At 66.1% G+C, this 41,429-nt stretch carries 38 protein-coding genes (1 of these 38 only partly in view); 22 read left to right on the forward strand and 16 right to left on the reverse strand.

Annotated features, from left to right (window positions below; translation table 11 throughout):
* Positions 1-472 carry the beginning of an Lnb N-terminal periplasmic domain-containing protein gene (locus tag FG99_RS28985; protein ID WP_043273628.1) on the reverse strand. The gene continues 1,394 nt to the left of window position 1, outside the view, so the window shows 472 of its 1,866 coding nt (coding positions 1-472); it begins with the start codon at positions 470-472; its stop codon lies off the left edge, out of view.
* 57 nt (positions 473-529) lie between these two features.
* A complete protein-coding gene (locus tag FG99_RS28990; protein WP_009617533.1) occupies positions 530-1,018 on the reverse strand; it encodes a DUF3015 domain-containing protein in 489 nt (162 codons plus the stop codon).
* A gap of 231 nt (positions 1,019-1,249) precedes the next feature.
* On the opposite strand from FG99_RS28990, the gene FG99_RS28995 reads away from it, so the two are divergent.
* The 7 genes from FG99_RS28995 to FG99_RS29025 all read left to right on the forward strand — a co-directional run bounded on the left by FG99_RS28995 (position 1,250) and on the right by FG99_RS29025 (position 7,979).
* A complete protein-coding gene (locus FG99_RS28995; RefSeq protein WP_043273629.1) occupies positions 1,250-1,579 on the forward strand; it encodes a TraR/DksA family transcriptional regulator in 330 nt (109 codons plus the stop codon).
* 99 nt (positions 1,580-1,678) lie between these two features.
* Positions 1,679-4,162, forward strand: a complete 2,484-nt coding sequence (locus FG99_RS29000) for a Lon protease family protein (protein ID WP_009617537.1) — start codon at positions 1,679-1,681, stop codon at positions 4,160-4,162.
* A gap of 179 nt (positions 4,163-4,341) precedes the next feature.
* Positions 4,342-4,683 carry a PA4575 family protein gene (locus FG99_RS29005; RefSeq protein WP_009617539.1) on the forward strand — a complete coding sequence of 114 codons (342 nt, stop codon included), beginning with the start codon at positions 4,342-4,344 and terminating at the stop codon, positions 4,681-4,683.
* A gap of 168 nt (positions 4,684-4,851) precedes the next feature.
* The gene (locus FG99_RS29010; RefSeq protein ID WP_043273630.1) at positions 4,852-5,346 is read left to right on the forward strand and encodes a TIGR00645 family protein; all 495 of its coding nucleotides are present in this window, start codon (positions 4,852-4,854) and stop codon (positions 5,344-5,346) included.
* A 124-nt stretch (positions 5,347-5,470) separates the two neighbouring features.
* A complete protein-coding gene (locus FG99_RS29015) occupies positions 5,471-5,770 on the forward strand; it encodes a DUF6482 family protein (protein ID WP_009617543.1) in 300 nt (99 codons plus the stop codon).
* 70 nt (positions 5,771-5,840) lie between these two features.
* Positions 5,841-6,458, forward strand: a complete 618-nt coding sequence (locus tag FG99_RS29020; RefSeq protein WP_043273631.1) for a BamJ family beta-barrel-assembly machinery protein — start codon at positions 5,841-5,843, stop codon at positions 6,456-6,458.
* 435 nt (positions 6,459-6,893) lie between these two features.
* Positions 6,894-7,979, forward strand: a complete 1,086-nt coding sequence (locus tag FG99_RS29025) for an IS110 family RNA-guided transposase (RefSeq protein WP_081884575.1) — start codon at positions 6,894-6,896, stop codon at positions 7,977-7,979.
* A 474-nt stretch (positions 7,980-8,453) separates the two neighbouring features.
* Here FG99_RS29025 and FG99_RS29030 read toward each other — a convergent pair whose 3' ends face one another.
* Both FG99_RS29030 and FG99_RS29035 read right to left on the reverse strand, forming a co-directional pair.
* A complete protein-coding gene (locus tag FG99_RS29030; protein ID WP_009617547.1) occupies positions 8,454-8,678 on the reverse strand; it encodes a PA4570 family protein in 225 nt (74 codons plus the stop codon).
* 176 nt (positions 8,679-8,854) lie between these two features.
* Entirely contained in the window at positions 8,855-9,823 is a 969-nt protein-coding gene (locus tag FG99_RS29035) for a polyprenyl synthetase family protein (RefSeq protein ID WP_043273632.1), read from the reverse strand.
* 240 nt (positions 9,824-10,063) lie between these two features.
* Here FG99_RS29035 and rplU point away from each other — a divergent pair, with 240 nt between their 5' ends.
* From rplU to FG99_RS29060, 5 genes are all read left to right on the forward strand, one after another.
* The gene (gene rplU, locus FG99_RS29040; protein ID WP_009617549.1) at positions 10,064-10,375 is read left to right on the forward strand and encodes a 50S ribosomal protein L21; all 312 of its coding nucleotides are present in this window, start codon (positions 10,064-10,066) and stop codon (positions 10,373-10,375) included.
* Positions 10,376-10,399: 24 nt separating this feature from the next.
* Positions 10,400-10,657 carry a 50S ribosomal protein L27 gene (rpmA, locus tag FG99_RS29045; protein ID WP_009617551.1) on the forward strand — a complete coding sequence of 86 codons (258 nt, stop codon included), beginning with the start codon at positions 10,400-10,402 and terminating at the stop codon, positions 10,655-10,657.
* Positions 10,658-10,813: 156 nt separating this feature from the next.
* On the forward strand, positions 10,814-12,034 hold the full coding sequence (gene cgtA, locus FG99_RS29050) for an Obg family GTPase CgtA (protein WP_009617552.1): 1,221 nt from the start codon (positions 10,814-10,816) through the stop codon (positions 12,032-12,034).
* A 62-nt stretch (positions 12,035-12,096) separates the two neighbouring features.
* Positions 12,097-13,215, forward strand: coding sequence for a glutamate 5-kinase (gene proB / locus FG99_RS29055; protein ID WP_009617553.1), 1,119 nt, complete (start codon positions 12,097-12,099; stop codon positions 13,213-13,215).
* Between the two features lie 26 nt (positions 13,216-13,241).
* A complete protein-coding gene (locus FG99_RS29060) occupies positions 13,242-13,718 on the forward strand; it encodes a CreA family protein (RefSeq protein WP_051879370.1) in 477 nt (158 codons plus the stop codon).
* A 358-nt stretch (positions 13,719-14,076) separates the two neighbouring features.
* Here the strand turns inward: FG99_RS29060 and rpsT are convergent, their stop codons facing one another.
* Positions 14,077-14,346: a 30S ribosomal protein S20 gene (gene rpsT, locus FG99_RS29065; protein ID WP_009617555.1), complete on the reverse strand. Its 270-nt coding sequence runs from the start codon at positions 14,344-14,346 to the stop codon at positions 14,077-14,079.
* A 243-nt stretch (positions 14,347-14,589) separates the two neighbouring features.
* On the opposite strand from rpsT, the gene murJ reads away from it, so the two are divergent.
* The 6 genes from murJ to ispH all read left to right on the forward strand — a co-directional run bounded on the left by murJ (position 14,590) and on the right by ispH (position 22,007).
* Positions 14,590-16,128 (forward strand): murein biosynthesis integral membrane protein MurJ, encoded by a 1,539-nt coding sequence (gene murJ / locus FG99_RS29070; protein WP_043273634.1) that lies wholly within the window; start codon positions 14,590-14,592, stop codon positions 16,126-16,128.
* Between the two features lie 106 nt (positions 16,129-16,234).
* Positions 16,235-17,173, forward strand: coding sequence for a bifunctional riboflavin kinase/FAD synthetase (gene ribF, locus FG99_RS29075; RefSeq protein WP_009617557.1), 939 nt, complete (start codon positions 16,235-16,237; stop codon positions 17,171-17,173).
* A gap of 23 nt (positions 17,174-17,196) precedes the next feature.
* A complete protein-coding gene (ileS, locus tag FG99_RS29080) occupies positions 17,197-20,031 on the forward strand; it encodes an isoleucine--tRNA ligase (protein ID WP_043273635.1) in 2,835 nt (944 codons plus the stop codon).
* Positions 20,024-20,536, forward strand: coding sequence for a signal peptidase II (gene lspA, locus FG99_RS29085; RefSeq protein WP_043273638.1), 513 nt, complete (start codon positions 20,024-20,026; stop codon positions 20,534-20,536). Before ileS ends, lspA begins: the two co-directional genes overlap by 8 nt.
* Positions 20,529-20,981, forward strand: coding sequence for an FKBP-type peptidyl-prolyl cis-trans isomerase (gene fkpB / locus FG99_RS29090; RefSeq protein ID WP_043273639.1), 453 nt, complete (start codon positions 20,529-20,531; stop codon positions 20,979-20,981). The genes lspA and fkpB overlap by 8 nt, the downstream gene beginning before the upstream one ends.
* A gap of 81 nt (positions 20,982-21,062) precedes the next feature.
* Positions 21,063-22,007 (forward strand): 4-hydroxy-3-methylbut-2-enyl diphosphate reductase, encoded by a 945-nt coding sequence (gene ispH / locus FG99_RS29095; protein WP_043273640.1) that lies wholly within the window; start codon positions 21,063-21,065, stop codon positions 22,005-22,007.
* Between the two features lie 280 nt (positions 22,008-22,287).
* On the opposite strand, the gene FG99_RS29100 is transcribed toward ispH, so the two are convergent.
* From FG99_RS29100 to FG99_RS29130, 7 genes are all read right to left on the reverse strand, one after another.
* Positions 22,288-22,719, reverse strand: a complete 432-nt coding sequence (locus FG99_RS29100) for a type IV pilin protein (RefSeq protein WP_043273641.1) — start codon at positions 22,717-22,719, stop codon at positions 22,288-22,290.
* Positions 22,720-22,730: 11 nt separating this feature from the next.
* A complete protein-coding gene (locus FG99_RS29105) occupies positions 22,731-27,698 on the reverse strand; it encodes a PilC/PilY family type IV pilus protein (protein ID WP_043273642.1) in 4,968 nt (1,655 codons plus the stop codon).
* Positions 27,699-27,713: 15 nt separating this feature from the next.
* A complete protein-coding gene (locus FG99_RS29110) occupies positions 27,714-28,247 on the reverse strand; it encodes a pilus assembly PilX family protein (protein ID WP_043273643.1) in 534 nt (177 codons plus the stop codon).
* On the reverse strand, positions 28,244-29,023 hold the full coding sequence (locus FG99_RS29115) for a PilW family protein (protein WP_043273644.1): 780 nt from the start codon (positions 29,021-29,023) through the stop codon (positions 28,244-28,246). The genes FG99_RS29110 and FG99_RS29115 overlap by 4 nt, the downstream gene beginning before the upstream one ends.
* A gap of 11 nt (positions 29,024-29,034) precedes the next feature.
* Positions 29,035-29,589 carry a type IV pilus modification protein PilV gene (gene pilV, locus FG99_RS29120; protein ID WP_043273646.1) on the reverse strand — a complete coding sequence of 185 codons (555 nt, stop codon included), beginning with the start codon at positions 29,587-29,589 and terminating at the stop codon, positions 29,035-29,037.
* Complete coding sequence (locus FG99_RS29125) at positions 29,586-30,065, reverse strand: GspH/FimT family pseudopilin (RefSeq protein ID WP_043273648.1); 480 nt, start codon at positions 30,063-30,065, stop codon at positions 29,586-29,588. The genes pilV and FG99_RS29125 overlap by 4 nt, the downstream gene beginning before the upstream one ends.
* A gap of 149 nt (positions 30,066-30,214) precedes the next feature.
* Complete coding sequence (locus tag FG99_RS29130) at positions 30,215-30,727, reverse strand: GspH/FimT family protein (protein ID WP_043273650.1); 513 nt, start codon at positions 30,725-30,727, stop codon at positions 30,215-30,217.
* A gap of 178 nt (positions 30,728-30,905) precedes the next feature.
* Here FG99_RS29130 and thiO point away from each other — a divergent pair, with 178 nt between their 5' ends.
* Entirely contained in the window at positions 30,906-32,015 is a 1,110-nt protein-coding gene (gene thiO, locus FG99_RS29135; protein WP_043273652.1) for a glycine oxidase ThiO, read from the forward strand.
* A gap of 243 nt (positions 32,016-32,258) precedes the next feature.
* Here the strand turns inward: thiO and FG99_RS29140 are convergent, their stop codons facing one another.
* The 4 genes from FG99_RS29140 to FG99_RS29155 all read right to left on the reverse strand — a co-directional run bounded on the left by FG99_RS29140 (position 32,259) and on the right by FG99_RS29155 (position 36,572).
* Entirely contained in the window at positions 32,259-33,596 is a 1,338-nt protein-coding gene (locus FG99_RS29140; protein ID WP_043273653.1) for a sigma-54-dependent transcriptional regulator, read from the reverse strand.
* An 11-nt stretch (positions 33,597-33,607) separates the two neighbouring features.
* Entirely contained in the window at positions 33,608-35,197 is a 1,590-nt protein-coding gene (locus FG99_RS29145; RefSeq protein ID WP_043273654.1) for a sensor histidine kinase, read from the reverse strand.
* Positions 35,190-35,420 carry a PP0621 family protein gene (locus FG99_RS29150; protein ID WP_009617584.1) on the reverse strand — a complete coding sequence of 77 codons (231 nt, stop codon included), beginning with the start codon at positions 35,418-35,420 and terminating at the stop codon, positions 35,190-35,192. The genes FG99_RS29145 and FG99_RS29150 overlap by 8 nt, the downstream gene beginning before the upstream one ends.
* 138 nt (positions 35,421-35,558) lie before the next feature.
* The gene (locus tag FG99_RS29155; RefSeq protein WP_009617585.1) at positions 35,559-36,572 is read right to left on the reverse strand and encodes an outer membrane protein assembly factor BamD; all 1,014 of its coding nucleotides are present in this window, start codon (positions 36,570-36,572) and stop codon (positions 35,559-35,561) included.
* Positions 36,573-36,718: 146 nt separating this feature from the next.
* On the opposite strand from FG99_RS29155, the gene rluD reads away from it, so the two are divergent.
* From rluD to clpB, 3 genes are all read left to right on the forward strand, one after another.
* Positions 36,719-37,678 (forward strand): 23S rRNA pseudouridine(1911/1915/1917) synthase RluD, encoded by a 960-nt coding sequence (rluD, locus tag FG99_RS29160; RefSeq protein ID WP_043273657.1) that lies wholly within the window; start codon positions 36,719-36,721, stop codon positions 37,676-37,678.
* Positions 37,675-38,403: a peptidoglycan editing factor PgeF gene (pgeF, locus tag FG99_RS29165; RefSeq protein WP_043273659.1), complete on the forward strand. Its 729-nt coding sequence runs from the start codon at positions 37,675-37,677 to the stop codon at positions 38,401-38,403. Before rluD ends, pgeF begins: the two co-directional genes overlap by 4 nt.
* A gap of 278 nt (positions 38,404-38,681) precedes the next feature.
* Positions 38,682-41,246, forward strand: a complete 2,565-nt coding sequence (clpB, locus tag FG99_RS29170) for an ATP-dependent chaperone ClpB (protein WP_043273660.1) — start codon at positions 38,682-38,684, stop codon at positions 41,244-41,246.
* Positions 41,247-41,429: the final 183 nt, after the last annotated feature.

Consider the following 41,429-nt stretch of genomic DNA (forward strand, 5'->3'; position numbering starts at 1 on the left):
CCTGGTCGATGCGCAGCAGGGTGTGGCCGAACATCGACGAGGGGCTGTTCAGGTAGGCGGCGGGGAACACCAGCACGGCGCTGTGCGGGTTGATGTCGCCGTACCAGGTGTCGTACTCCTTGCACGCCGGCCGCGGCAGGCCGGTCAGCTGCAATTGCTGCTTCAGCCAGCGGGTGCGCGCCGGGTAGACGCACTGGGCATGCTTGTCGCCGAGGCCGGGGGCGGCGTAGAGGGCGTCGACGGTGGCCTTGAGCTCATGCTCCGGCGAGCGGTCGCCGTCCTCGGCGAGGAAGAACCTGTCGTCGTCGACGAAGCTGCGCCAGCCGCCCAGCTTGCTCGGCGTGTAGTGCCCCAGGGCCAGCCAGTAGGGCTGCGCGGCCAGGGCCTGGAGGCGGGATTCGGGAAACTGGGGGCTCGCGTGCAGGGATGCGCAGGCGCACAGCGCCAGCCATGGCAACAGGCGTTTGGGCATGGGGACCTTAGCGGGTCGAGGTAGGGGAGCCCGCCCCGGTGGGGCGGGCCATCAGGCTCAGGCCTGTTCGGCGTACTTGGCCAGGCGGGTGTCCTGTTTCAGCACGGCCTGGGTGTTGGCGTAGACGTCCTCGGCGGTGACGTCGGACTTGTTGAAGATCTGTGCGAAGTGCTCGTGGGTCACTTCGGCGAAGTGCGCGCGGTCTTCGGGCTTCACGCCCAGGACCACGGCGTAGGTGGTCAGCGCTTCGCCGTCACCCTTGGCCATGTCTTCGGACAGCTCGTCCATCATGCTGCTGAGCACGATCATCGGCTTGCCGCCGTAGGTCAGCGCGCCATTGGTGTGGCAACCGTTGGTGCCGGTGGTCATGCCGAAGGTGTTGTTGCCCGAGGAGCCGTTGGTGGTAGCCGCCAGCACGTGGGTGGCGGTGCCGCGCTGGCCCTTGAAGAGCATCTGGCCCCAGCCGCAGCCGTCGCTGCCGGGGGCGTCGGCGAAGGCGCCGATGGAAACGGTGGCGAGGAGGGTACCGAGTAGAATCCTTTTCATCTGCGTATCTCTCTTTGTTCGAATGCATGGCTGTACGTAGCCGCTGACAGCAAACAGCGCCTGCCAGAGCTTTGTAGGAATATCCTGAGGGTGTCAAGGCGCGATGTCCCTGAATCCTCGGCGGGGAGAACCGCGTCATGCTCCCTGCAACAGGCTATTGATCGGTATCAGCGGCGATTCCCTTGGAACCGGCCACACTTGAAACAGTTCCTTGTCCGTCGGAGAGGCGTCATGGCCGTAGATGATTTCGACCCCCGTTCTGCCCTGGATACGCTGGCCAGCGAATATTCCCAGCGTGCCGCCGCGATCCGCAGCGACCTGGCGCGGACCCACTCGCCGGACTTCGCCGAACAGGCCCAGCAGCGGGAGAACGACGATGTGCTGCGGGCCCTGCTGGCCGAAGCCGAGGCGGGCATGCGCCTGGTGGGCCTGGCGCGCCTGCGTCTGGCGGACGGAACCTACGGACAGTGCGTACGCTGCGGCGAAGCCATCGAGCCCCGCCGCCTGCGCGCCCTGCCGGCCACGGAATACTGCCTGCGCTGCGCCGATCTGCAGCACTGATCGGCCAGGGCTTGCGCGCGCCTTGCCAGTGGCGCGCGGGCAGCGCGAGAATGCGGGCAACTCTCCGCGGCTCCGTGCCGCCCGATGCAAGGATTTCCGATGCCCCAATCCGTTGCCGCCGGCCTGCGCCTGGCGCCCGATGAACTGACCCGTCCCTTCTCGCCCGAGCAGTTTGCCTTCGCCACCACCGACGATCTGGAGCCCTTCCTCGGCGTCCTAGGACAGGAGCGTGCGGTGGAGGCCCTGCAGTTCGGTGTGGCGATGCCGCGGCCGGGCTACAACGTGTTCGTCATGGGCGAGCCGGGGACCGGGCGCTTCTCCTTCGTGCAGCGCTATCTGAAGGCCGAGGCCAAGCGCCTGCCGACGCCGGCCGACTGGGTCTACGTCAACCACTTCGAGGAGGGCCGCGAGCCGCGCGCCATCGAACTGCCGCCGGGCAGCGCCGCCGACTTCGGCGCGGACATCGACCAACTGATCGACAACCTGCTGTCGACCTTCCCCTCGGTGTTCGAGAACCCGGCCTACCAGCAGAAGAAAAGCGCCATCGACCGCGCCTTCAACCAGCGCTACGACAAGGCCCTGGACACCGTCGAGCGCCTGGCCCTGGAGAAGGACGTGGCGCTGTACCGCGACAGCGCGAACATCGCCTTCACCCCGATGAAGGACGGCAAGGCCCTCGACGAGGCCGAGTTCGCCCAACTGCCGGAGGCCGAGCGCGAGCGTTTCCACGCCGATATCGCCGACCTCGAGGAACAGCTCAACGAGGAACTGGCCAGCCTGCCGCAGTGGAAGCGCGAGTCCAGCAACCAGTTGCGCCAGCTCAACGAGGAGACCATCACCCTCGCGCTGCAGCCGCTGCTGGCGCCGCTGGTGGAGAAGTACAACAACAACACCGGCGTCTGCACCTACCTGCAGGCCATGCAGCTGAACCTGCTGAAGACCGTGGTCGACCAACTGGTGGACACCGAGCGCAGCGATGCCCAGCGCAAGCTGATGCTGCAGGAGCTGTACGCGCCCAACCAGGTGATCGGCCACCACACCACCAGCGGCGCGCCGGTGGTGTTCGAGTCGCACCCGACCTACGACAACCTGTTCGGCCGCATCGAGTACGCCTCCGACCAGGGCGCCCTCTACACCAGCTACCGGCAACTGCGCCCGGGCGCGCTGCACCGCGCCAACGGCGGCTTCCTGGTGCTGGAGGCGGAGAAACTGCTGGGCGAGCCCTTCGTCTGGGACGCGCTCAAGCGCGCCCTGCAGTCGCGCCAGCTGAAGATGGAATCGCCGCTGGCCGAACTCGGCCGCCTGGCCGCCATGAGCCTGACGCCGCAGGTGATCCCGCTGCACCTGAAGGTCATCATCATCGGCTCGCGGCAGATCTACTACACCCTGCAGGACCTGGACCCGGACTTCCAGGAGATGTTCCGCGTGCTGGTCGACTTCGACGAGGACATCCCGCTGGCCGAGGACAGCCTCGAACAGTTCGCCCAACTGCTCAAGACGCGCACCTCGGAAGAGGGCATGGCGCCGCTGAGCGCCACCGCGGTGGCGCGCCTGGCCACCTACAGCGCGCGCCTGGCCGAGCACCAGGGGCGGCTGTCGGCGCGCATCGGCGACCTGTTCCAGCTGGTCAGCGAGGCGGACTTCATCCGCCAACTGGCCAACGAACCGGTCACCGACCTGGGCCACATCGAACGCGCCCTCAAGGCCAAGGAAACCCGCACCGGCCGCGTCTCGGCGCGGATCCTCGACGACATGCTGGCCGGCATCGTGCTGATCGACACCGAAGGCGCCGCCGTGGGCAAGTGCAACGGTCTCACCGTGCTGGAGGTGGGCGACTCGGTGTTCGGCGTGCCGGCGCGCATCTCCGCCACCGTCTACCCCGGTGGCAGCGGCATCGTCGACATCGAGCGCGAGGTCAGCCTGGGCCAGCCGATCCACTCCAAGGGCGTGATGATCCTCACCGGCTACCTGGGCAGCCGCTACGCCCAGGAGTTCCCGCTGGAAATCTCCGCGAGCATCGCCCTGGAGCAGTCCTACGGCTACGTCGACGGCGACAGCGCCTCGCTCGGCGAGGTCTGCACGCTGATCTCGGCGCTGTCGCGCACGCCGCTGCGGCAGTGCTTCGCCATCACCGGCTCGATCAACCAGTTCGGCGAAGTGCAGGCGGTCGGCGGCGTCAACGAGAAGATCGAAGGCTTCTTCCGCCTCTGCGAGGCCCGCGGCCTGACCGGCGAGCAGGGGGTGATCATCCCGCGTTCCAACGTCACCACCCTGATGCTCGACGAGCGCGTGCTGCAGGCGGTGCGCAACGGCCTGTTCAACGTCTACGCGGTGCGCCACGTCGACGAGGCGCTGGGCCTGCTGGTCGGCGAGCCGGCCGGCGCGCCGGACGCCAAGGGCCAGTTCCCGGCCGGCAGCGTCAACGCGCGGGTGGTCGAGCGCCTCAAGGAGATCGACGCCATGGGCATGGACGAGGAGGACAAGGAAAAGCTCGCCAAGGAGGCCGCGCCGGCCGCCGCCAAGGCCGCCAAGGCGCCCCAGGTGGAGAAGGAGCGGGCGCGCAAGAAGAAGGACAGCGACTGAGCCCGCTGCCGCTGGCCAGTCCTTGACCAGCGGCGGGGTCCCCAGCAATGGCGCTCGTCGGGCGCCGTTGCCCCCGTGGTGTCCACAACGATATCCACAGCTATGGTGGATAAAACGGGCTTTCCCGAGGTCAACCCCGGGTGTAGGCTCGAAAACAGGACAACCGCGAGGGTGCCGCCATGCCGCGTAACCTCTGCCTTATCCGCCCCTGTCTGGGGCTGACCACGCGCATCGAGTGCGTGATCAGGCCGCTGGCCGGAGAGAATGGACTCTGGACACTGCTCTGCGCCGCGGGCATGGCGGGGGCCCAGCCCACCGCCATCAAGGCCCAGGGCCCGTTCTACGGGCCTTTCGTGGCCGAGGGCGTGCTCGACGCCATCGCCGACTGCCTGGCCCAGCAGGGCTACGTGCCCGCCGACGACCTGCCCATCTGGCAACTGCACCTGCAGGCCGAGCTGCGCCGCATCAATGGCGAGCGCGTGCGAAATTTCGGGGACTACCAGTCTCACCCCGAGTCCTGAAGGCGCATTGCGCAGTCTCTGAGCGACCGCCGGCAACCCCCTGCGGGCGGGGGCTGGCGCGTTTCTTTCGGCGCTCCTGCACATATTTATCCACAGAATAACTGGATAACTCGCCGCGGGCCTTCAGCTATAATCCTGCGCCATTTCCGAACTCCTTTTGCGAAGGCCATGGAACGTTTCATCGAAAACAGCATGTACGCCGCCCGCTGGCTGCTGGCGCCGGTCTATATCGGCCTGTCGCTGGCATTGCTGGCGCTGACCATCAAGTTCTTCCAGGAAATCTTCCACATCCTGCCGGACATCTTCTCCATCGCCGAGGCCGACCTGATCCTGGTGCTGCTGTCGCTGATCGACATGGCCCTGGTCGGCGGGCTGCTGGTGATGGTGATGTTCTCCGGCTACGAGAACTTCGTCTCGCAGCTGGACATTTCCGAAGGCAAGGAAAAGCTCAGCTGGCTCGGCAAGATGGACGCCAGTTCGCTGAAGAACAAGGTGGCTGCTTCCATCGTGGCGATCTCCTCGATCCACCTGCTGCGCATCTTCATGGACGCCAAGAACGTCCCGGACAACAAGCTGATGTGGTACGTGATCATCCACCTCACCTTCGTTCTCTCCGCGTTCGCCATGGGCTACCTGGACAAGGCCACGCGCCACGACCACTGATCGCTTTTCCCGCCTCCAGCACACCGCCCGTCAGCCACAACTGACGGGCGGTGTCGTTTGCGCTGGGCGCGGCCGGCGCGCTGTACCAGACTGGCTGCGTTGGAGCCTACCCTGGAGGTGCGCGATGAACCTGCAAGAGCTGACCAACCGTTCCCTCGCCGGGGATATCGACGAACTCAACCTGGTATCCCTGGAGGGCGGCATCTACGTGCTGGAGGCGCGCGTGGGCCAGCGTTTCTTCCCGATCCAGGATGCCAAGGGGCACGTGCTCGGGGTGCGTTCGCTGGAGCACGCCCGCCAATTGCTGACGGCGTTGCCACCGATCCCTTTCCAACTGGTACATGCCGCGGTGCAGGACGAGATGTGCGGCTCGCAGAGCGGCAGCGCGCAGAACGACGAGGGCGTGCCCATGCCGCTGCATTGAGGTCGCGGTGGGGCGGGGCGGCCGACTGTGCTAGGCTGGCCGCCCTTTTTTACCCAGCGGAGCCCCCGCCATGAGCGAACTCAACCTTTCCACCGACGAAGCCCGCGTCAGCTACGGCGTCGGCCGCCAGCTGGGCGACCAGCTGCGTGCCAACCCGGTCCCGGGCATGAGCCTGGACGCGGTGCTGGCCGGCCTCTCCGACGCCTTCGCCGGTGCCGATAGCCGGGTGCCCGCCGAGCAGCTGTCCGCCAGCTTCCAGGTGATCCGCCAGCGCATGCAGGCCGAAGCCCAGGCCAAGGCCGAGGCGGCCGCCGCCGAAGGCGAGGCCTACCTGGTGGAGAACGCCAAGCGCGAAGGCGTCACCGTGCTGCCGTCCGGCCTGCAATACGAAGTGCTGGTCGCCGGCGAAGGCGCCAAGCCGTCCCGCGACGACACCGTGCGCACCCACTACCACGGCACCCTGATCGACGGCAGCGTGTTCGACAGCTCCTACCAGCGCGGCCAGCCGGCCGAGTTCCCGGTGGGCGGCGTGATCGCCGGCTGGGTCGAGGCCCTGCAACTGATGAACACCGGCAGCAAGTGGCGCCTGCATGTGCCGGCCGAGCTGGCCTACGGCGGCCAGGCGGTGGGCAGCATCCCGCCGCACAGCACCCTGGTGTTCGACGTCGAGCTGCTCGACATCCTCTGATGGATGCAGCCCGCGGCGGCCGTCCCTGGCCGCCGCGGCGTGCAGGGGGCTCCACGTTGCCCCCGCTGTGCAGCCGCCTCCCGGGCGGCGACCGCACGGATGGCGCGTCCTGCGCCATCGCAAAAAACCTGTACATCCCGCTCCCGCCTCGGCTCATGCTCTTCGTAGGAGCGAGCTTGCTCGCGAACGGCCCGCATCCGACCCATCCTAGGGGTCGTTATGTTTGCCAGATGAGATGCAGGAGTGGATTTATCCGCGATTCTGCCGGCAGTGCCGGCGCTCATCCCGCCAGCGCGGACAAGGTCCGCTCCTACGCCCGTGCTTCCCCGGAACTGTAATTGGATGGACTCACCCTCACCGAGGCGTCGAGGCGCCACGATGGCGGTCTAAGAAGCCACCGACAGTGAGGGTGAGTCCATGAAAAAGCATACGACGATGAATAAGCCGGTGTCTGCAACCGATGTATCGGTGTGCACGACAGTCGCCGTGGATCTGGCGAAAAAGGTCTTCCAGGTGGCGGGGGAAGACGCCCAGGGTCAACTGGCATACGAACAGCGAATCAAGTCGCGTGAAGCGTTTCAGGTGTTTCTGCAGAAGCTGCCGGAGGGCGTGACGGTGCTGATGGAAACCGGCCCTGGAGCACAGGCCTGGGCCCGGCTGCTGCAGGCGCAGGGCAACCCGGTGCGTATCCTGCCGGCCCAGCGGGTGGCCGAGCACCGGAGCGGAGCGAAGAATGATCGCAATGATGCCCACGCCATTCTGCGGGCGGGCCGGGATAGCAGTATTGCGTCGGTGCCGGTGAAGAGCGTCGCGGCACTGGCGATGCAGGCCTGGCACCGTGTCCGGCGGGGCTATGTGCGGCGGCGCACCGCCATGGGTAATCAGATCCGCGGGCTGCTGCTGGAGCAGGGTATCGCCCTGGCGCAGGGGGATGTGGGCTTGAAGCAAGGTGTCACCCGGGTGCTGGAAGACGCTAGACAGCCGTTGCCGGCGCTGCTGCGCGAGCTGATCGACGAGATGCTGAACGAATGGAAACGGCTGGGCGAGCGTATCGCCGCGCTGACCGGGCGTCTGGAAGCCTGTGCCGCCGCCGACCCGACAGCCAAACGGCTGATGACGGTACGTGGTATCGGTCCGATCACGGCTACGGCCTTGCTGGCCAAACAGGTCGAGCCGGAACGTTTCGCCAATGCGCGTCAGTTCGCTGCCTACTTCGGCATCGTGCCCGACCAGCACAGCAGCGGGCAGAAGGTGCGGCTGGGCAAGATGACCAAACGTGGCGACGCCTATGTGCGCAGCCTGATGGTCGTAGGCTCGCATGCGGTGTTGAAGCAACTGCGGCCCGATTCCGAACACCCGGATGATCGGCGCCTGCAGCGCTGGCTACAACGTCTGGGGCGCAAGGGCGCGGCAGTACGACTGGCCAACCGCAACCTGCGTATCGCCTGGGTGCTGCTGTGCAGCGAACAAACCTACCAGCGCAAGCCGAATGCTTGCCGGGAGATGGAAATGAGCCACTGATCAACGAGTTCCCGCCAACGGGGCGCCAAGTCGCTCCAACCCTTGCTGAAGAACATTGACCCCTGGTCAGACCGTCGCGGATCGATGCCTACGCTCCTACCGGCCTTCGAGGCCTCTTTGTAATCGGCATTCCGCGGGCTTACCCAATGTTGGCCAGAAGCCCGACGTGGCTTCCTCGAACAGGCCTAATACATAGATGCAGTCGGGTTTTCATGTTCAAAAGCGGGTTGACGGTGGGGGTGAGTCCATACATAGGAGCGGGCCCTGCCCGCGATTCGCGCGCAGGGCGCGCTCCTACAGGGGAATGAGCGTAGGAGCGAGCGTGGCTTTTTCGTAGGATGGTGTTGAGCGAAGCGATACCCATCAGCGCAACCGCATGGGTTTCGCAAGCTCAACCCATCCTACGAAAAGCGCCTCGGCGCAAACAGTCGCTCCTACGAAAACCCCCGTCGCTCCCGCGAACAGCCACAGCGTTCAACGCAGCGCGCGGGCGTAGCAGAACAGGAACAGGTTGCGCACCAGCTCCTTGAGCACCTGCGGCTCGCTGGTGCCCAGTTCGTGCAGGTCCAGGCCGCCCTGTTCGCGCAGCTCGTCCAGGGCGTCTTCCTGCAGCAGGGCGCAGACTTCCCCGGTATCGCGATTGAGGATGCGCAGATAGGGATGGGGGCGGTCCAGCCAGGCATCGATCATGTAGGTCATCTCTGCATCTCCTTGGTAGCCGAGTTAATGAGAATAATTCTTATTATCTCGATAGCAAGCCCCTATGCAGAATTTTTTTCCACCAACCGACCAATGCCATGGCCTGGATCAACCGCGCATAACGCAGAACGCCCGCGCGGCAGGGCCGGGCGGGCGTTCGTCGGATCGCGTGTGGATCAGTGGGTGCGGGCGACGGCGAACTCGCTCAGCTCGATCAGCGCGTCACGGTACTCGTTGTCCGGCAGCGCCTTGAGGCAGTCGATGGCGCGGGCGGCGTATTCGCGCGCCAGATTCGCGGTGTAGTCCAGGGCGCCGGCGGCTTCCACGGCGGCGCGGATGCCTTCCAGGTCCTGGCTGCCGCCCTGCTGGATGGCCTTGCGCACCAGTAGCGCCTGTTCCGGGGTGCCGTCGCGCATGGTGGCGATCAGCGGCAGGGTGGGCTTGCCCTCGGCGAGGTCGTCGCCGACGTTCTTGCCCAGGGTGCTGGCGTCGCCGCGGTAGTCCAGCAGGTCGTCCACCAGTTGGAAGGCGATGCCCAGGGCGTCGCCGAACTGGCGCAGGGCCTCGGCCTGTTCCGGCGTGGCGCCGGCGATGGCGGCGGCGCTGTGGGTGGAGGCCTCGAAGAGCATCGCGGTCTTGCCGCGGATGACTTCCATGTAGGTTTCTTCGGTGGTGCTGGCGTCGCGCACCTTGGTCAGCTGCAGCACCTCGCCCTCGGCGATCACCCGGGTGGCCTGGGAGATGATGCGCATCACCGGCATGGAGCCGAGTTCGACCATCATTTCGAAGGAGCGGGCATAGAGGAAGTCGCCGACCAGCACGCTGGGCGCGTTGCCCCATTGCGCGTTGGCGGTGGCGCGGCCGCGGCGCAGGCCGGAGGCGTCGACCACGTCGTCGTGCAGCAGGGTGGAGGTATGCAGGAACTCGATGGTGGCGGCCAGCAGGCGCAGGTCGTCCCCGGAGTAGCCCAGGGCCTTGCCGCTGAGCAGCACCAGCAGCGGGCGAAGACGCTTGCCGCCGGCGGAGATGATATAGTCGCCGATCTTCTCGACCAAGGGAACGCGGGAGCTGAGCTGGCGACGGATGATGCCGTCGACGGCGGTGAAGTCGTCCGCCACCACCCGATAGAAAGCCTGGGGTTGCATATTACGAAGGCGCTCCTCGAAGAATGCGCGGCATGCTAGGTGCCGGGGTGGGGGCTGTCAAGGAAAGCGCCGCAAGGCTTGTGTCCGCGTAGGGCTTTGCGTACAATCGCGGCCCCGAACTTCCCTGGCATACCCTGCCTTACGCAATTGCACGGGCGCTCTTCCGGCCCCATGCAGCCATGCCGACCGATACCTCTTCCTATAAAGCGTCGGGTGAGCAGGTCTAACGGAGACATCCAGATGTACGCAGTTATTGTTACCGGCGGCAAGCAATACAAAGTCGCCGAAGGCGAATTCCTCAAGGTCGAGAAACTCGACGTCGCCACCGGCGAAGCGATCAACCTGGATCGCGTTCTGCTGGTCGCCAATGGCGATGACGTCAAGATCGGCCTGCCGGTGGTAGAAGGCGCGAAAGTGACCGCTGAAGTGGTTTCCCACGGTCGTCACGACAAAGTGCGCATCATCAAGTTCCGCCGCCGCAAGCACCACATGAAGCGTCAGGGCCACCGCCAGTGGTTCACTGAAATCAAGATCACCGGCATCCAGGCCTAATTCCTTTTTTGGAGGATATGACTCATGGCACACAAGAAAGCTGGCGGTAGTACCCGCAACGGCCGCGACTCCGAAAGTAAACGCCTTGGCGTGAAGCTGTTCGGTAGCCAGGCTGTCAAAGCAGGCAACATCATCGTGCGTCAGCGCGGCACCCAGTTCCACGCCGGCTACGGCGTTGGCATGGGCAAGGATCACACCCTGTTCGCGAAAATCGACGGCGTGATCAAGTTCGAAGTGAAAGGCGCCTTCGGCCGTCGCTACGTAAGCGTCGTCGCTGCCTAAGCGAGCCTTCACTGAAAAAGCCCTGTCTCGCGACGGGGCTTTTTTGTTTCTGGCGTTTCCCGGCAACGGATCCCGGGCTCCTGCGTTTGCGCGGGCTTGGCTGTATCCTATGCTCCTTTTCTTATTCAACCCGCCACGCTGGCGGGAGGCGTTCCCATGAAATTCGTCGACGAAGTATCCATCCACGTGAAAGCCGGTGACGGCGGCAATGGCCTCATGAGCTTTCGCCGCGAGAAGTTCATCGAGAAGGGCGGCCCCAACGGCGGTGACGGCGGTGACGGCGGCTCGGTGTTCCTCGAGGCCGACGAGAGCCTGAACACCCTGGTGGACTACCGCTACACCCGCCGTTTCGACGCCCAGCGCGGGCAGAACGGCGGCAGCAAGGACTGCACCGGCGCCAAGGGCGACGACCTGGTCCTGCCGGTGCCGGTGGGCACCACCGTGATCGATGCGAGCACCCATGAAGTCATCGGCGACCTGACCGAGCCCGGCCAGCGCCTGATGGTCGCCCAGGGCGGCTGGCACGGCCTGGGCAACACCCGCTTCAAGTCCAGCACCAACCGCGCGCCGCGGCAGACCACCCCGGGCAAGCCCGGCGAGGCCCGCGACCTCAAGCTGGAGCTGAAGGTCCTGGCCGACGTCGGCCTGCTGGGCCTGCCGAACGCCGGCAAGAGCACCTTCATCCGCGCCGTGTCCGCGGCCAAGCCGAAAGTCGCCGACTACCCCTTCACCACCCTGGTGCCGAACCTGGGTGTGGTCAGCGTCGGGCGCTTCAAGAGCTTCGTGGTCGCCGACATCCCCGGCCTGATCGAGGGCGCCGCCGAAGGCGCCGGCCTGGGCATCCGCTTCCTCAAGCACCTGGCGCGTACCCGCCTGCTGCTGCACATCGTCGACATGGCGCCGCTGGACGAGAGCGACCCGGCCGATGCCGCCGAGACCATCGTCAACGAGCTGGCCAAGTTCAGCCCGGCGCTCACCGAGCGTGACCGCTGGCTGGTGCTGAACAAGATGGACCAGATCCTCGAGCCGGAAGAGCAGGAGCGGCGCAAGCAGCAGGTGGTCGAGCGCCTGGGCTGGGAAGGTCCGGTCTACGTGATCTCCGCGCTGGAGCGCGAAGGCACCGAGGCGCTCAGCCAGGACATCATGAAGTACCTCGACGAGCGCAGCCTGCGCATCGAGGAAGACCCGGCCTACGGCGAGGCCCTGGCCGAACTCGACCAGCGCATCGAAGACGAGGCGCGTTCCCGTCTGCAGGCCATGGACGACGCGCGTGCGCTGCGCCGTGCCGGCCTGAAGAATGCCGACGACCTCGACGACGACGATGATTTCGACGACGAGGACGACGGCGACGGGCCGGAAATCTTCTACGTGCCCTGACCGGCGCCGCGTGCGCCGGTCCCGAAGCAACCTGGTGAAACCTGACTTCGTAAGGTTGATGTATGCGTGAGAAAGTGACCGGCGCGCGGCGCTGGGTGGTGAAGATCGGCAGCGCCCTGCTCACGGCCGATGGCCGCGGGCTGGACCGCGACGCCATGGCGGTGTGGGTCGAGCAGATGGTCGCGCTGCACTGCGCGGGCGTCGAGCTGGTGCTGGTGTCCTCCGGCGCCGTGGCGGCGGGCATGAGCCGCCTGGGCTGGGTCTCCCGCCCGAGCGACATGCACGAGCTGCAGGCGGCGGCGGCCGTCGGCCAGATGGGGCTGGTGCAGGCCTGGGAGTCCAGCTTCGGCCAGCACGGCCTGCAGACCGCCCAGGTGCTGCTGACCCATGACGACCTGTCCGACCGCAAGCGCTACCTGAACGCCCGCAACACCCTGCGCACCCTGGTCGACCTCGGCGTGATCCCGGTGATCAACGAGAACGACACCGTGGTCACCGACGAAATCCGCTTCGGCGACAACGACACCCTGGCGGCCCTGGTGGCCAACCTGGTGGAGGCCGACCTGCTGGTGATCCTCACCGACCGCGACGGCATGTTCGACGCCGACCCGCGCAACAATCCCGAAGCCCAGTTGATCTATGAAGCCCGCGCTGACGACGCCCAGCTCGACTTGGTGGCCGGCGGCAGCGCCGGCGCCCTCGGCCGCGGCGGCATGCAGACCAAGCTGCGCGCGGCGCGCCTGGCGGCGCGTTCCGGCGCGCACACGGTGATCGTCGGCGGGCGCATCGAGCGCGTGCTCGACCGCCTGCGCTCCGGCGAGCGCCTGGGCACCCTGCTGACCCCCGAGCAAAGCCGCAAGGCCGCCCGCAAGCAGTGGCTGGCCGGCCACCTGCAGATGCGCGGCACCCTGGTGCTGGACGCCGGCGCGGTCAAGGCCATCGCCGAGGACCACAAGAGCCTGCTGCCGGTGGGCGTGAAGCAGGTCCAGGGCAGCTTCCGCCGTGGCGAGATGGTGGTCTGCGTGGACCCGCAGGGCCGCGAGATCGCCCGTGGCCTGGCCAACTACAGCGCCCTGGAGGCGCAGAAGATCATCGGCCAGCCGACCGATGCCATCGAGGGCCTGCTCGGCTACGTCGACGGCCCGGAGCTGGTGCACCGCGACAACCTCGTGCTGGTCTGAAGGAGTCACCGATGAAGCTGTCGTCCATGAGGTTGTCATCCGTGGGGCTATGGAAGAGCGTGTGCGCCGGTCTGCTGATGCTGCCGGCGCTGGCGGGCGCGGAGGAGATCGGCGAGGTCTCCACGGTGTTCAAGTGGGTGGGGCCGAACGACAAGATCGTGGTCGAGGCCTTCGACGATCCCAAGGTGGAAGGGGTGACCTGCTACTTGTCGCGGGCCAAGACCGGCGGCGTCAAGGGCGGCCTGGGCCTGGCCGAGGACCGCGCCGAGGCGTCCATCGCCTGCCGCCAGGTCGGGCCGATCCGCTTCGCCGGCGAGCTCAAGGATGGCGAGGAGGTGTTCAAGCAGCGCACCTCGCTGGTATTCAAGTCCATGCAGGTGGTGCGCTTCTTCGACAAGAAGCGCAACGCGCTGGTCTACCTCGTCTACAGCGACCGCATCATCGAAGGCAGTCCGCAGAACGCGGTGACCGCCATCCCGATCATGCCCTGGCCGACGAAATAAAAGCCTTCCGCTTTTCGTAGGAGCAACTGTCTTGCGCCGATGTGCTCTTCGTCGGATGGGTTGAGCTTGCGATACCCATGCTGCCGTGGTGATGGGTATCGCTTCGCTCAACACCATCCTACGAAAAGCCGTGCTTCCCTGGCGGCGTAAGCGGGCCCTGCCCGCGATTCGCGCGCAGGGCGCGCTCCTACAGGGAAATGCGTGGGTGGGGCGGCGTAGGAGTGGATCTTATCCGCGAATCGCGCAGGGGATTACGGCTCGCGGAGAAGCTCCGCTCCTACGGTCTGGGGCCGGGTTTAGGCTTTTCGCAGGCAATAAAAAACCGGCCACTGGGGCCGGTTTTTCAAGAACGGAACGCTTACGCGGTGGCCAGGGCCTTCACGTGGGCGTTCAGACGGCTCTTGTGGCGAGCGGCCTTGTTCTTGTGGATGATGCCTTTGTCAGCCATGCGGTCGATGACCGGTACGGCGGCAACCAGAGCGGCCTGGGCCTTGGGCAGGTCCTTGGCATCGACTGCCTTGACTACGTTCTTGATGTAGGTACGAACCATGGAACGCAGGCTGGCGTTGTGGCTGCGACGCTTCTCAGCCTGTTTGGCGCGTTTTTTGGCGGAAGGTGTGTTGGCCACCGTCGAGCTCCTCGAGAAAAACTTGGGATATAGCGAATAAATTAAGGCCGCGAATGATGCCGTCGAGTCCGTGCCTTGTCAAGGGTATGAGCGGCCTCCGACGAGCGGCATGGCCGGGGATTCGCGGACTGGGTGGGTGATTTATTCGACCGGCGGCCATACACTCGACGCCCTTTACTGGCCGCCGGGCGATCCGGCCGCCCCGCGGGCAGGGCCACCCTGCGCTGACAAGTCCCGGATGCAATGAACCTACTCAAATCGCTGGCCGCGGTCAGCTCCATGACCATGATCTCGCGGGTGCTCGGCTTCGTCCGGGACACCATAGTCGCGCGCATGTTCGGCGCCGGCATGGCCACCGACGCCTTCTTCGTCGCCTTCAAGCTGCCCAACCTGCTGCGCCGCATCTTCGCCGAGGGCGCCTTCTCCCAGGCCTTCGTGCCGATCCTCGCCGAATACAAGACGCAGCAGGGCGAGGAGGCCACCCGCACCTTCATCGCCTATGTCTCCGGCCTGCTGACCCTGGTGCTGGCGCTGGTCACCGCGCTGGGCATCCTCGCCGCGCCCTGGGTGATCTGGATCACCGCGCCGGGTTTCGCCGACACCCCGGAGAAGTTCGACCTGACCACAGCGCTGCTGCGGGTGACCTTCCCCTACATCCTGCTGATTTCCCTGGCCTCCCTGGCCGGGGCCGTCCTCAATACCTGGAACCGCTTCTCGGTGCCGGCCTTCGTGCCGACCCTGCTGAACGTCAGCATGATCGCCTTCTCGCTGTTCCTCACCCCGTACTTCGACCCGCCGGTGATGGCCCTGGGCTGGGCGGTGCTGGCCGGCGGCCTGGCGCAGCTGCTCTACCAACTGCCGCACCTGAAGAAGATCGGCATGCTGGTGCTGCCGCGCCTTAACCTGCGTGACAGCGGCGTGTGGCGCGTGCTCAAGCAGATGGGCCCGGCGATCCTCGGCGTGTCGGTGAGCCAGATCTCGCTGATCATCAACACCATCTTCGCCTCCTTCCTGGCCGCAGGCTCCGTGTCCTGGATGTACTACGCCGACCGCCTGATGGAGCTGCCCTCCGGCGTGCTGGGCGTGGCCCTGGGCACCATCCTGCTGCCGTCCCTGGCCAAGACCTACGCCAGCGACGACCGCCACGAGTATTCGCGCCTGATGGACTGGGGCCTGCGCCTGTGCTTCCTGCTGGTGCTGCCCTGCGCCCTGGCCCTGGCGCTGATCGCCGAGCCGCTGACCGTGTCGCTGTTCCAGTACGGCAAGTTCAGCGCCAACGACGCGCTCATGACCCAGCGCGCGCTTATCGCCTACGCCGTGGGCCTGCTCGGGATCATTCTGGTCAAGGTGCTGGCGCCGGGCTTCTATGCCCGGCAGAACATCCGCACGCCGGTGAAGATCGCACTCTTCACCCTGGTTTCCACCCAGGCGATGAACCTGGTCTTCATCGGCCCGCTCAAGCACGCGGGCCTGGCCCTGGCCATCAGCCTGGCGGCCTGCCTCAACGCCGGTCTGTTGTACTGGCAGTTGCGCAAGCACGACCTGTTCGAGCCGCAGCCGGGCTGGGCGAAGTTCCTCGGCAAGCTGGTGCTGGCGGTGCTGGTGATGTCCGCCGTGCTGCTGGGCCTGATGCATTTCATGCCGGCCTGGGACCTGGGCGGCATGCCGCTGCGCCTGGCGCGCCTGGGCGCGTTGGTGGCGGCCGGCGTGGTGGCCTATTTCGGTATGCTGGCGCTGCTGGGCTTCCGCCTGCGCGACTTCTCGCGGCGGGCGGTGAGCTAGCCCGGCGCCGGCACTTGGGTGCATCCGTGACGCGCGGCGGCTTTGTGCCTGTCGCGCGGCGGCGGGTGCAGGTATAATCGACCACTTTCTGAGCAATACGCGCGCTATGCAGCTGCTTCGAGGCCTCCACAACCTGCGGCCCCTGTCCGGGGGCTGCGTTGCCACCATCGGCAATTTCGACGGCGTCCACCTTGGCCACCAGGCGATCCTGGCGCGTCTGCGCGAGCGCTCGCAGGAGCTGGGCGTGCCCAGCTGCGTGGTGATCTTCGAGCCGCAGCCGCGCGAGTACTTCGCCCCGGATGCCGCGCCGGTGCGCCTGACGCGCCTGCGCGAGAAGCTCGAACTGCTGCGCGAGCAGGGCGTCGACTTCGTCCTGTGCCTGACCTTCAACCGCCGCCTGCGCGAACTGTCGGCCGCCGAGTTCGTCCGCCAGGTGCTGGTGGACGGCCTGGCGGTGCGCCACCTGGAAGTGGGCGACGACTTCCGCTTCGGCTGCGACCGTTCCGGCGACTTCGCCTTCCTGGTCCGGGCCAGCGCCGAGCAGGGCTTCACCGTCGAGGCCGCCACCACGGTGGAAGTCGACGGCATGCGGGTGAGCAGCTCGCGCATCCGCAAGGTGCTCGCCGACGGCGACCTGCACCAGGCCGAGCGCCTGCTGGGCCGGCCGTTCCGCCTGAGCGGGCGGGTGCTGCACGGGCAGAAGCTCGGCCGCACCCTGGGTTCGCCCACCGCCAACATCCAGCTCAAGCGCCGCAAGGCGCCGCTGAACGGCGTCTACCTGGTCAGCACGGAAGTGGCCGGCCAGCGCGTCAACGGGGTGGCCAACATCGGCACGCGGCCGTCGGTCAACGGTGATGGCCGGCCCCACCTGGAAGTGCATCTGCTGGACTTCGCCGGCGACCTCTACGGCCTGCACCTGGATGTGACCTTCCACCAGAAGCTGCGAGATGAGCAGCGCTTCGCCTCCCTCGAGGCACTGAAGGCGGCGATCCTCGCCGACATAGCCGCCGCCCGGGCCTACTGGCTGGGCCAACCGCTTGATTGAAGAAATTCCGAACAGGCCCTGAGATGACCGACTACAAAGCCACGCTGAACCTTCCCGATACCCAGTTCCCGATGAAAGCCGGCCTGCCCCAGCGCGAGCCGGAAACCCTGAAGTTCTGGAACGACATCGGCCTGTACCAGAAGCTGCGGAAGGCCGGCGAAGGTCGCCCGAAATTCATCCTGCACGATGGCCCGCCCTACGCCAACGGCAGCATCCACATCGGTCACGCGGTCAACAAGATCCTCAAGGACCTGATCGTCCGCTCGCGCACCCTGGCCGGCTACGACGCCCCCTACGTGCCGGGCTGGGACTGCCACGGCCTGCCCATCGAGCACAAGGTCGAGACCACCCACGGCAAGAACCTGCCGGCGGACAAGACCCGCGAACTGTGCCGCGCCTACGCCAGCGAGCAGATCGAAGGGCAGAAGGCCGACTTCATCCGCCTGGGCGTGCTCGGCGAGTGGGACAACCCCTACAAGACCATGAACTTCGCCAACGAGGCCGGCGAGATCCGCGCCCTGGCCGAGATGGTCAGGCAGGGCTTCGTGTTCAAGGGCCTGAAGCCGGTGAACTGGTGCTTCGACTGCGGCTCGGCCCTGGCCGAGGCGGAAGTCGAGTACGCCGACAAGAAGTCCGACGCCATCGACGTCGCCTTCCCGGTGGAAGACGAAGGCAAGCTGGCCGCCGCCTTCGGCCTGCAGAGCCTGGCCAAGCCCGCCGCCATCGTCATCTGGACCACCACCCCCTGGACCATCCCGGCCAATCAGGCGCTGAACGTCCACCCCGAATTCACCTACGCCCTGGTCGACACCGGCGCGCGCCTGCTGGTGCTGGCCGAGGAACTGGTCGAGTCCTGCCTGCAGCGCTACGGCCTGGAAGGCCAGGTCATCGCCACCGCCAAGGGCGAGGCGCTGGACCTGATCCGCTTCCGCCACCCGTTCTACGAGCGCTTCTCGCCGATCTACCTGGCCGAGTATGTGGCCCTGGACGCCGGCACCGGCATCGTCCACTCCGCGCCGGCCTACGGCGAGGACGACTTCCGTACCTGCAAGCAGTACGGCATGAGCAACGACGACATCCTCAGCCCCGTGCAGAGCAACGGTGTGTACGTCCAGGACCTGCCGTTCTTCGGCGGCCAGTTCATCTGGAAGGCCAACCCGAACATCGTCGCCAAGCTGGACGAAGTGGGCGCGCTGCTCAAGCACGCCAGCATCAACCACAGCTATATGCACTGCTGGCGCCACAAGACCCCGCTGATCTACCGCGCCACCGCGCAGTGGTTCGTCGGCATGGACAAAAAGCCCGAAAGCGGCGCCACCCTGCGCGAGCGCGCGCTGGAAGCCATCACCCAGACCGAATTCGTGCCCAGCTGGGGCCAGGCGCGCCTGCACGGCATGATCGCCGGCCGCCCGGACTGGTGCATCTCGCGCCAGCGCAACTGGGGCGTGCCCATCCCGTTCTTCCTGCACAAGGCCACCGGCGAGCTGCACCCGCGCACCGTCGAGCTGATGGAAGCAGTCGCCCAGCGCGTGGAGAAGGAGGGCATCGAGGCCTGGTTCAAGCTCGACGCCGCCGAACTGCTCGGTGACGAAGCCGCGCAGTACGACAAGATCAACGACACCCTGGACGTCTGGTTCGACTCCGGCACCACCCACTGGCACGTGCTGCGCGGCTCCCACGCCGAGCTGGGCCATGCCGATGGCCCGGCCGCCGACCTCTACCTGGAAGGTTCCGACCAGCACCGCGGCTGGTTCCACTCCTCGCTGCTGACCGGCTGCGCCATCGACGGCCACGCGCCGTACCGCCAGCTGCTGACCCACGGCTTCACCGTGGACGAGTCCGGCCGCAAGATGTCCAAGTCCCTGGGCAACACCGTGGTGCCACAGACCGTGATCGACACCCTGGGCGCCGACATCCTGCGCCTGTGGGTGGCCTCCACCGACTACTCCGGCGAGATCGCGGTCTCCCAGACCATCCTGCAGCGCAGCGCCGACGCCTACCGGCGCATCCGCAACACCACGCGCTTCCTGCTCTCCAACCTGACCGGCTTCGACCCGGCCAAGGACCTGCTGCCCAACGACCAGTTGCTGGCCCTGGACCGCTGGGCCGTGGACCGCGCCCTGCTGCTGCAGCGCGAGCTGGAAGAGGCCTACCGCGAGTACCGCTTCTGGAACGTCTACTCCAAGGTGCACAACTTCTGCGTGCAGGAGCTGGGCGGCTTCTACCTGGACATCATCAAGGACCGCCAGTACACCACCCAGGCCGACAGCGTCGCCCGCCGCTCCTGCCAGACCGCGCTGTTCCACATCGCCGAGGCGCTGGTGCGCTGGGTCGCGCCGATCCTCGCCTTCACCGCCGAGGAAGTGTGGAAGTTCCTGCCCGGCGAGCGCGCCGAGTCGGTCATGCTGACCACCTGGTACGACGGCCTGTCCGAACTGCCGGCCGACGCCGAGCTGGGCCGCGCCTACTGGGAGCAGGTCATGGCCGCCAAGGCCGCGGTCAACAAGGAGCTGGAGAACCAGCGCACCGCCAAGGCCATCGGCGGCAACCTGCAGGCCGAGGTCACCCTCTACGCCGAGGACGACCTGGCCCGTAGCCTGGGCAAGCTGGGCAACGAGCTGCGCTTCGTGTTGATCACCTCCACCGCCACCCTCGCGCCCCTGGCCGATGCCCCGGCCGATGCCGTGCAGAGCGAACTGCCCGGCCTCAAGCTGAAGGTGGTGAAGTCGGCCCACGCCAAGTGCGCCCGTTGCTGGCACCACCGCGAGGACGTCGGCAGCCACGCCGCGCACCCGGAAATCTGCGGCCGCTGCGTGGAGAACATCGAAGGCGCGGGTGAGGTTCGCCACTATGCCTAACCGCTTCGGCCGCCTCGGCCGTCTCGGCCTGCTGTGGATAACCGTGCTGGTCCTGGTCCTCGACCAGGTCAGCAAGGCCTACTTCGAAGGCACGCTGAGCCTGTACCAGCAGATCGTGGTCATCCCCGACCTGTTCAGCTGGACCCTGGCCTACAACACCGGCGCGGCCTTCAGTTTCCTGGCCGACAGCTCCGGCTGGCAGCGCTGGCTGTTCGCCCTGATCGCCATCGTGGTCAGCGCGGTGCTGGTCATCTGGCTCAAGCGCCTGAAGCCCAGCGACACCTGGCTGGCCATCGCCCTGGCCCTGGTGCTGGGCGGCGCGCTGGGCAACCTGTACGACCGCATCGTGCTCGGCCACGTGATCGACTTCATCCTGGTGCACTGGCAGAACCGCTGGTACTTCCCGGCGTTCAACCTGGCCGACAGCGCCATCACCGTAGGCGCCATCATGCTGGCGCTGGACATGTTCAAGACGAAGAAATCCGGAGAGACCGCCCATGGCTGACAGCAACAGTGATATCCAGCGCATCGGAGCGGATACCGAAGTCACCCTGCACTTCGCCCTCAAGCTGGAAGACGGCAACGTCGTCGACAGCACCTTCGACAAGCAGCCGGCCACCTTCAAGGTCGGCGACGGCAACCTGCTGCCGGGCTTCGAGCAGGCGCTGTTCGGCCTCAAGGCCGGCGACAAGCGCACCCTGAACATCGAGCCGGAGCAGGGCTTCGGCCAGCCGAACCCGGCCAACGTGCAGGTGATGCCGCGCGACCAGTTCCAGGACATGGAACTGGCCGAAGGCCTGCTGGTGATCTTCAACGACGCCGCCAAGACCGAGCTGCCCGGCGTGGTCAAGGCCTTCGACGAACAGCAGGTGACCATCGATTTCAACCACCCGCTGGCCGGCAAGAGCCTGACCTTCGAAGTGGAAATCATCGACGTAAGGGCGCTCTGAGGGCCCTTCGCAGGCGTAGGATGGGTTGAGCCAAGCGATGCCCATCGCGCCATCCCCTCTGCGCGCCGAGACAGACCGACCATGCAAATCAAACTCGCCAACCCCCGCGGCTTCTGTGCCGGCGTCGATCGGGCGATCGAAATCGTCAACCGCGCCCTGGACGTGTTCGGCCCGCCGATCTACGTGCGCCATGAAGTGGTGCACAACAAGTTCGTGGTGGAGAACCTGCGCAACCGCGGCGCGGTGTTCGTCGAGGAACTCGACCAGGTGCCGGACGACACTATCGTCATCTTCAGCGCCCACGGCGTGTCCCAGGCCGTGCGCAAGGAGGCCGAGAACCGCGGCCTGAAGGTCTTCGACGCGACCTGCCCGCTGGTCACCAAGGTGCACATGGAAGTGGTGCGCTACAGCCGTGATGGCCAGGAGTGCATCCTCATCGGCCACGAAGGCCACCCCGAGGTGGAAGGCACCATGGGCCAGTACAACCGCGACAACGGCGGCGACATCTACCTGGTCGAGGACGAGGAAGACGTGGCCGCGCTGCAAGTGCGCGACCCCGAGGCCCTGCACTTCGTCACCCAGACCACCCTGTCGATGGACGACACCTCCAAGGTGATCGACGCCCTGCGCGCGAAATTCCCGCACATCAAGGGCCCGCGCAAGAACGACATCTGCTACGCCACCCAGAACCGTCAGGACGCGGTCAAGGACCTGGCCGACCAGTGCGACCTGGTGCTGGTGGTGGGCAGTCCGAACAGCTCCAACTCCAACCGCCTGCGCGAACTCGCCGAACGCATGGGCACCCCCGGCTACCTGATCGACGGCGCCGAGGACCTCAAGCGCGAATGGTTCGAAGGCAAGCAGCGCATCGGCATCACCGCCGGCGCCTCCGCCCCGGAAGTGCTGGTGCGCGGGGTGATCGAACAACTGCGCAAATGGGGCGCGGAGCCCGAGGTGGAACTGGATGGGCGGGAGGAGAACATTACGTTCTCGATGCCCAAGGAACTGCGGGTGAAGGCGGTTTAAACCCGTTCCTGCCAGGCGGCATCTTCCGTCCCCTCCAGGAGCCATGGCGTAGGACGGGTGGAGCGAAGCGATACCCATCGCCATATTCGACCGAACGCCGGCCTTTGCCGGCGGAATCGCGGATAAATCCGCTCCCACGCTGTATCCCGCCTGCGCCTAGGTGCTCTGCGTAGGATGGGTTGAGCTTGCGAAACCCATGCTGCCGTGGTGATGGGTATCGCTTCGCTCAACCCATCCTACGACGGCATTTCTCCTGTTCCTGCTCCGTAGGGGCAGCGTTTCACTTCCAGCAGTCGTTCACACTGGTGCTGCCGCTGACGCCGCGGGTGCCCATGGCATTGAGCGTCAGGTTCCCGCATTTGGTATCTCTCGTCTGCACGCCCTGCGGGGTTGCCGTCAGCAGGTAGCCACCGCTTCCGTTGGGGTTGCTGATGGTCAGCGCGTACTTGCCGGTATCCGAGGTCACGGTCGTGCCGTTTGTATTGCGCATATTCAAATTGCCGATGTCGTCTTGGTCAGTGACATAGGCATTGTTCTGGGCGAAGTAGCGCTCCTGACGCGCGGCCGCGTCGTTGAGCAGAGCCTGCCCTTCGCTGCGGTTGCCGCGCAGGACGTATTCCTGGTAGCTGGGATAGGCGATGGCCGCCAGGATGCCGATGATGGCCACCACGATCATCATCTCGATCAGGGTGAAACCCGCTGTCTTCTTCATGTACTGCTTCCTCATTGCGGGGCTGCGCGCCAAGTCTGGCGTCCGGTGGACTCGGGGCCGAAGCTGATGTTCATCGGCGCGCCGTCGGCAGTGAAGCGGGTATTGCCGGAAAGCGCCGCGCCACCGGCCGGGGTCTTGTAGCCGGAGACCACCTGGCTGGTGTCGCCGGAAACGTAGGCGTCGCCCTGGTCGACCACGAAGTTCTGGCTGAAGTCGAAGATGTTGAAGTCGGCGCGACCGCCGGTATAAGGGTCGAGGCCGTACGACCAGCCTTCCACACCAGCCTGGCACACATCCAGGCTGGGTGTGCGGGTGTTGATCAGCAGGGCCTGACCACGGGCCGCCATTTCGTCGACGATCCGCTCGCCTACCAGGCTGCCCCCGGTGACCTGGAGGTTCAGGTACCAGCCGCTTTTCGTCGTCCAGTCCACGCTGTTCTGGCTGAGCAGACGGATATCGAAGGTGTTGGCCGTGTTGTCGGCGAAGGTCGCACCGTTCACCTGGGACGAAATGGTCTGCCCTTGCAGGTTGGCCCGCGACAGGGTTGGCGTGCTGGTGACCGCTTCGCCCTTGGTCTTCTTGTCCCAGATGCCGTAGAGCGTCTGCAACTGGAACGGGCTGGTCTTGTCGACGGTGCCCAGGTAGCGGCCGGTACCGAAGATCACCAGATAGCCAGTGGTCGAGGGATGGCGTACCAGCGATGGCGGCGCGGTGATCGGTTGGCGCACACCGCCACTGCCGTCGGCATCCTTGGCCACGTACAGCGGGGTGCCGTTGAAGGATGTCTTGAAGGTCGAGGCCTGGACGTTGGTGTTGGCGAAGGGGTTGGTGGCGGAGCTGTCGATCAGGTCGAAGCGCCACAGGTTACCCTGCAGGTCGCCGGCGTAGGCGTAGTCGATGATGCCATCGCTGTTGTTGTCGGCGCCGCGGATGCTGGACAAGCCGTTGGTACCGGCGACGCCCTGTGCTTCCAGTGTCTTGAGGACGGTGCCGGTCTTGATGTCCAGCACGTACATCACCGCCTTGCCGCTGCTGTTGTTGGCGCTGTTGTAACCATTGGGCAGCAGCACGCCCCATTGACCGCTGTGCAGGCGGGCGACCACCGGAGTGGGGATGGTGAAGCCGAGGTTGCTCAGCGTCGTGTTGGTACTGTCCTTGCTGCTGGCGTTGTCGTCGTCGAACTCCCAGAGCAGGGCGATGTTGTCCGGGTCGGTCACGTCTAGGGCGAAGGCGGACTTGCCGCCGGCGCCCAGGGTGCCCACCAGCACGGTATGCCAGGCGTCGTCGTAGTAGACGTCGCGCACGGTCAGGCTACCGTCGACGAACCAGCGGTGCTGGGCGGCGGTGTAGTCCTTGCTGCTCAGGTACTGCAGGTTCGGGATGACGGCGCGGGGCACGAAGGCGAATTTCTCCACGCCGGTGGTGCCGTCGAAGGCGTGCAGCATGCCGTCGTTGGCGCCGACGTAGACCTGGGTGCGGCGAGTCTTCTTGGCTTCGATGAAGTCGGCGTACTTCTGGTAGCCGCCATCGATGGCGCCTGCCAGGTAGGCCAGGTACTGGGCGCCGGAGACCACCACCGGGTTGGAGTTGATGATGTCGCCCAGCAGGGTGCTGCGCCGGCGGAAGCTGCTGCCTTCGCCGCTGCGGTCGCCCAGCACGTAGCCGAGCTGCGCGGAGGTCAGGGTGGTCTGCAGGTCGACGCCGTTGTAGGTCACACCCGACAGGTTGCTGTGGGTGAGGGTGGTCAGGCTGCCGTTGCTGCCCTTGAACTTGATGTTACGGGTGCTCGGGAACTGGTCCTTGGCGTGCCAGACCACGGTGCGGGCGAAGGTGGCCGGGTTGATGGTCTCCTTGATCAGGTCGCCCGACCAGTCGTCCACCAGGAAGTTGGAGCGGTATACCGAGCGCGCGTCGCTGATCGAGGCGCCGGGTTGCAGGCGCTCCACCGACGGGGTGGAGACGGAGCTGTTGCGCTGGTAGATGTCGTTGAACGCTTTGTTCAACTGGTCCTTCAGCGTCAGGGCGTTGGTGACCAGGAAGTAGTTGTCCGGCACGCCGTTGCCATCGGTGTCGTTGTTGGTCGCGTTGGTGCCGTACTTGGCGGCGTACCACAACGGGTTCTCCAGGAAGGTGGCCGCCGGGGTGCCCGACAGGGTGAAGGTGCGCGAGGAGCTGAGCCGGCTCAGGGTGCAGTCGTTGGGTTTGGTGGTCGCGTTGCAGTAGTTGGGATCGCGACCATCGGGAGTATCCAGCTTGTAGGCGACGTTGTTGCCGCCCTGGTCCTTGACCTCAAGGTAGATACCGTCCTTGGTGGTGCCGGAGATCACGTAGCCCATGTGCTGGTCGATGCCGCCGGCGGCGTATTCGGAGGTCATGTTGATGACCAGCTTGCCCTGATCGTTGACCAGCAATTCATACAGGGCGATGGCGTCCATGTCATGGTCGGCGCCCTGTTCCACGTCCTCGTAGTTGATGCGGAACTTGGCGTAGGGACGGCCGCCGTTGAGGGTGGCGTCGCAGTCGCTGACCAGGCTGGGCGTGCCGCCATTACAGGCTGGCGAAGTATTGGCGAACTTCTCCACGTAGTAGTCGACGATCTGGTCGGTGGGCTGGAAGCTGCCGTTCGCGTCGATGCTGCTGCCACCGACGGACTTGGCGAAGGGCACCACGGTCACCACGCTGGTGACGCCATTGCTGGTGACGGGGAACTTGATGGTCGGCAGGGGCGAGGCCAGTGCTACCGAGTAGGTCAACAGGGCCTTGTCGCCGCCGATCTTGTTGTTCGCGCCATAGCGCGCCACGGCAGCGGAGTAGTAAGTGCCCTGTTTGCTGGGTTCCTCCGGCGCCAAACCGCGGACGGTGGACAGGTTGCTGACGGTCTTGGCTGTGGGGGCACTGTCGGCGACACCGTTGGATTCGCCGATGAAGATGGACTTGCTGCCACCCCCTTCGGCTGCCCAGATCTTGTCCGCCTCGGTGGAGACGTTCAGGCCCGCCAGCGATCCTGAGGAGGGCGCCGAAACGTCGGTGGACCATTTGCTGCCCGGCAGCTTGAAGTCATAGGACGGGTTGATGTCGCTGATGACCGTCATGGCCGGGACCGAGCACACGGGGTAGCCATTGGGGTTGGCGGTCGACTTGTAGGGCGGGGTCCAGGTGCCGATGCGCGGAAGGCCCAGCACGTCCTTGTCCTTGCTGTTGCCGGAGCCATAGTCATAGGTGCTGGTGGGCGTTGTTTCACCGGAGAAGTAGCGCATCGTCTCGTACATCATTTCGCCGATCGGATTGCCCCACATGTAGCAGGTGTCGTTCTGAGTGATCGGGCGCGTGGTGATCCAGCCGCAGCCGTAGGTATGGTCGCCGTAGTTGAAGTCGATGATGCGCAGCTTGTTGATGGTCGCCACGATGCCGTTGGTCACGCCGTCGGAACCGCACACGTTGGTGCCGGCGAAGCAGTATTGCCCGGTGGTCGAGCTGTACTCCTTGGAGAAACTCTGCAACTGGCTGCGCAGCACGCCGCCGCTGATGTTCTTCTGGAACGAGCCGGTGAGCAGGCCGAAGTACATCTTGTTGGTGGCGCCGTAGTCGTGAAGGATACCGGTCGGCTTGAAGCCGTTGCCGTAGGCGGTGCAGTTGCTTTCGCGCAGGCCGGCGTTGTCGGTGCCGCTGGGGCAGACCGAGACCTTGACGTTCCTGTCGGTCATCTCGCTGGTGCCGGTGGCCGGGGTCTTCCAGTACAGGTAGAAGTTGGCGTCGCCGCTATTTTCCTCGTGACGGAACTTGAAGGTATAGGCGGTACCCGCGGTGAGCGTTACCGAGGCGGTGGTGCCGTTGCCGCCGCCGCCGGCCTTGCCGTGGTCGCCATAGTAGGACGCGGTAACGCCATTGACCTGGAATTCGACCGCGTCGTCACCGTCCACCGAGAACTGGTAGACGCCCGTCAGCGCCGGGGTCAGGGTGCCGGTGATCAGCGTGTGATAGCCATCCTGGCCACAGCCGTTAGCGGAGTAGGGGTTGGTGAAGTTCTGGCCGGTGCTTATGTTGGTGAATGATGGCGTTCCGCTACCGCATTTTGCAGAGTTGCTGCTGTAGTTGTTGAACAGGTCGTCCATCTGCGACTTGTTGGTGGAAGTCGAGCGCGAGTCCTTCCAGGTGGTGAGCGTCAGGCCCGACATCTGGTCGGCGGGCACGATGGTCCAGTTGCCGCCACTGGGGCCGCCACTGGTGCAGTTGACCTCCGAGCCGGAACTGTTCACGCAGGTGCTGCCGGCTACCGGCCGCTCCTTCGACACCCAGTTCCAGATGCGGAAGCTGGTGTTGGTCAGGGTGCGCAACTGCGGCACGCCGGTGTCCTGGGTCAGCGACACCACGGCGAACAGGTGGCGGTAGCCGCCGGCCGCCGGCTGGCTCAGCGGGGTGTAGTCGGAAATGCGGTAGCCGTCGTAGGCCTCGCTCAGGTATTCCTTGCCCCAGGCGTGGTCGTCCTGGGGAACGTAGGAGCCTTGCAGCACGGTGGAGGTGGTGGTGTCCTCCACCCGGTAGCCGCCGTAGAGCACCTTGCGCAGGGCGTCCATGCGCGAGGTGGCCAGGTAGTTGAGGAAGTCGCCGCTCCAGTGGCCAGGGCACTTCTTGTCGGTGGTGGCGCTGACCGGGCTGAAGCGGCCGTCGCTGTAGTCGTAGCAGGCGAACGAGTTGAAGTAGCCGTAGTAGTCGATGCCGCCGTGTTCCTTGTCCAGGTGCCCCTTGTAGCCCACGTCGAGAATGCCGTCGCCATTGAGGTCGGAGGCGTCGTTGTAGGCCTCGTAATACAGCTTGTGGTCACGGCCCATGACCAGCATGTTCAACGGTGGCACCGAGTCGTTGACGAAGACCGGGGTGCGCGAGATGTCGATGTCTGCCCAGGCGCTGGCGCACGGAAGCAGGAGGGCGCAGAGCAGGCTGGCGCTGGCGTTGATCGCGGTTTGGCGGAGAGTCTTCATGTCAGTGCCTGGGGGTCAGTTGTTGTATACCCGGGCCACCACGGAGCGCAGTGGGGCCGTGCGGTTGTTGCTGGAGGCGCGGCTGTTCACTTCATAGAAGAAGGTGCCGTTGCCCAGCATCATCGAGCCGTACTCGGGGTTGATCGACTGGCCGCCGACGTTGCCGCTGGGGGCGGCGATCATGTAGCGACTGACAGTGGTTGTCTGCGTGGAGGGCGTAACGCCCGTGCCGGTGTAGCCCATGGCGTCGGAGAAGTCCTGGGCATAATCGTTGGCGGTCTTGTTCCAGATACAGGGCAGGTCATCGGTGGTGGCGTCCGCCGGGCAGCGGTCGGGCGGCAGCAGCGACTCGCTGAGGCTCTCCTCGGTGTTGCGTAGCGCCGATTCGGCGCCGTTGAACAGGCGCTTCTCCTCGGCCACGCTTCCGGTGATACGGGCTTCCAGCGCCGACTGGCGGACGCTGGAGATGGCCAGCACGGAGATGACCAGCAGGATGATCAGCGAGACGAACAGGATTGCGCCCTGCTGCGACTGGCGGGATGCATTCATGGCATGAGGTTCCTGAGGGTGATCGAGCCTTGGGCGATCTGGTAGAGCTGCCCGCTGTCGGTGCCGATGCCGGAGTCGGGATAGCGGGCCTTCCATTGCGTCAGGGTGGCGCTATCCATGCCCTGGCGGGCATTGACCGAACTCACCATAAGAGCGGCATAGCGCACTGCCCGGATCGGCTGGGTACCCGGGGAGGTGGTATAGGTATCTACCTGGCGTTCATCGGTCTGGGGGCCGACTCCGTACTCGAACTGAATGTCGGCGACGCCTCTTAGGATGGTCCCTGGCTCATCTTCACCCGCTGCACACTTGAGTTCGTTGTCTTCGATGAAGAACTTTTCCATCACGGTCAGCGTGCTGGTGGTGTAGGGCTCGTCGGGAACGGTTCCGTCGGCGGGCTTCGCCCCCAGGCAGTTGCGCTCGTCGGGGTCGCGGGGTTCATAGCGGATGCAGATGCCGCTGTCGCTGGCCAGCGTGACAGTCTGACCCTTGGCGAATGCGCATCCCTCCGGGGCTCCGCTGCTTGAGTCTGCCGCCGGGAAACTGGTATCGAACCCGCGGTCGGGCTGGCGCCGGTAGCCGGTCTTGCTCAGTTCCTGGTCGAGCAGCAGGAAGGTGTAGCGGCTGTTTTCCTGGTTCTCCGTCTGGGCCTGCTGGAAGACGAAGGTGTTCTTGTTGTCGATGAAGATCTGCACTATCCCGATGATCAGGAAACTGCTGACGGTCAGGGCGACCATCAGCTCGATCAGGGACAGGCCTTGCTGGCGCTTCTGCATGCTGGTCCGCCTCAGATTTCCGCTCTTACCCGATAGCGGCAGATGGTCTTGTCGTCGCCGCTGTCCGCCGCATCCATGCACTCGCCGCTCTTCACCCGCCAGGCCACCTGGATTTCGATGGCGCGGCCCGCACTGCCACAAGTGCCGGCGCTGCTCCCCGCGCGGCAGACGTGCACCTCGGCTGCCAGACCGCTGGCGCCGGGCAGTGTCTCCTGCACGCGGGTCAGCCAGCAGTTGAGCTGCTCGGCGGGGTTGGCGTTGGCGGGGAGCGGCTGGCAGCTTCCCTCCTCGGGCGCCTCCGGGTAGCCGTCGCTACCGGTGAAATACGCCGAGTTCGGGTTGAGGTTGCCGCTGGCGGTATAGACCTGGTCGCGGTTGCTGCGCATGGTCTCCAGCATCTCGTTGGCCAGCATGGCGGCGGTGCTGCGTTGCACGGAGTCCTGGGTGTACTGCACCGTGCGTCCTTGCATGGCGACCATGCCCAGCACCCCGATGCAGATCAGCAGCAGGGCGACCAGCACCTCGATCAGGCTGAAGCCGGAGGATTGCCTGCGAACGTCATTCATGATCCGCAACTCCCGAGTGCTTCACCTGCGTCCGACGTGCCGCGAGGCCACAGTCTCACCTGTCCGGCCACGCTGACGGTCAATTGATAGCCGGTGGCGGCATCACCGTCGTTGCAGATGTAGATGTTGGTATTGGCGGAGGCGGTGCCGTTCGGATAGAAGGTCACCGAGGCAGTGGCCGGCAGGATGCTGAGGGTGCTTTGCTGGCTATCCAGTTGGCGAAGGACGGTATTGCCCTGGCTGACTGTCCAGGCTCCGCTGCTGGCTGCTGCGGTGATATCGACATTGCGCGTCACCGCCTCGGCGCGGGCGTATTGCAGCAGGGAGGCGAGTTCGCTGGCGGCGCTCTGAGTCCGGTTGGTCTTGATCAGGTAGCTGAAACTGGGTAGCGCGATGGTGGCGAATATCACCAGCAGCGCTACGACGATCATCAGCTCGACCAATGTGAACCCCGCCATTTTCTGGGGGCGCGACATGGCGCATTCCTCCTATTTACCTTGAAGGAAATGCTGCCAATTTGTGTGGGAAATGTCCCTTTTTGTTGGATGGCCGATACAAATCGCGCGATGTCCGGTCATGTCCGCTGGTCTTCTGTGACCTCGGTCGCAGAGCGCTTGTGCGCTGCTCAGCGTGGGCAGAGGCTGGCGCTGGGGGCGCTTTCGTGGCGGATGCGGCCGCTTCGGTTGATCACGATCCGGTGGGCTGTGGCGTGTTGGGCACAGATCCTGAAATGGCCGGCGTGGAAGGCGCCGTTGGGGCGGATGGCCTGGCCCTGGGGGCGGTAGTGGATATAGCTGCGGGAGGTTTCGTCCGGGTATATCTGCACGCCTTCCAGGGGCGGGTGGAGGCGTAGCCGGGGTTCGCCGGATTGCTGCTGGCCGTCGTTGTTGTCGTCGTGGAACAGCGCCCAGCCTTTGGCCCAATCGCCTTCGTGGGCCACGACGCTGACCGGGCGGCCGGTCAGTACCGCGGTTTGACGGGCATGGCTCAGGGCGCCATGCAGGCTGTGCAGGGCGACAAGGGCGCGATTTGACTGGAGCAGGTTGTCGAAGGCCGGTATGGCCAGGCTGGCGAGCAGCGAGAGCAGGAGAATCGAGAGCAATGCTTCCAGCAGGCTGAATCCGCGATTCTTGGGCATGAGGAGCCGTCCCTGGCTTTGCCTTGCTGCCGCAGTATCTTTCTTTTGGTCCGTTATCTGGGCCTTGGATGTCGTGCGTCGATTCCGTCGAAGGTGTAGGGCGCTTCGCTCTGGTGGGGTTGGTATAGTGGCGCGCCGGATGACCGTCCGGTTTCCTGTCGGTTCGAGGTGCAGCGGTATGTCGGATGTTCTGCTTGTCGGTGGTGGCGTTGTCGGGCTGTTGAGTGCCTGGACCCTGGGGCGCGAGGGGCTGCGGGTGACTCTGGTCGAGCGTGGTGAGACCGGGCGCGAGGCCTCCTGGGCCGGCGGCGGCATCGTTTCCCCGCTCTACCCCTGGCGCTACAGCCGGGCGGTGGCGAACCTGGCGCACTGGTCGCAGGATTTCTATCCGGCGCTGGGCCAGCAACTGCTGGAGGACACCGGCGTCGACCCCGAGGTGCACGTCACCGGCCTCTACTGGCTGGACCTGGACGACCAGGCCGAGGCGTTGGCCTGGGCCCGCGCCAACGGCCGCCCGTTGCAGGAGGTGGACATTTCGGCGGTCCATGATGCCGTCCCCGCGCTGGGGGCCGGTTTCCAGAAAGCGGTCCACATGCCGGGCGTGGCCAACGTGCGCAACCCGCGCCTGGCGCGTTCGCTGCGCGAGGCGCTGCGGCGCATGCCGAACGTCGAGGTGCTTGAGGGTTGCGAGGTCAGCGGTTTCATCCAGGAGCAGGGCGCCATTCGCGGCGTGCGCTGCGCCGACGGCGAGCTGCGGGCCGATGCGACCGTGCTGGCGGCCGGCGCCTGGAGCGGCGAGCTACTGGCCGGCCTGGGCCTGGAACTGCCGGTCGCGCCGGTGAAGGGGCAGATGATTCTCTACAAGTGCGCGGCGGATTTCCTGTCCAGCATGGTGCTGGCCAAGGGGCGCTACGCCATTCCCCGGCGCGACGGCCATATCCTGGTGGGCAGCACCCTGGAGCATGCCGGCTTCGACAAGACGCCCACGGACGAGGCCTTGGCCAGCCTGCGCGCTTCCGCCGAGGAACTGCTGCCGGCGCTCGCCGGGCTGGCGCCGGTGGGACACTGGGCGGGGTTGCGGCCGGGCTCGCCCGAGGGCATTCCCTTCATCGGCCAGGTGCCGGGGTACGAAGGGCTTTGGCTGAACACCGGGCACTACCGCAACGGCCTGGTGTTGGCGCCGGCGTCCTGCCGGTTGCTGGCGGACCTGATGTCGAAGCGCGAGCCGATCATCGAGGCGCAGCCCTATGCGCCGGAAGGGCGCTTGGTGGCGACGCCGTTGGCGTGATCCCGTTCGCGAGGACGGGCAGGGCGGCAATAGGTGGGCTTTGCGTAGGGCGAATAACCGTTCGCGGTTATCCGCCGTTTATCCCATGTGTTAGCCAGTGCCCAGGTCAATCTTGGAGCCGCCTGGGGTCAATCCCGGGATCGAATTCGGGGTTGGCCGGGAAGCGAGGCTAGGCGGCGGATAACCGCGAACGGTTATCCGCCCTACGTTCTGCCAGGGCACGGCGTAAGGGGGGGCCCTTGCTCAATCGATACCGAGCTTCTTCAAGCGATAGCGCATCGAACGGAACGTCAGTCCCAGGCGCTGGGCAGCGGCGGTACGGTTCCAGCGGGTTTCTTCCAGCGCCTGCATGATCAGCTTGCGTTCGATCTCTTCGAGGTAGTCCTCGAGGTTGTCGATCTGCGCCAGGCTGGCCTCGCCGGTTTCGCCGCCGCCGGTGGCCTCGGCGAAACGCAGGTCCTGGGGCTGGATGACATCGTCTTCGCACAGGGTGTAGGCGCGTTCGAGCATGTTCTCCAGTTCGCGCACGTTGCCCGGGAAACGGTAGCTCTTGAGCTTTTCCAGGGCTTCGGGGCTGACCTGCGCCGCGGCCAGGCCGCTGTCGCTGGCCAGGCGCTTGAGCACGCGCTCGGTGAGCAGCGGGATGTCCTCGCGGCGCTCGCGCAGCGGCGGCACGCGCAGTTCGATGACGTTCAGGCGGTAGTAGAGGTCCTGGCGGAAGCGGCCGGCGGCGACTTCCGCGGCCAGGTCCTTGTGGGTGGCGCAGAGCACGCGCACGTCCACCGCCACTTCCTGCTGGCCGCCCACTGCGCGCACGGCCTTTTCCTGGATGGCGCGCAGCAGTTTCACCTGCATCGGCAAGGGCAGGTCGGCCACTTCGTCGAGGAACAGGGTGCCGCCATTGGCGGCCTGGAACAGGCCCTGCTTGTCTTCCACGGCGCCGGTGAAGCTGCCTTTCTTGTGCCCGAAGAATTCGCTTTCCATCAGCTCGGACGGGATGGCGCCGCAGTTCACCGGGACGAAGGCCACTTCGCTGCGCGGGCCCTGTTCGTGGATCAGCCGGGCCACCAGCTCCTTGCCGCTGCCGGATTCGCCGCTGATGTAGACCGGCGCCTGGCTGCGCGCCAGCTTGGCGATCTGGTTGCGCATCTGCCGCATGGGTGGCGAGTCGCCCAGCAGGCGGTTGTCCACCGGCGCGTCTTCCGCGCCCGGCGAGCGCAGGCGCAGGGCCGTGGCCACCAGTTCGCGCAGGCGGCCGAGGTCCACCGGCTTGGTGAGGAAGTCGAAGGCGCCAGCCTTGAGCGCGTTGACCGCGGTGTCCAGGCTGCCGAAGGCGGTGATCATGGCCACCGGCACCTGCGGGTGGCGCTGCTGGATGTGCTGCACCAGGTCCATGCCGGTGCCGTCGGGCAGGCGCATGTCGGTCAGGCACAGGTCGAAGGGCTCGCGGGCCAGGTATTCCTTGGCCTCCTTGACGTTGCGGGCGCTGCGGGTGTCCAGCTTCATGCGGCCGAGGGTGATTTCCAGCAGCTCGCGGATATCCGGTTCGTCGTCGACGATCAGGGCTTTTTGCCGGCTCATGCTCTTTTCTGTCAGCTCTGCTTGCGCGGGTGGGCGAAGGTGATGCGGAAGCTGCCACCGCCTTCGTCGCGGTTCTTGAAGTCGATGCGGGCCTGGTTGCTTTCGCACAGCTCGCGGGAAATGTACAGGCCCAGCCCGGTGCCCTTGCTCTCGGTGGTGAAGAAGGGTTCGAACAGCTTGCCCAACTGCTCCGGGGCGATGCCGGGGCCGTCGTCGAGCACCTCCAGCACCGGCAGGTCGCTGTCCCGGTCGCGGAACAGGTTCAACCACACCTGGCCGCTGCCGTTCTGCCGGGCACTGTACCGTAACCCATTCTGCACCAGGTTACCCAGCACCTGGGTGAGTTGGCTGGGGTCCATGCGCGTCTGGATCTCGCCGCCGCCCATTTGCAGGTGGATCTGCTGGTCGCCGCGCAGGCCTTCGCGCTGCTCGTCGGTGAAGCGCTGCAGCCACTGCCTGAGGTCCAGCTGTTGCGGCTCGGCCTGGCGCCGCCGCGACAATTGCAGGACGTTCTCGATCACCAGGTTCATGCGCCGCGACTGGTCCTGGATGATCTGCGTCAGGCGCCGGTCGGGGGCGTCGAGCGTTTCGGATTCCTGCAGCAGCTGCGCGGCGTGGCTGATGGCGCCCAGGGGGTTGCGGATCTCGTGGGCGATGCCGGCGGTCAGCCGGCCCAGGGCCGCCAGCTTGAGCTGCTGGGCCTGCTGGGCGATCTGCGAGATGTCTTCGAGGAACACCAGGGTGTGCTGCTCCTCGCCGCGGCGCAGCGGGATGAAGCTCGGCTGCAGCATGGGGCCGCCTTCGGGCGCCTGCAGGCTGGGCGGGCGCAGCGAGGGGTTGCGCTCCCACTGCTGCAGGCTGTCGAGCAGTTCCGGGCAATGCTCGGTGGCGAGCTTGCCCGCCAGTTCCGGCTGGGCCAGCAGGCCCAGGGCGCTCTGGTTGGCCAGCAGCACGCGGTGCCGGCTGTCCAGCACCAGGATGCCGGTGCGCATGCGCTGCAGGATGAGGGCGTTGAGCTCTTCGAGGTTGGCCACGGTGGTGGCGCGTTCCTCGGCCAGGTGTTCGGTGAGTTGCTGGCGCCGCGCCAGGCCCTGCAGCAGCAGCGCGGCGGCGAAGCTCAGGGCGCCGAGGCTGCCGGCCTGGACGTAGTGGTTGATCGCCGTGGGCTGGCTGAGGCTGAGGTAGAAGGTCAGGTAGATCATGCCGATCGCGGCGACGGCAGCGATCAGCAGGCCGATGCGCCCGCGCAGCAGGATGTTGGCGATGCCCACCGCCACCACCAGCAGGTTGCCGATGCCGCTGGGCACGCCGCCGGCGGCGTAGAACAGGCCGCACAGCGCGAGGATGTCGAACAGCGCCAGGAGGAAGATCGGCAGCAACTGGCGCGGCGTCGGCATCAGCACGGCGATCAGGATGTTGACGATCAGGTAGCTCCAGCAACTGGCATGGAACAGCGCCGACTGGCCGACGTTGAGCACGCGGTCGTCGAGGTCGCTGGAAATCAGCAGCACCAGCAGCAGGCCGATGCTCAGGCGGTACAGGTGGTACAGGCGGAGGATGCGCTGCCCCTGCTGGCCGCTGATGGGGATGGCCTTAGCCATGCCGCTGGCTGTCCTGCTGCAGGTGGGCCTGGCTGCAGTACCAGCGCTGCTCGTGCTGCAGCGCGTTGGCGCGCGGCACGTGCACGCCGCACTGGGCACAGCGGACCATGGGCTCGGCCGGGTCGTCCGGCGGCGCCTGGGGCGGGCGTTGCGGGCGGGTAGCCTTGCGCCACAGCCACCAGATCAGGGCAATGAGGAGGATCCAGAACAGCAGGCGGACCATGGCGTTCCCTTTTTTCGTGAAGAGCCGCAGTTTATCCGAGCCACCACGGCGTACAAGTTGCGCGGGCCGCTACTGTGCGGCAGATTCGCGCGGGCATGAAAAAGGGAGGCCGGAGCCTCCCTCTGCATGGCGGGTCGATCAGTCGACCAGGCCGAAGGTCAGGTAATGCCACCAGGAGTGGCTCTTCTTGCCGCTGGTGTCCGGCTTCTCGACTTCCTCGTCCTGGTGCTCGGGCTGCAGCTCGCGCGGGATCTGCTGGCGCGCGTCTTCGTACTGGCGCATCACGTCCTTGCTCGCCTGGGTTTCCATCTGCGGCGGCGCGGTGTTGGAGTCGATCAGGCCGAGGGTGGCCTTGGCCAGCCAGGAGCGGCTGCTGTCGTCGTCCTCGCGGGGCTCGAACTGGCCGTCCTTCAGGCTGGGGTTGTCCGGGTAGTTGAGCTTGAGGGTCTGCAGGCTGCTGTCGGCCAGGTCGTTCAGGCCCAGGCGCTGGTAGGCCTCGGTCATGATCGCCAGGCCATCGCCGACGGCCGGGGTCTCCTGGAAGTTCTCCACCACGTAGCGGCCGCGGTTGGCGGCGGCCACGTAGGCCTTGCGCTTGAGGTAGTAGTGGCCGACGTGCACTTCGTAGGCCGCCAGCAGGTTGCGCAGGTAGACCATGCGCGCCTTGGCGTCCGGGGCGTAGCGGCTGTTGGGGAAGCGGCTGGTGAGCTGGGCGAACTCGTTGAAGGAGTCGCGCGCCGCGCCCGGGTCGCGCTTGGTCAGGTCCAGCGGCAGGAAGCGCGCCATCAGGCCGCGGTCCTGGTCGAAGGAGGCCAGGCCCTTCATGTAGTAGGCGTAGTCGACGTTCGGGTGCTGCGGGTGCAGGCGGATGAAGCGCTCTGCCGCCGAACGCGCGGCTTCCGGCTCGGCGTTCTTGTAGTTGGCGTAGATCAGCTCCAGCTGCGCCTGTTCGGCGTAGCGGCCGAACGGGTAGCGCGACTCCAGCGCCTTCAGCTTGTTGATGGCGTTGGTGTAGCTGTTGTTGCCGAGGTCTTCCTGCGCCTGCTGGTACAGCTGGCTCTCGCTCAGGTTCTCGTCGACCTTGTCGCCCTTGGACGAGCAGGCGGAGACCAAGACGAGGGTGGCGATCAGCAGCAGGTGTTTCACTTGCATGGCGGCTTGCGTCCCTGGACGGTCGGCTGTCGCGGCCGCATCCGTCTGTTATGATTGGCGCCCCAGGCGAACCCCTGGGACAAAGGCCCCGTATTTAACCACAGCGTGCCGCCCACCAAAAGGTGGCGCGCCTACTGTGTCCCATCATGTCCGATCTCATCCAACTGGCGGCAGAAGTGCCGTTCGACCTGGGCGGCCAACGCCTCGACCAGGTCGCCGCACAACTCTTCCCCGAACACTCCCGCTCGCGCCTGGCCGGCTGGATCAAGGACGGCCGCCTGACCGTCGACGGCGCCGTGCTGCGCCCGAAGGACGTCGTCCACGCCGGCTCGCGCCTGGCGCTGGAGGTGCAGCTGGAGGCCCAGGGCGAGTGGAAGGCCCAGGACATCGAGCTGGACATCGTCTACGAGGACGAGCACATCCTGGTGATCGACAAGCCCGCGGGGCTGGTGGTCCACCCGGCCGCCGGGCACCAGGACGGCACCCTGCTCAACGCCCTGCTGCACCACGTGCCGCACCTGGCCAACGTGCCGCGCGCCGGTATCGTGCACCGCCTGGACAAGGACACCACCGGCCTGATGGTGGTGGCCAAGACCCTCGAAGCCCACACCAACCTGGTCGCCCAGCTGCAGGCGCGTTCGGTGAGCCGTATCTACGAGGCCATCGTGGTCGGGGTGATCGTCGCCGGCGGCAAGATCGATGCGCCCATCAGCCGCCACGGCGTGATGCGCCAGAAGATGGCGGTGGTGCCCACCGGCAAGCAGGCGATCAGCCATTACCGGGTGCTGGAGCGCTTCCGCTCGCACACCCACACCCGGGTGAAGCTGGAGACCGGCCGCACCCACCAGATTCGCGTACATATGTCGCACATCGGCTTCCCGCTGGTGGGCGACCCGGTCTACGGCGGGCGCTTCCGCATTCCGCCGGGGGCTAGCCCGACACTGGTCGAGTCGCTGCGCGACTTCCCGCGCCAGGCCCTGCACGCGCGCTTTCTCGAACTGGACCACCCGGCGACCGGCGAGCGCATGAAGTGGGAGTCGCCGCTGCCTGACGACTTCACCTGGCTGCTCAGCCTGCTGCGTCAGGACAACGAGTCCTTCGTATGACCTCGCCCTGGCTCATCCCCGACTGGCCGGCGCCGGCCAACGTGCGCGCCTGCGTCAGCACCCGCGCCGGCGGAGTGAGCCAGGCACCGTTCGACAGCTTCAACCTCGGTGACCACGTCGGCGACGAGCCGGCCGCGGTGGCCGAGAACCGCCGCCGCCTGGAACAGGCCCAGGGCTGCCGGCCGGCCTGGCTGAGCCAGGTGCACGGCATTGAGGTGGTGGAAGCCGACCCTTCCCGCGTCGCCACTGCCGACGCCAGCTGGAGCGCCACGCCGGGCATCGCCTGCGCGGTGCTCACCGCCGATTGCCTGCCGGCGCTGTTCTGCGACCGCGCCGGCACCCGCGTTGCAGCGGCCCACGCCGGCTGGCGCGGGCTGGCCGGCGGCGTGCTGGAAGCCACCCTGGACAGGCTGGCGGTGCCGGCTGGCGAGGTGCTGGTCTGGCTCGGCCCGGCCATCGGTCCGCAGGCCTTCGAGGTCGGCCCGGAAGTCCGTGAAGCCTTCCTCGCCGACCACGCCGAGGCCGAGGCGGCCTTCGTGCCCAGCGTCAATGCCGGCCGCTACATGGCCGACATCTACCAGCTCGCGCGCATCCGCCTGGCCGCGCGGGGTGTCACTGCCGTCTATGGCGGGGGGCTGTGCACCTTCAGCGATGCCGAGCGTTTCTATTCCTACCGCCGCAACCCGCGCACCGGGCGCCAGGCCAGCCTGGTCTGGCTCGGCTGACTCCGTAGATTCCGCCTTCCATGCTGCCCTGGTGATGGGTATCGCTTCGCTCAACCCATCCTACGAAGAGCGCCTCGGCGCAATCGGCAACAGCCTTCCCTCTGCGCGCGAATGCCGCTTTCGTGATGGCCTTGCGCCGGTACGAACTGACCGGCGTCATGGCGATTTGGCTTGAAGCGGCCAAAATCGTCCTTATCTAACTGGCATCCCGGCGGGTTGTTTCTTCATCAGGGGCAGGTATCGCCCCGACCCGCTATCTAGAAGGAAGGACGAACTCCATGCGAATCGACCGTTTGACCAGCAAGCTGCAACTGGCGCTGTCCGATGCCCAGTCCCTGGCCGTTGGCCACGATCACCCGGCCATCGAGCCGGTGCACCTGCTTTGCGCCCTGATCGACCAGCAGGGCGGCTCCATCAAGCCCCTGCTGATGCAGGTCGGCTTCGATATCCCGGCCCTGCGCGCAGCCTTGAATAAAGAGCTGGATGCGCTGCCGAAAATCCAGAATCCCACCGGCGATGTGAACCTCTCGCAGGACCTGGCGCGCCTGCTCAACCAGGCCGACCGCCTGGCCCAGCAGAAGGGCGACCAGTTCATCTCCAGCGAACTGGTGCTGCTCGCCGCCCTGGACGACAACGCCAAGCTCGGCAAGCTGCTGCTCGGCCAGGGCGTGAGCAAGAAGGCCCTGGAGAACGCGGTGAACAACCTGCGCGGCGGCGAGGCGGTCAACGACCCCAATGCCGAGGAGTCGCGCCAGGCCCTGGACAAGTACACCGTGGACATGACCAAGCGCGCCGAGGACGGCAAGCTCGACCCGGTGATCGGCCGTGACGACGAGATCCGCCGGACCATCCAGGTCCTGCAGCGGCGCACCAAGAACAACCCGGTGCTGATCGGCGAGCCCGGCGTGGGCAAGACCGCCATCGTCGAGGGCCTGGCCCAGCGCATCGTCAACGGCGAGGTGCCCGACGGCCTCAAGGACAAGCGCCTGCTGGCCTTGGACATGGGCGCGCTGATCGCCGGCGCCAAGTTCCGCGGCGAGTTCGAGGAGCGCCTGAAGGCGGTGCTCAACGAGCTGTCCAAGCAGGAAGGGCGGATCATCCTGTTCATCGACGAACTGCACACCATGGTCGGCGCCGGCAAGGCCGAGGGCGCCATGGACGCCGGCAACATGCTCAAGCCGGCCCTGGCCCGCGGCGAGCTGCACTGCGTCGGCGCCACCACCCTGGACGAATACCGCCAGTACATCGAGAAGGACGCGGCCCTGGAGCGGCGCTTCCAGAAGGTGCTGGTGGACGAGCCCAGCGAGGAAGACACCATCGCCATCCTCCGTGGCCTGAAGGAGCGCTACGAGGTGCACCACGGGGTGACCATCACCGACGGCGCCATCATCGCCGCGGCCAAGTTGTCGCACCGCTACATCACCGACCGCCAGCTGCCGGACAAGGCCATCGACCTGATCGACGAGGCCGCCAGCCGCATCCGCATGGAGATCGACTCCAAGCCGGAGGAACTGGACCGCCTGGACCGCCGGCTGATCCAGTTGAAGATCGAGCGCGAGGCGCTGAAGAAGGAAGACGACGAGGCCACCAAGAAGCGCCTGGCCAAGCTGGAAGAAGACATCGCCAAGCTCGAACGCGAATACGCCGACCTGGAAGAGATCTGGAAGTCGGAGAAGGCCGAGGTGCAAGGCTCGGCGCAGATCCAGCAGAAGATCGAGCAGGCCAAGACCGAGCTGGAGCTGGCCCGCCGCAAGGGCGACCTGAACCGCATGGCCGAGCTGCAGTACGGGGTTATCCCGGACCTTGAGCGCAGCCTGCAGATGGTCGACCAGCACGGCAAGGCGGAGAATCAGCTGCTGCGCAACAAGGTGACCGACGAGGAGATCGCCGAGGTCGTGTCCAAGTGGACCGGCATCCCGGTGTCGAAGATGCTCGAAGGCGAGCGCGAGAAGCTGCTGCGCATGGAAGACGAGCTGCACAGGCGCGTCATCGGCCAGCACGAAGCGGTGGTGGCGGTGGCCAACGCCGTGCGCCGTTCCCGCGCCGGCCTGGCCGACCCCAACCGGCCCAGCGGTTCCTTCCTGTTCCTCGGCCCGACCGGGGTGGGCAAGACCGAGCTGTGCAAGGCCCTGGCCGAATTCCTCTTCGACACCGAAGAGGCGCTGGTGCGCATCGACATGTCGGAGTTCATGGAAAAACACTCGGTGGCCCGCCTGATCGGCGCCCCGCCGGGCTACGTCGGCTATGAGGAAGGCGGCTACCTGACCGAGGCCGTGCGCCGCAAGCCGTACTCGGTGGTGCTGATGGACGAGGTGGAGAAAGCCCACCCGGACGTTTTCAACATCCTCCTGCAGGTGCTGGAAGACGGCCGCCTGACCGACAGCCATGGCCGCACCGTGGACTTCCGCAACACGGTGGTGGTGATGACCTCCAACCTCGGTTCGGCGCAGATACAGGAGCTGGTCGGCGACCAGGAGGCCCAGCGCGCGGCGGTGATGGACGCGGTGAACGCGCACTTCCGTCCGGAGTTCATCAACCGGATCGACGAGGTGGTGGTGTTCGAGCCGCTGGCCCGCGAGCAGATCGCCGGCATCGCCGAAATCCAGATGGGCCGCCTGCGCAAGCGCCTGGCCGAGCGCGAGCTGAGCCTGGAGCTGAGCACGGAGGCGATGGACAAGCTGATCGCCGTCGGCTTCGACCCGGTATACGGCGCGCGGCCGCTGAAGCGGGCGATCCAGCGCTGGATCGAGAACCCGCTGGCGCAGCTGATCCTGGCCGGCAAGTTCCTTCCCGGGGCGAAGATCCATGCCAAGGTGGAGGGCGACGAGATCGTGTTTGCCTGATCTTGGTGCCTCTGGAAAAGCCCCGCGTTGCGGGGCTTTTTCTTTTTTTGCTTTTTGCTTTTGTAGGAGCGAGCTTGCTCGCGAATGGTGCTTACCGGCAGCACAGGTGCCTTGGAGTGGCTCCGCTCCCTCTCCCCAGCCCTCTCCCTGAAGGGAGAGGGGGCTTGTCCGTGCCGAGAAATG

Origin of the sequence: Pseudomonas sp. AAC (assembly GCF_000725445.1) — a bacterium.
Taxonomy (GTDB): Bacteria; Pseudomonadota; Gammaproteobacteria; order Pseudomonadales; family Pseudomonadaceae; genus Pseudomonas; species Pseudomonas citronellolis.

Excerpts from the sequence above, each read along its gene's own strand:
- FG99_RS28990 (WP_009617533.1), bottom strand. The coding sequence starts at position 1,018 with ATGAAAAGGATTCTACTCGGTACCCTCCTCGCCACCGTTTCCATCGGC.
- FG99_RS28995 (WP_043273629.1), top strand. The coding sequence starts at position 1,250 with ATGGCCGTAGATGATTTCGACCCCCGTTCTGCCCTGGATACGCTGGCC.
- FG99_RS29000 (WP_009617537.1), top strand. The coding sequence starts at position 1,679 with ATGCCCCAATCCGTTGCCGCCGGCCTGCGCCTGGCGCCCGATGAACTG.
- FG99_RS29005 (WP_009617539.1), top strand. The coding sequence starts at position 4,342 with ATGCCGCGTAACCTCTGCCTTATCCGCCCCTGTCTGGGGCTGACCACG.
- FG99_RS29010 (WP_043273630.1), top strand. The coding sequence starts at position 4,852 with ATGGAACGTTTCATCGAAAACAGCATGTACGCCGCCCGCTGGCTGCTG.
- FG99_RS29015 (WP_009617543.1), top strand. The coding sequence starts at position 5,471 with ATGAACCTGCAAGAGCTGACCAACCGTTCCCTCGCCGGGGATATCGAC.
- FG99_RS29020 (WP_043273631.1), top strand. The coding sequence starts at position 5,841 with ATGAGCGAACTCAACCTTTCCACCGACGAAGCCCGCGTCAGCTACGGC.
- FG99_RS29025 (WP_081884575.1), top strand. The coding sequence starts at position 6,894 with ATGAATAAGCCGGTGTCTGCAACCGATGTATCGGTGTGCACGACAGTC.
- FG99_RS29030 (WP_009617547.1), bottom strand. The coding sequence starts at position 8,678 with ATGACCTACATGATCGATGCCTGGCTGGACCGCCCCCATCCCTATCTG.
- FG99_RS29035 (WP_043273632.1), bottom strand. The coding sequence starts at position 9,823 with ATGCAACCCCAGGCTTTCTATCGGGTGGTGGCGGACGACTTCACCGCC.
- rplU (WP_009617549.1), top strand. The coding sequence starts at position 10,064 with ATGTACGCAGTTATTGTTACCGGCGGCAAGCAATACAAAGTCGCCGAA.
- rpmA (WP_009617551.1), top strand. The coding sequence starts at position 10,400 with ATGGCACACAAGAAAGCTGGCGGTAGTACCCGCAACGGCCGCGACTCC.
- cgtA (WP_009617552.1), top strand. The coding sequence starts at position 10,814 with ATGAAATTCGTCGACGAAGTATCCATCCACGTGAAAGCCGGTGACGGC.
- proB (WP_009617553.1), top strand. The coding sequence starts at position 12,097 with ATGCGTGAGAAAGTGACCGGCGCGCGGCGCTGGGTGGTGAAGATCGGC.
- FG99_RS29060 (WP_051879370.1), top strand. The coding sequence starts at position 13,242 with ATGAGGTTGTCATCCGTGGGGCTATGGAAGAGCGTGTGCGCCGGTCTG.
- murJ (WP_043273634.1), top strand. The coding sequence starts at position 14,590 with ATGAACCTACTCAAATCGCTGGCCGCGGTCAGCTCCATGACCATGATC.
- ribF (WP_009617557.1), top strand. The coding sequence starts at position 16,235 with ATGCAGCTGCTTCGAGGCCTCCACAACCTGCGGCCCCTGTCCGGGGGC.
- ileS (WP_043273635.1), top strand. The coding sequence starts at position 17,197 with ATGACCGACTACAAAGCCACGCTGAACCTTCCCGATACCCAGTTCCCG.
- lspA (WP_043273638.1), top strand. The coding sequence starts at position 20,024 with ATGCCTAACCGCTTCGGCCGCCTCGGCCGTCTCGGCCTGCTGTGGATA.
- fkpB (WP_043273639.1), top strand. The coding sequence starts at position 20,529 with ATGGCTGACAGCAACAGTGATATCCAGCGCATCGGAGCGGATACCGAA.
- ispH (WP_043273640.1), top strand. The coding sequence starts at position 21,063 with ATGCAAATCAAACTCGCCAACCCCCGCGGCTTCTGTGCCGGCGTCGAT.
- FG99_RS29100 (WP_043273641.1), bottom strand. The coding sequence starts at position 22,719 with ATGAAGAAGACAGCGGGTTTCACCCTGATCGAGATGATGATCGTGGTG.
- FG99_RS29105 (WP_043273642.1), bottom strand. The coding sequence starts at position 27,698 with ATGAAGACTCTCCGCCAAACCGCGATCAACGCCAGCGCCAGCCTGCTC.
- FG99_RS29110 (WP_043273643.1), bottom strand. The coding sequence starts at position 28,247 with ATGAATGCATCCCGCCAGTCGCAGCAGGGCGCAATCCTGTTCGTCTCG.
- FG99_RS29115 (WP_043273644.1), bottom strand. The coding sequence starts at position 29,023 with ATGCAGAAGCGCCAGCAAGGCCTGTCCCTGATCGAGCTGATGGTCGCC.
- pilV (WP_043273646.1), bottom strand. The coding sequence starts at position 29,589 with ATGAATGACGTTCGCAGGCAATCCTCCGGCTTCAGCCTGATCGAGGTG.
- FG99_RS29125 (WP_043273648.1), bottom strand. The coding sequence starts at position 30,065 with ATGTCGCGCCCCCAGAAAATGGCGGGGTTCACATTGGTCGAGCTGATG.
- FG99_RS29130 (WP_043273650.1), bottom strand. The coding sequence starts at position 30,727 with ATGCCCAAGAATCGCGGATTCAGCCTGCTGGAAGCATTGCTCTCGATT.
- thiO (WP_043273652.1), top strand. The coding sequence starts at position 30,906 with ATGTCGGATGTTCTGCTTGTCGGTGGTGGCGTTGTCGGGCTGTTGAGT.
- FG99_RS29140 (WP_043273653.1), bottom strand. The coding sequence starts at position 33,596 with ATGAGCCGGCAAAAAGCCCTGATCGTCGACGACGAACCGGATATCCGC.
- FG99_RS29145 (WP_043273654.1), bottom strand. The coding sequence starts at position 35,197 with ATGGCTAAGGCCATCCCCATCAGCGGCCAGCAGGGGCAGCGCATCCTC.
- FG99_RS29150 (WP_009617584.1), bottom strand. The coding sequence starts at position 35,420 with ATGGTCCGCCTGCTGTTCTGGATCCTCCTCATTGCCCTGATCTGGTGG.
- FG99_RS29155 (WP_009617585.1), bottom strand. The coding sequence starts at position 36,572 with ATGCAAGTGAAACACCTGCTGCTGATCGCCACCCTCGTCTTGGTCTCC.
- rluD (WP_043273657.1), top strand. The coding sequence starts at position 36,719 with ATGTCCGATCTCATCCAACTGGCGGCAGAAGTGCCGTTCGACCTGGGC.
- pgeF (WP_043273659.1), top strand. The coding sequence starts at position 37,675 with ATGACCTCGCCCTGGCTCATCCCCGACTGGCCGGCGCCGGCCAACGTG.
- clpB (WP_043273660.1), top strand. The coding sequence starts at position 38,682 with ATGCGAATCGACCGTTTGACCAGCAAGCTGCAACTGGCGCTGTCCGAT.